Source organism: Variovorax sp. WDL1 (genome assembly GCF_001541225.1).
GTDB lineage: Bacteria > Pseudomonadota > Gammaproteobacteria > Burkholderiales > Burkholderiaceae_C > Variovorax.
In genome coordinates, this window is record NZ_LMTS01000004.1 from 148136 (window position 1) to 205806 (window position 57671).

Below are 57671 nucleotides of genomic sequence, written 5' to 3' on the forward strand. Positions count from 1 at the left end.
GGGATGGTGGATGATTGGCGCGCTCGCGCTGATCGAGCCGTCGACGGGCCGGCTCTGCACGCGGTCCTTCGCATAGGCCACGGCCTGCTGGTAGGCCCGCTCGGCGATCGCGATGCCCTGCATGCCGACCGCATAGCGGGCCGAGTTCATCATGATGAACATGTACTCGAGGCCGCGGTTCTCCTGGCCGACCAGGTAGCCCACGGCGCCGGGTCCGGCGCTGTCCGCCACGCTGCCCGGGATGCCGTCGCCGTACTGCAGCACGGCGGTCGGCGAGGCCTTGATGCCGAGCTTGTGCTCGATGCTCACGCACTGCACGTCGTTGCGCGCACCGAGCGCGCCGTCGGCGCCGACGATGAACTTCGGCACCACGAACAGGCTGATGCCCTTCACGCCCTCGGGCGCACCGGTCACGCGCGCCAGCACGAGATGCACGATGTTCTCGGCCATGTCGTGCTCGCCGTAGGTGATGAAGATCTTGGTGCCGAAGACCTTGTAGCTGCCATCGGGTTGCGGCTCGGCGCGGCTTCGCACCATCGCGAGGTCGCTGCCGGCCTGCGGCTCGGTCAAGTTCATGGTGCCGGTCCATTGGCCGCTCACGAGTTTTTCGAGGTAGACGGCCTTGAGCTCGTCGGAGCCGGCCGTGAGCAGCGCCTCGATGGCGCCATCGCTCAGGAGCGGGCACAGCGCGAAGCTCATGTTGGCCGAGTTGAGCATCTCGCCGCAGGCCGCGCCGATGGTCTTGGGCAGGCCCTGGCCGCCGAAGTCGGACGGATGCTGCAGGCCCTGCCAGCCGCCCGCCGCGTACTGCGCGAAGGCCTCCTTGAAGCCCGGCGTCGTCGTGACCTGGCCGTCCTTGAAGGTGGACGGATGCCGGTCACCCGCAACGTTGAGCGGCGCGACCAAGTCCTGGTTGAAGCGCGCGCACTCCTCGAGCACGGCGCGTGCGGTGTCGAGGCCGGCGTCCTCGAAGCCCGGCAGCCTGGCGATCTCGCCAATGTTGGCCAGGTGCTCGATGTCGAACAGCATGTCCTTGAGGGGGGCGGTGTAGCTCATCTCAATCCTGCTTCTAAAAGCAGTCCCGAATTACTTAGTAAACACAACTTGCGTGCAGATCAACCGACGGCCAATAGGCTGACCTCTGACCGCTCCCACGACTCTCAAGGCAGCCAGAGAAATTCAGCAGAAGACCGATGCACGGAGACACCGAGTCGCACGAAGACGGCAGCTGCTGCGAACGTCAGCAAGGAATCCGGGCGCTGAAAGAAATCAGTGCGCCGATATTCATCAGTCTGTTAAAGACGAAAACTCCCTCACACGACTCAAACTCCCTTTTCCTTCTTTTCATGCGCATCGACGAGCTGCGCAAGCAACCTCATGAAGACAACGCGATCTTCTGGCGACAGCGGCTCGATCAGCAGTTCCTGAGAGCGGTGAATGCTCTCTTGCAAGTCGTTGATCAGGTTGAGCCCATCCGTGGTGATCACCGAAAGCCTTGATCGACGATCGTCCGGGTTGACGCGGGTTTCGACCAACCCCTTGTCACCGAGGCGTTTGAGCACTTCCGCTGTCGTTGTCCGGTCCAGCGAAAGCTCTCGACCGATCGCCTTCTGATCCAGCCAAGGGTTCATCGAAAGCGCCGTCAGCATGCCGACCTGAAGCGGAGTGATGCTTTCGGACTTGCATAGATCGAAAAAGATCGCCTGTCCGATCTGGGTCAGCCTGCGGATGAGGAAACCTGGGCGACGCCACATGACCTGGCGCAATGGATTGAAAGGCTCCGGGACCGGGTGCTTTGCCACATCGGCCGAGCCGGCTGTCTTTTTCTGAGCGGGAGAACGCTTTGTCATCATCTCGAGATCGCTGAAGGTGTCAGCCGACGAGTTTATCGACTCCCTGAGTGTGAATGGAAATCGAACTGCGCTTCGGATTGCGCTAGCGCAGGTCGACCTCCAGGTAATCACCAAGCAAGCGATAGAAACCTTCCTCGTCATCCCACGGGATCATGTGCCCGGCGTTCAAGGCCGTGCATTGCGACAATCCAGGCGAGAGAGACTCGATCTCAGCAAGGTCTTCCGGCAGCATCACCCCTCCTCGGCCCGCCGCCATCAGAAGTCCAGGCGTCTGCAGTTTGGGTAGATCGGAGTGGATGTCGTCCTCATGGAAGCCAGCATGCGCCTGGACAACAGCATCATGGTCGCACGTATGGAGCCATTCGGCCCTCAGCCGCAACTGCTCGTCTGTCCACGTGGGGGCATAGGGGCGAAGCTCTTCGGCCGTGATGCCCTTGACAGCCATCTGGATCGACTCGACATACCAAGCCAGAGGGACTGGATAAGGTCGGCGGCCCGGACCGGACATTGGCGGATCGACAAGCAGCAGCCTGGCCATGCGTCCCGGATCGAGCGCCGCGGCGCGAATCGCCACGCGGGCGCCCATTGAGTGACCCAGCACCGTCACGGATGACCACCCCAGGACATTCAGCAGATCCAGCACATCGGCCGCCATGGCATCGAGGCTCGCGACCATCCCCGGCGCGCTGAAGGATAGACCGCGCCCCCGGAAGTCAAGGACATGGACGTCGAAGTGCCGAGCCAATCGCTCGGCGACGAAGCCCCAGGTAATTGCAGGACTCGTGATTCCGGGCAACAGGAGCAGTCGAGGACCCTGTCCTCCATAGCGCAAGAGGTGCAGCCGCACCCCGTTCGCACGGACGTGATAGCCAAGAAGAAAGGAACTCATTCAGACTCCAAAAATACTCACGCGTCCAACCCTGTGACGCCAGCATCACGTTCAAACTGACGTTGAAAGAACCATCAAAACGCTCGCCTGAGCCGCTTGCCTCTCCTGGAGCGAGCCATGTCAGAGCTGCGGCGGCTTTCCAAACCAGCCACGGATGCGATTCCAGAGCACGCTCCACATCATCCCGGCGACGGAAACCGTGGGTTGTGGTTCATTGGACGCAACCGTTTGACCGCCCAGCCTTCGCGTGATCTGTTTTCCGAAGTCCGCGACCATGCGGCGCACGAAATCCTTCACGAGTCCGGAGCGCGAGAATTGAGCGAGTGGACCCTGGAGGGCATAGATCATGTCCACGTGGACACGAGTGTTGCCCGCCGTCAGTGCTTCCAGGCGATAGGTGATGTCTCCCTGGGTGCGCGACTTGCTCAGGCTGTCCTGGCCGGCACCGCGCAGGACTGCGCGCCTGGCAGCATCGTCACGCTCCAGCCGCGCTGCACCGGCGAAGGCCGCCGACATCGGACCGAACTTGATCGCGATGGTGCCCATGACCCTCTCTCCCTCGTGAGAGTCGATGGTCGCACCGGGCAAGCAGGACGCAACCGCAGGCAGGTCGCCCATGAACTCCCACACCTGATCCGCCGGATAGGGCACATCGAAATGCACTTCGATCGCGTTGCCCTTGGCCTTGGCCTTGGCCATCGCGACGGGATCGACCTCCGCCATTTCCGCGGCAGCCACCGGATCCGCCGTGGGCGGCTTGCCGGTCGAACGCGCGGGCGGCTGCGCCTGGCTCGGTGTCGGGACCGGGCCCGGTGCAATGGTTCGCGGCAAGCTCAGTGTCTGCCGCAGCTTTTCGACTTTCGCGTCGGGGGTGTCTCGCTGCTGCTGCAGCACATCCAGGATGGCGTCCACGATACCCTGGTAACCGGTGCAACGGCACAGGTTCCCGGACAGCTCGAGGCGCACGCGCGCCTCGTCGGCGTGGGGCAGACGAAGCACGATGTCGCGCGCGGTGGTGAGCATTCCGGGTGTGCAGAAGCCACATTGCAGCGCGTGATGACGCGTGAACGCGGGGCGCAGCCTCTGCATCACTGCATCATCGTCGTAGCCCTCGATGGTGGTGACCTCCTGGCCCTCACATGCCACGGCGAAAGTGATGCACGAGCGCGTCGGTTGCCCGTTGACGAGCACCGTGCATGCGCCGCAGACGCCATGCTCGCAGCCGAGGTGGGTTCCTGTCAGGCGCAGCTCGTCCCGCAGGAAGTCGCCAAGATGCATCCGTGGTTCGGCGTGCCGGCTGTAGCCGCGGCCATTGACCTGAATAGAGATGGGGTCCAAGTCTGCTTACTCCGCCTGCTTGAGGTTGAAAAAGACACCGGACTGCTCGAGTGCGCGCTCGACGCAGGCCGTGAAGAGCTTCCGGTCGATAGCGTCGCGATCAGGAAGCGCGACGCCGATGGCCGCGCCGACCTTTTCACGCCCGGCAGCCTGCGCACCCCTGCTGGCAACTTCCGCCGCGAATTCATTCAACAGGATCGGTGGGCCGTCCGTGGCCCCCAGAACGACGCGTGCACGCTTGCGCGAGACATCGAAGTAAACCGCTGCACTGGCTTCGGCAAATTCGCCAGGCTTGCGGCAGACCTTGTGATACCCCCAGCGCGTGGTCGGCGTCTCGGATGGCACGTGGATGGCCACGATCAACTCGTCAGCCTCGAGCACCGTCGTATAGGCGCCGAGCATGAGGCCGTCAGCCTCGATCGTGCGTTCGCCGCGCGGCGACCTGACCACGATGCGCGCACAGAGCGCAGCGAGTGTCACCACCCAGTCCGCAGCAGGATCTGCATGCGCCAAGCTGCCTCCGACGGTGCCGCGGCTACGGATCGCCCGGTAGGCGATTCCGCACGCGACCTGACGCATGGGATGCGCCGCCAGCGGCGGGTACAAGCCATCCTCGATCTCGGCATGCGTGACGGCTGCGCCGATCTCGACCCACTCGTCCTTGCGACTGACAGCGCGCAGCGTTGGGATATTGGCGACGTCGACCACTTGCGCCGGTCGCGCCAGTCTCAGGTTGAGCATGGGACCGAAGGACTGGCTTCCGCTCATCGCCTTCGCAGTGCCGCCACCCTTGGCCAGCACATCGATCGCCTCATCCACGTCGAACACCCGCGTGTATGCAAATCTCGCCGCCTTCATTTGACGAGCTCCTGTTCCGGCTTCGCGCTTTCGAGGGCTTTGAGCAAGCGACGCGGCGTCAGGGGCGTCATCAGCACCTCGGCAGCACCCGTGCCTTGCAACGCGTCGTTCACGGCATTGAAGATCACCGCCGGCGGCGCGATCGCGCCCCCCTCTCCCACGCCCTTGGCACCGAACTCGGTGTGCGGCGAAGGCGTCTCGAAGTGCTCGATACGGATGCGCGGCACTTCCGTGGCGCCAGGCAAGATGTAGTCGGCCAGAGTGGAAGCCAGGGGCTGGCCTTGGTCGTCGTATGGGCTTTCTTCGTACATCGCGGTGCCGATGCCCTGCGCGATGCCCCCGATGGTCTGCCCCTCCACGATCATCGGATTGACCATGGTGCCGCAATCCTCGACGACGACGTAGTCGAGGATCTCGACCTCGCCCGTCTGCGTGTCGACGGCGACAACGACGGCATGGGTGGCATACGTGAAGGTGCCTGTGTCGACTTTGGGCTTGTATGCACGCGAGACCTCCAGTCCACCGAGATGAACGTTCTCAGGCAGGTCCTGTGGCGTGAGGTACCACGCCCCGCCCACTACAGACAGCGGAATCGACTTTTCCCCGGCGACGGCGAACCCCTCGGCCAACGCGACGGTCTGCGGGTCCACGCCCATGAGATAGCCGGCGATCGACTGGATGCGAGGCAACAGTTCCTTGCACGCCGTCGAGATGGCGCCTCCGGACATGACGGTGGCCCGAGAGGCGTAGGTCCCCGAGGAGAAGGGTGTGAGCGCAGTGTCGCCATGCACCACCCGGATCCGGGCAACAGGAATGCCAAGTACATCATTGGCGATCTGCGCAAAGCTGGTCTCCATGCCTTGGCCATGCGAGTGCACGCCGACGCGCACTTCGAGTCCGCCATCCGCGGTCATCCTGACGACCGCCTGATCGAAGCCAGGCACCACCGGCAACCCCCAGTTGGCGAAAACGGTCGTCCCGTGGGCAGACTGCTCCGTGTAGGTTGCCGTCCCGAACCCGATCCGGCGTCCGTCCGGCTCTCCCCGGGCTTGCCGCTCACGGACTGTAGCGAGTCCGATCATTTCCACGGCGCGGCGCAGGCTCGCGGGAAAGTCGCCGCTGTCAAAGTGCTTGTTGGCCACGTTGACGTAGGGCATGGCAGCGGCCGGGACCAGGTTGTCCATGCGGACCTCCCATGGCTCTCGGCCCACTTCACGCGCCACGGCATCCATGAGGAGTTCGATCGCGAAACACACGCCGGTGCGCGCCACGCCGCGGTAGGCCATGAAGCCCGGCTTGTTGGTCGCGACACACAGGGTCTCGCAGCGATAGCCGCGGAAGGTGTAGGGGCCCGGCAGGTTGCCGATCGCCTGGCCGGGCTCCAGACCGACGAAGAAGGGATAGTAGGAATAGGCGCCGCCGTCGATGGTGATGACAGCGTCCAACGCGAGGAGCTTTCCCGTGCGGTCCGCGTAGGCAGTGAGCTGGTAGTGATGCTGCCGCGTGTTGGCGCCGACGATCAGATGCTCACGCCGATCCTCAAGATAGCGGAAGGGCGTTCGGTACGTCTTGGCCAGCCAGGCGATGCACAGATCTTCGGGGTACAACTGCCCCTTGTAGTCAAAGGCGCCTCCCACGTCGGGGGACACCACGCGCACCGCTTCCTCGTTCATCGAGAGGTGCTGGGCGATACCGACGCGCAGCAGATGCGGGACTTGCGTCGCGCTGACGACCACGAGTTGATCGGCCTGGAAATCCCAGTAGGCCAGCACCGACTTACCCTCCAGCGGCACGATGCACTGACGCGACAGCTCGACGGTGCGACTGACTTTCACCTCCGCCTTTGCGGCAAGTTCATCGAAGTCGCGATTGGCCCGCAGCGTGAGAAAGACATTGTCTTTCCACCCGGGGTGAAGGAAGTCGCCCGTTGCCGCCAGCGAGGACTCGGCGCCGTGGTAGACAGGCAACTCGTCGTAGGAAACCTGCACCTCCTCGAGCAGGTCTTCCGCCACTGCACGCGTGGGCGCAACAGCCATGGCGACCGCCTCTCCCACGTGCCGGACCTTGCCCGACGCCAACGGCGGCAACGCCGAGTACTGGTATGTGGGTAGCGAGGACGGCGAACCGATGTCCGCTGCATCCGTCATCATCTCGCGCAAGAACACCTTCCCCGCAAGCTCTTCCGGGATCTCGACACCCGTGATGGCGGCATGCGCCAGAGGGCTGCGCAGGAACGCGACCTCCTGCAGACCCGGCAGCACGAAGTCGCCCACGAAGTTGCCTTTGCCCACCATGTGGCGCGCATCCTCCTTGCGAGGCACCCGGGCTCCGATGCCCTCGCGCTTGAGCACTCTCGCCGGAATGTCTGCTTGGTTCATGCGTTTCCTTTTGCTTGACTAATTTTCCCGGGGGCGCCGCACCTGATGTGCGGCACAGCGGCGCTGTCCCAGCGGTCCCAGCCGCTGCTCACTCATGCGCACCGATGCCCCCCCCCGAAGCTGGCGCGTGACAGCACTTCGTGCTTCGCGTTCGCCGCCGCATCGCTGGCTCTATCGAAGGCCCCGAGCGAAGCCGTGACCTCGACCACGGCGCGCCCCGAACTCGAAAACACTGGACTACACCTTTGTGAACGGCGGTCCTGAGTGGGCACCTTCCACGCTACATCGGCGCGTGCTTGCCCACACGATCGGCGCTCATCAAGAAGATGTTCCCCGGCCGCTTCCCACCATTCGCATCGCAGTCGTCGGCACGCCATTCAAGATCCAGTTCCCCATTTATGACAGTACACATGCAGAAGTATAAGCGTGGTGTCCACGCGTGTGAAGACAGCGTTTCCTGATGAAAACCCTGACACGGAAAACTCACTGATTCGGTGCTTTACTTCAGAGCAGATGCACCATTTCTGCCCGCCTGACAGGTGCATTCCCATCCACTCTGGTGCAGCGCCAACAAGTACAAACCCGCACTTGAAAAGACGGCCCCATCCACCTAATATGACAGTTCACTGAGTATTTATTTCGGATCTTTGAACGACTGGATGGAGCCATGGATTGGATCAAGGTCGCCTCGGCGCAAGAGCTGAGCAACGATGAAGCGAAGACGGTCGACGTCGCTGGCTACGGTGTGGCGCTGTACCGGATCGACGACGAGTTCTTCGCCACAGACAGCATGTGCACCCATGCCACCGCTCTGCTGTCGGAGGGTTACGTGGAAGACGGTTGTGTCGAATGCCCCCTGCATCAGGGCCGCTTCGACATTCGTACGGGCAAAGCGATGTGTGCGCCGGTCACCGTGGACCTGCGCACCCACGCCGTGAAGCGGGAGGGCGATCACATCTACGTGTTGTCGCCTGCCGGAAAATGACCTCACGCGGCATCGTCATCGTCGGTGCGGGCCAGTCGGCGGCTGTCGCGGCACACGCCCTGCGCGAGCATGGCTACAGCGGACGCATCACGATGCTGGGGCGCGAGCGCCACAGACCGTACGAGCGCCCGCCTTTGTCCAAGGCCGTCCTGGTGGCTGCCGACGACCCCCGACTCGACGTCCTCACGGACGAATCCTGGGCGCGCAGCAAGATCGACCTGCTCTGCGGCAGCGATGCAGTTGCACTGGACCTTGCGCAGCAGCGCGTCCGCCTTGCGGACGGGCAGGTACTCGAGTACGAGTTCTGCCTGCTCGCTACCGGCGGCGAGGCGGTCACGCTCGCATCCGCCCCTGCCGGTCGGCCGGGTGTGCACTACATCCGGACTCTGGATGACGCGCGCAGGCTGCGAGCAGCCCTTCAAGGAACGCCGCAAGTCGCAATACTCGGCGGGGGTTTCCTTGGCCTCGAAATCGCCCACTCGGCACTGTCCGCAGGCGCGTCGGTGACGGTGCTCGAACGCGCCACAGCCCTGCTCGATCGCTTTGTGCCGCCTGAGGCGTCGGCATGGCTGGAATCCCGGATGCGGGCAGCGGGCGCAACGCTCCTGCTCGGCGCTTCCTGCAGCGGCGTCCATTCACTGCCGGCCGGTCGATTGCGCCTGAGCACCAGCACCGGCGATCTGGAAGTGGATGAGGTGGTCGTCGCCGTCGGCCTGTCTCCCAACGATGCGCTGGCGCGCGATGCGGGGCTGCAGATCGCGGCAGGCGGCGGCATTCTGGTCGACACGTCCTGCCGCACGGGCAACGCACACGTGTTTGCATGTGGCGACTGCACCAGCCAGCGTCGTCCCGGCCAGGCGGCGCCAACGCGCCTCGAATCCTGGCAGAACGCGAACGAGCAGGGGCGCACTGCCGCTGCTGCCATGCTGGGCCTGCCTCTTCCTGCACCCGTGGTGCCGTGGTTCTGGACCGACCAGGGGAAACACAACATCCAGATGCTGGGCCTGCCGGCCAGCGATCTCGAATATGTGCGCCGCGGCGATCCGGCCAATGACAAGGCGCTGTGGATCGGCCATCGAGGTTCTGTCCCCTTGCACGGCGTGGCCATCAATGCAGGCGCCGATCTGCGAGCCGTTCGCCCTCTCTTCGAACGTGGGCGGCCCGTGCAGTTGGAGGACTTTCAACTGGACGCCACCAATCTGCGCGCATGGGCCAAGCAGATGCAGGCCGACGTCGCGATCACCGCTTAAACCACCTCTCTCAAAGCCAAGGAGCTTTCATGTATCAATCGCAGGCGGTCATCGGCATCACGAATGCCCGAAAGAACCCGCCCTTGGAACAGTGCGTCTGGCCAACGGACGCCATGAACAACATCCCGGACTGGGTCTACACCAGCCAGGCGATCTATGACCAGGAGATCGAGCGCATCTTTCGAGGGGATACCTGGAACTTTGTCGCCCTGGAAGCGGAGATTCCCAACCCGGGCGACTACAAGCGCGGTTACGTCGGCGCCACGGCCGTCGTGATTGTTCGCGCCGAGGACAACACGATCTCCGTCTTCGAGAACCGCTGTGCCCATCGCGGCGCGGAGTTCTGTCGTTCAAGCCAGGGAAATACGAAGGAGTTCGTCTGCCCCTACCACCAGTGGTCGTACGACCTCAAGGGAAACCTGCAGGGCGTTCCGTTCAAGCGCGGCATCAACAAGGTCGGCGGCATGCCGGCGGACTTCAAGAACGCCGACCACGGCACCCGACAGTTGCGCGTGGCCACGCGCAACGGTGTGGTGTTCGCCACCTACTCCGACAAGACCCCTGCTCTGGAAGAGTACATGACAAAGGAGATCGTCGAGGAGTTCGACGTTCCCTTCTCGGGCAAGAAACTCAAGATCCTCGGCTATTGCCGCAACGAGCTTCCCTGCAACTGGAAGATGTACCACGAGAACCTCAAGGATCCGTACCACGCGACGCTGCTGCATTCGTTTCTCGTGGTGTTTGGCCTGCTGGTTCCCGGCATCAAGTCGATCGTGTTTGCAGACAAGGCGCATGGCCGCCATGGCTTCATGGCGTCGGCCAAGCCGGACGAGATCTATGCCACTGTCGCCGACGACGACAAGGCGCAGATGCGATCCTTCAGCGACAACCTCCGGTTGCGCGACGAACGGTTCCTGGACTACGTACGGGAGTTCAAGTCGCCCTGGTCCGCCAACATGATGACCATGTGGCCGAATCTCATCGTTCAGCGCCAGATGAACACGATGGGTGTGCGCCAGATCATCCCGAACGGTCCGAACAGCATGGTGATGCAGTGGACGATGTTCGGGTACGAGGATGACACGCCGGAGATGACACGGCACCGCCTTCGTCAGGGCAATCTGATGGGCCCGGCCGGCTTCCTGGGCCTTGAGGACAACGAGGCATTGAAGTTCGTGCAGGAAGGCCTGCGCAACTCTTCCACGGACAACAACGTCGTGAAGCTCGATGCCGGCCACCAGGGCACGGCACGCAATCTCATCTCCGAGTCCTGCATCCGCTCCCTCTACCAGTACTACCGGGACGTGATGGACATCCGTGTCGCGGAGAAAGCAGCATGAAAGAGCGGCTCGCCTACGCCAAGACCGCCATCTCGCCCCGACGCGCGGCCGAGCTGCGCGCCGAGATCGAGTCGTTTCACGTCGAGTACTGCGCGGCCCTGGATGCGAACGACGTCGAACGCTGGCCGGACTTCTTCAGCCAGGAAGCGACGTACCGCGTGACATCGCGCCAGAACGCGCTTCTGAACATGCCCGTGGGACTCATCTACTGCGAGGGGCTGGACATGATCATTGATCGCGCCCTCGCCGTCGCGCACTCGCAGATGTTCGCGCCGAGACACATGCTGCATGTGATGGGGATTGCGCGCGTACTGCAAGAGACGGGAAACACGATCAGTTCCCAGACGCCTTTCATCCTCATGCAGACCCTGGTGGAGGGCCCATCGACGGTGCATCTGGCCGGGGTCTATCACGACCGCTTCGTGCGCGAAGGCGACCGGCTGCTTCTTGCCAGCCGTGAAGTGATCCACGACACCGAAATTCTCGACACCGCCTTGGCGTACCCGGTCTGAGGCCACCTAGGAAGACTATGAATCAAACCCCGAAGATCGCACTGGAAGAGCACTTCTGCGCCCCTGGCTTCAACGCGTACTCTGCCCCATACACGCGAGCGCTTCCCGCCGAATTCGTCGCCAAGCTCGACGCCAGGCTGGCCGACTTCGACGATCAGCGCCTTGCGGAAATGGAGGCAGGAAACATCGAGTATGTCGTACTGTCGCAAACGATGCCTGGTGTACAAGCTGAGGCTGATCGCGACATCGCCGTGCGCCGAGCGCGCGAGAACAACGAGTTCCTTGTCGAGCGCGTGTCGCGCCATCCGCAGCGCTTCGGCGCCTTTGCCCACGTGGCCATGCAGGACCCGAGCGCCGCAGCAAAGGAGTTGGAGCGCACCGTCGTCGAACACGGCTTCAAAGGCGCGATGATCAACGGCCATACCCTGGGTCGCTATTACGAAGGTGGCGCGTTCGATGTGTTCTGGGAGCGCGCACAGGCGCTTGGGGTGCCCATCTATCTGCATCCCAACGCGTTCAGCCAGGCACCGGCTTTGCTCGAAGGCATGCCGGTGCTCCAGGGCGCTGCATGGGGATGGGGCGTGGAGACGGCAGGCCATGCGTTGCGCCTGCTGTTCGGCGGGGTGTTCGACCGATTCCCGCGCCTGACCCTGGTGTTGGGCCACATGGGGGAGGCCCTGCCGTACCAGCGCTGGCGCATCGACAGCCGTTTCGCAGCGTATCCATCCGGCATCAAGCTGGCGCGCAAACCCAGCGAGTACATCGGCAGCAACATCCTGATCACCACGTCCGGCGTGTGCTCTGCACCGGCCCTGCTGGGCGCCATTGGTGAGCTCGGGGCACAGGCCGTGCTCTTCTCGGTGGACTACCCCTACGAGTCAACGGCCGAGGCCTGCACCTTCATCGAGGACGCACCCCTGGACGACAAGACGCGGGCACAGGTGTGCCATGGCAATGCGCGCCGGCTCTTCAAGCTAGGCAGCCCGGAAGACCTGGCGCTGCTGCAGTTCTGACACTTCACTCCAAAGGACGAAAAATGGCAGTTAGCGATTATCAGATGATCCAGGCCTGGGACGAGGTCCTGAAGCTCAGCAAAGTGGAGCGCGGACAGAAGGTCTCCATTCTGTGCGGCCCCCACACGCACCCGCAGACGCTCCAGACAGCAACGATCGCAGCACAGGCCGCAGGCGCGATCGTGACCAGGATCGAGCTGCAACCCATCAACGCGGAGAAGGCCACCAGCCGCGACCTGATGAGCTACCTGGGCGCAACGCCCCTGACCAACAACCCGGCCGCGCTGGCGGCGATGAAGAACAGTGACCTCGTTCTGGACTTGATGCTGCTGCTGTTCTCGCCCGAGCAGATGGAGATCCTCGAGTCGGGAACGAAGATCCTGCTCGCCGTGGAGCCGCCGGAGGTCCTGGTGCGGGCAGTGCCCACCGAAGCCGATCGCAAGCGCGTGCTGGACGCGTCGAAGCTGCTCAAGAAGGCCAAGACGATGCACGTGACGTCGCCGGCCGGCACGGACGTGACATTCCAGCTCGGCGAATTTCCGGTCATCACCGAGTACGGTTTCTGCGACGAACCCGGGCGCTGGGACCACTGGCCGAGCGGCTTCCTCTTTACTTTCGCCAACGAAGGCGGCAGCGACGGCACCATCGTGATCGATCGCGGCGACATCCTGCTGCCGCAGAAGAACTACGTCTCGGACAAGATCACGATGAATCTGAGCGGCGGCTTCGTGCGCAGCATCGAAGGTGACGTCGATGCCGCCCTGCTGCGCGAATTCATGGAAGCCTACAAGGACCCCGAGGCCTACGCCATCGCGCACATCGGCTGGGGCATGCAGCCCCGATGCTACTGGCACACACTGTCGCTGATGGACCGCGAGGCGACGACCGGCCAGGATGCGCGCTCGTTCGAAGGCAATTTTCTCTTCTCTCTGGGGCCGAACAACGAGGCCGGCGGCTCTCGCACTACGCCTTGTCACCTCGACATTCCGCTGCGCAATTGCACGGTGGCGCTGGATGACATCGTCGTGGTTCGCGAAGGCAAGGTGATGGACGGGGCTTTCCAATGAGCTTCGATCAAGACATCTACCAGAAGCAAGGATTCGGCAACGCCGTGGCGCCCATGGCGCCCTACGGCCTGTTGATCATCGACTTCATCAATGGCTTCGCCGATCCGCTCACGTTTGGCGGCGGCAACATCGCCAGCGCCATCGAATGCACGCGCGGGCTTCTTGCCGAAGCGCGCCAGCGCCAATGGCCGGTCGTGCACACGCGGGTCGTGTACCAGGACGATGGCGCCGACGCCAACATCTTCGCGCTCAAGGTACCTCCCATCCTTGCCCTGCGGGAGGATGCGCCCGAAAGCCAGATCGTGCCGCAACTGCAGCCCATGGCCGGGGAGTTGGTGCTGCGCAAGACCAGTCCCTCGGCCTTCTTCGGGACTTCGCTGGCCGCCTGGTTGTCCCTGCGCGGCATACGGACCCTCCTGATTGCCGGGTGCACGACCAGCGGTTGCGTCCGCGCCAGCGTGGTCGACGCGATGTGCCACGGGTTCCGCCCCCTCGTCGTGACCGACTGCGTGGGCGACCGGTCTCCGCAGGCCCACGACGCCAACCTGTTCGACATGAATCAGAAGTACGCAACCTTGATGGCCCGCGACGTCGCACTCGAAGCGACCACCAAGGCAGAAAACGGCGACTCGGTCTGATACCCGTTCGAAGCTCCGCCACCTCGTTCGACCCCCTGGTGCTCACGGCACCGACACGCCCCACTATTTGGAGAAAAGAATGACCATCAAATTCGTTGCCGCCTTGGCGGTTTCACTCGCGACGATTGCCTTTCAAGCCCGCGCCGACGTCATCAAAGTCGGCGTCATCGCTCCGATGTCCGGGCCGTTTTCAGCCGTAGGGCAAACCTGGGAGGGTGCGACCAAGGCATACCAGAAGCTCAATGGCACGACCGTGGGCAAACACACTATCGAAGTGATCTATCGCGACCTTCCGGAGATCAACCCCGCGCAAGCAAAGGCACTGGCACAGGAACTGATTGTCAAGGAAGGCGCCCAGTACATCGCCGGCCTCTATTTCACTCCTGACACCTTGGCCGTCGCTGCGCTCGCCCAGGAGGCCAAGGTACCGGTCGTGATCTTCAACGCGTCGACGTCCTCGCTTCTGGACAAGTCGGACTTCCTGCTGCGCACTTCGTACACCTTGCCGCAGATGGCCGTGCCTGTGGCCAAGTACGCGCTCGAGAAAAACGTCAGGAATGTTGTCACGCTGGTCAGCGACTTTGGTCCCGGCCTGGACGCCGAGAAGGGCTTCACCACGGCGTTCGTCGGCGGCGGAGGCAAGCTGCTCGAGGCCATCCGTGCTCCGCTGAAGACAACCGACTTTGGTCCTCTGATGCAGCGCGTGAAGGCGCTCAAGCCCGATGCCCTCTACGTCTTTGCCCCGGGCGGTCCTGCGACCTACGCGATGGTCAAGGCATACAACGAGGCTGGATTGAGGGCGGCCGGCGTGCGCTTTCTCGGTACTGCCGAGACCGATGAGGATCAGCTGCGAGCGATCGGCCCGGATCTTCTCGGCATCGAAACGGGCATGTTCTATTCGGCTACGCACGACTCTGCGCTGAACAATGCCGTCATCAAGGCCCTCAGCGAGGTTGCCCCCAAGGCCATCCCGACCGTTCAGCTTGCAAACGCGTATGACGGTCTGCATGTGATCTATCACATGGTTAAGGCAACCGATGGGAAGCGGGACGGCGCCAAGGCGCTTGCCAGCGCCAAGGGTCACTCTTGGGAAAGTCCGCGAGGCCCGGTGAAGATCGACCCGGTCTCCCGCGAGTTCGTGCAGAACGTCTACATGCGCGTGGTCGAAAAGGACCCGTCTGGACGCTACGTCAACCGGGAGTTCCGGACGTTCGAGATGCAGCCCGATTACGGCCGCACGCAGAACGCATCGAAGTAACGCAGAGTCTGCAGCATGTCTCTCGCGCTTCTTAGCAGCATTCTGATCGACGGGATCGCGTACGCGATGATCCTGTTCATGATCACAGTGGGCCTGTCGATGACGATGGGCCTGATGCGGGTGGTGAATCTTGCCCATGGCGCCTTCGCGATGCTCGGTGGCTTCTTCGCAGCCACGATCCCGCAGCGCCTGGGCGTGCCGATCTGGCTGGGCTTCGTGCTGGCCATCGTCTTGGTCGGACTCGTTGCGCTGCTGTTCGAGCGCATCCTGCTTCGGCGCTTCTATCGACGTGACGATCTCGATCAGATGCTGGTGACGATCGGACTGATGTTCGTGGCAACAGCCGCGGTGAATCTGCTATTCGGTTCGACGGTGACATCGGTGGCGCTGCCGGAGCTGTTCAACGGCACGGTCGATCTGGGCTTTCGGACCATCCCTCGGCATCGGCTCATCGTTGTGGCCTGTGGGCTCGTTGTCGTCTGCGTTCTTTGGCTGGCGGTGGACAAATCGTCCTTCGGCATCCGGGTACGCGCTGCAGTCGACAACGCGCCCATCGCACGGGCCATCGGCATCGATACAACGAAGATCTATGCCGCCACTTTTGTGATGGGTGCAGCGCTCGCAGCACTGGGAGGCATAGCTGGCGCGGAAATGCTGCCCATGGAGCCGACCTACGCCTCCAAATACTTGGTGATCCTCCTGGCCGTCGTCGCCGTGGGAGGCAACGGGAATCTGTTTGGCTCATTCTTTGCAGCGTTGCTGCTCGGCATTGTGGAGACTTCGATGAAATACATGGTTCCGCAGCTCGCATCGGCTGCGTTTTTCCTGACGATGATCATCGTCCTGCTGGTTCGACCGCAAGGGTTGTTCGGGAGACACGCATGAACGCAGTCAGTGCGCCCATGACGGTGACCGCACCGTCTCGCGCCCGCCCGTGGATGCAGCTGCGCGGAGAGCTCGTGCTGATGCTGGTGGGACTGCTGGGCTTCGTGCTGTTCCCGCAAGACCTCGGTTTGCTCACCAACATGGCGACCATGTCCATCTTCGCGCTTTCGCTGAGTCTCGTGCTGGGACAGGCGGGCATTGCGACCTTGGGCCAGGCCGCGTTGTACGGCAGCGGCGCCTACGTCGCGGGCTGGACGGCGCTGTATCTGACGGCAGATCCGATTGTGGGCTTGCTGCTGGGCGGCCTGGGCGGCGGCGTGATCGCGCTGCTGAGCGGCGCCGTGATGCTGCGGTCGACCAAACTGACGCTGGTCATGCTGACCATCGCGGTCGCCCAGCTGCTGCTTGAACTGGCCAATTGGGCGAGATGGCTCACGGGCGGCGACGATGGACTTGCCGGTTTCAACATCGGTCCCCTGCTGGGCATCTGGGAATTCAACTTCCTGGGCCACACGGGCTACTTCTATGCCTTGGGCGCACTTGTGCTCGTGTACTTCCTGCTGAGGAACCTGGTGGAGTCGCCGTTCGGCCTGACGGCCAGGGCGATCCGGCAGGATCCCGGACGAGTTCAGGCGCTGGGGGGTCGCGTCTACTTGCACTTGCTGGCCGTCTACACCGTCGGCGGTATCGTGGCGGGGCTGGCTGGCGCATTGACAGCACAGACCAGCAAAGTCGCCAATCTCTTCATGCTGGATTTCGCGACGTCGGCGGGCGTCGTGGTCATGATCGTTCTGGGTGGAACACGCCGTCTGTCCGGCGCCGTGCTCGGCACCGTCGCGTACATGACCATCCATCACATCGCATCGACCTTGAACCCCTATCACTGGTTGTTCTTCATCGGGTTGATGCTGATCGTCGTACTCATCGTCCTGCCTGAAGGCTTGATCGGCCTTGTGGACCGCGCTGTGATGTACACCAAACGGCCTGGCCGCAGCGGGGTGGCACGATGAACCACCGGCTCCAGACCCATAACCTGAGTCACTCCTTTGGCGGCCTGGCGGTCACGCAGAACGTCACGCTCTCCCTCCCCCAGGGAGCCCGCACGGCATTGATCGGGCCGAACGGCGCTGGCAAGACCACTTTGGTCAACCTTCTGAGCGGAGCGATGCGCCCGCAGTCGGGTGACATTCAGCTGGACGGCCGCTCGATCGTACAGCTGCCGCAGTACGCACGCGTGCGCAACGGCATCGTTCGCACGTTCCAGATCAGCCGCCTATTCAAGGAACTCACCGTGGCGGACAACGTCAAGGTCGCCGTGTTGCAGCGGCACCGGGCTTCCATGCAGTGGTGGCCCTCGCCGACGCGTTCCGCACGCGTGCAGGAAGATGTCGAAGAGACACTCGGCATGCTGGGGCTGCACCCCTATGCGAACCGGGTGGTGGGACAACTGGCACTGGGCGAGCAGCGGCTTGCGGAGATCGCCCTGGCACTCGCGATGAGGCCCCAGGTGCTGCTCCTCGATGAGCCGGGCGCAGGCGTACCGCAGGGTGAGGGCGGCCGCATCATGGAAGCCATCGGGAGTTTGCCGAAGGATCTGTCCGTCCTGCTGATCGAGCACGACATGGACCTGGTGTTCCGGTTCGCGTCTCACATCATCGTCCTGGTCGCCGGTGCGGTGATGGTCGAGGGGACGCCGCAGGAAGTCGCTGCCAACGAGCAGGTCAAGCAAATCTACTTCGGACGAGACAGTCATGCCCAAGCCCACCATTGAACTCCGGTTCGACGACGTGACCGCAGGCTATGGCGGCCTGCCAGTCCTCGAACATCTCAGCTTCAGCGTACGCGAAGGCGAGCGTCTCGGTCTGATCGGACGCAACGGCGCCGGCAAGACCACGACGCTCGCGACAGCCATGGGCCTGACCGACCTGATGAAGGGGCGCATTCACTTCGGCGGCGCCGACATCAGCAACGCGAGCACCTACGCACGCTCGCGCGCCGGCCTCGGCTACGTGCCGCAAAGCCGCGACATCTTCCCTTCACTCACGGTGGAGGAGAACCTGCTGTCGGGCCTGCAGGGACGCTCGGCCAGCGTTGCCCTGCCACCGATCTATGCGCTGTTTCCACGGCTCAAGGAGCGCCGACGCAACGGAGGCACACAGCTGTCGGGCGGCGAGCAGCAAATGCTGTCCGTGGCACGAGCACTCGTCGGTCAGCCGCGCATCCTGCTGCTCGACGAACCGCTGGAAGGCCTGGCGCCGATGGTGCGTGAGGAGTTGATGGACGCCATCGTCCGGATGAGTGATCAGCTCGGCGTGGGCTGCATCATCGTGGAGCAGCACGTGGATGTCGTTCTCGAGTTTTCCAACAACGTGATCGTGCTGGAACGGGGCCTGGCCGCCTACTCCGGGTCTGCGGCGGTGCTGAGCGGCGAAGAGGCATTGCTGAATCGCACCATCGGCATCCAGAAGTGCTGAAGACGAGCTCTTCGCTTGTGCTACCTGACCTCGCCGCAGAAGGAAGGCCCACTCGCCCATGAAGCAATGAGCTCCGCTGATCGAATTGGCGTGGCCCAACACTGCAGCTACCGATCAGTCGGCTCCATCCGCCTGCGTTTGCCGGCCAAGGGCGCTGCGAGTTTCTTCCCGGCGTGGGTGACGACCGCCGTTCCTCTGTTCACTTTCACTTCGTCATAAGGATCCGCAATGACGCCCTCCCCTCATTCACCTTCAGAACTGCGGCAGCATTGGCGCTATGTCCTGGGTTGCTTCCTCGGGCTGGCAAGCGGCGTCTCATCCCTGTACTTCTACAGTTCAGGCCTGTTCCTGAAGCCACTCGCCGCCGAGTACGGATGGACCAGAGGCACCGCGTCCCTGGGCTCACTGATCAGCAGCGTGCTGCTCGGATGCGCGGCGCCATTCATCGGACAGGTAATCGACCGGTACGGCGCGCGACGCGTCACCCTGCTCTCCCTGGTGGGCCTGTCGACCTCGTTCCTGCTTCTGGGCGTTTGGACACAGGGGCTGGCCAGTTTTCTGGCGTTGGTCACTGTCCTGACACTGCTCGGTGGCGCGACCTCGCCCTTGTCCTTCACAAGGATCCTCGTGGGCAAGTTCTCTCGGCAACGCGGACTCGCCCTGGGCATCGCCATCACCGGAACGGGCGTCGGGGCCATCCTGATTCCGCTGATCGTCACGCCGGCCATCGCCCATTTCGGATGGCGAGCCACCTACCTGGGCCTCGCGGCGGTCGTCCTTGCACTGTTGCCATTGATTGCCTACTTCCTGCGGGGTGCGGATGCGGCCCCTGCAGAGAAGGGCCGCCGTGCCCCAGCCGGAAGTAACCTGAAGGCGCTGGTCGATCCGCGCTTCTTCCGCATTGCCGCTGTCTTCTTGTTGTGCTCGGTCGGCATCTTCGGCACGATCGTGCACGTCGTTCCGATGCTCACTGACCTGGGGCTTTCACCGAACCGCGCCGCCGGTCTCGCCAGCATCCTTGGCGTGGCGGTCATCGTCGGACAAATTGGCGCCGGCATCGGGCCATTCCTCACGGGACGGCTCTTCGACATTTCCGGCAGCTGTGTCTCGTGGCTCTGTCTGGCAGCGGGATTGCTGCTTGCGGCCGCAATGCTCTGCCTCACGGAACGTCCGGCCGCCAAGCACGCGAGCGGCACGGTCGCAGCGGCCGGTTCGAGCGAGCGCTGAGTTCGCTACGCCTTCACTTTGGTCACGATGCACAGTCTCCGTGCGCTCCTGGGCCCGCTGCGCGTGTTCGATGCAGTGTGCCGCGCCAAGGGGATCACGCGCGCCGCTCAGGTGCTTCATGTGACGCCCGGTGCAGTCAGCCAGCAAGTCAAGCAACTGGAGGTCGGGCTCGGAGCGCAGCTGTTTCAGAAATCCGGCCGCGAGATCGAGCTCACCGCGGTGGGCAAACGACTGGCCCACCGCGTTTCGGATGCTTTCGATCGCCTGAACGATGCGCTCAATGACGTGGTCGATATCCAGCTGGACAAGCGGCTACGCCTGAAAGTGACGCCGAGCCTTGCCATCCGATGGTTGGTGCCTCGCCTGCGCGGCTTCTACGCGCAACATCCCGACATTGACCTCGAGATTTCGACCATTGCAATGGCCGACGACATCCGGCTCGAGGGCGCTGACTGCGCGATCCGGCATGGCATGGGAGAGTGGGCCGATCTCGAGCTGGACCACCTCTTCGACGACGAATTTCTTCCTGTCTGCGCACCCAACCTGGCCAGGCAATTGAAGACACCTCAAGACCTGCTGCAAGCCAACCTGCTGCACTCGATGATGCGGCCGGAAGCCTGGTCGCTATGGTTCAGTTCGGCCGAACTTGTAGATACCCCGCGTCTGCATGGAATCACCTTGGCGAATGCTGCGCTGTGCTACCAGGCTGCGGCTGATGGATTGGGGATTGCCATCGCCCAGCGCGCCTACGTGGACGACGACCTCCGCAGCGGGCGGCTCGTGATTGCCGTCGATCACGTCGCCAGGACGGAGTCTGGTTACTACTTGGTCTGCGATCCGCTGAAAGCGGCAGAGGCTCCCGTGAGGCTTTTCAGAGATTGGATCCGTTCTGTCCGGTAGCAACGGGTATCTGCCGTCACCTATGAGCCCCGCTACCGCGTGCAGAGCTGGCTCAAAGAAGGCGTCAAAGACTGATTGCCGCTATCCCCGCCAGCACGATCACCGCGCCGGCCATGCGGCGCGCGAGATGACCCTCGCCAAACAGTCTGCATGCAACGAGTGCGCAGATCACGATGGACGACTCGCGCAGTGGCGCGACGATCGCCACCGGCGCCTTCAGCATGGCCGTGAGAACGAGGATGTAGGCGAGCGGGGAGAACACAGCCACGATCAGGATCGGTACGGCGTCGGCACGGATGGCCGCTCGACGGCGAGCTGTTCGCCGCTCGAATGGGGCATCCGCAACGGTATCGTCGCGAGTCGCGGCCGTGCTCTGGGCATTCCAACGCCCATCAGCGATATCCTGGTGCCGCTGCTCGCGGCCGCGAGCGACGGCCCTGGCTGATCCTGCGGCCGATGAGCGCGCTGCCGCGCCTCTTCCCCCTCGCCGCCGACGCCGCAATCTCAGTCGAGTTGCTGTCCGGCCGGTGTGCGATCACCGGCCGCCACGGCCCTAATCCGCTTTGAATCCCGAAGCCCTGACCACAGGCTCCCAGAAGGCGCGCATTTCGCCGAACCTGGCTCGAGCCTCGGCCGGCGAGCTTCCCGTCTCCACAAAGCCCAGCGTGCGGATCTTGCGCACGAACTGCTCGGATGCAACTGCTCTTCGAATCGCAGTGCTCCATTCGGAGACGACGGCTGCAGGCGTTCCAGGAGGCAGGCATACGGCCAATACGCCGACCGCGGTGAGCTCCTTTCGGCCGAGCTCGCTGAACGTTGGAACGTCAGGCAGAAGCGGCGAGCGTTGTGCAGAGGTCACTGCCAGCACGCGAAGCTTGCCGGCAGTGTGGTGCTGTGCGAAGTCTCCGACCGTTGAACTTCCCGCTGCGACATTGCCACCGACAAGGTTCACGATCATCGGGGCTGCGCCCTGGAACGGCACGTCCTGCAGCGATGTTCCGATGACTTTGGCGATCTGCAATCCCAAGAAATGGGTTGGGCCTCCTGATGCGGCATGGCCGAAGTTGGCATGCTCAGGATGGGCGCGCACCCATTGGGCATATTCGGCAAAGGTCTTGACGGGTGAGGACGCGGGTACAGCCAGCGCCATCGGAAACTCGACCACCGTCGACGCCGGCAGGATATCCCGCTGCGCAGCGTAGTTGAGCTTGTTGAAGACGAACGGATAGATCGATTGCAGGAAGTCAGGGCACAGCATGGCCACGCTTCCGTCGCCCGGCGCGGCACGCAGCGCATCGATCGCGATCTTTCCGCCGGCTCCGGGCCTGTTCTCCACCACGACTGTGCGATGGAGCGGCTCGTGCAGCTGATCTGCAAGCGCCCGTGTGACGACATCGAGTGTCCCTCCAGGCGAGAAGCCCACAAGAATCCTTGCGGGTGGTCGACTGGCCGACTGCGCGATGGCCGGCGGCATGCCGAAGGACGCGGCAACGATGAGTGCGAGGCTGTAGAGCCAGGCGGTACTCGGTTTGTTCAAGAGCTGCTCCGGGAAATTCAGTGAGGTCACGTCGGTTGTTGTGGCGTCGGCACGAGACCACTACTCGGGGATGCGAGCGCGCAGCGACCCACGACGCTTGCGCCCTCTGTGCGAGGCAAAGTCAGCGACCGCGAAAGACCGGGGCGCGCTTGTCGGCGAAAGCACGGCGCCCCTCCAGTCGGTCCTCGCTGTCCCTGAGCACGCCAAAGGCCTGGCGCTCCAGTTCCAGTCCACCCGCAAGCGGCAGCTCCCGTCCGGTCATCGCCAGACGCTTGGCCGCGGTCATCGCCAACGGCGCATTGGCAGCCATTGCTCGTGCCAGGCTGATCGCCGCTTCCTGCAGCGCGGCAAGGGGAACGACCTTGCTGACCAATCCGATCCGCAACGCTTCGTTGGCATCGATGCGTTCACCCGTCAGCAGCATCCACATCGCGTCCGACTGGCCCACCGCTCGGATCAGGCGTTGCGTGCCACCGGCGCCTGGGATGCTGCCGACGCGCACTTCCGGCAAGCCGAACTGCGCGTTGTCGGAACAGATGCGGACGTCCGCAAGCAAGGCCAGTTCCAGTCCGCCGCCAAGGGCATAACCATTGATCGCGGCGATGACAGGCTTGTCGGTCTGCAGCGTGCCGAAATTGGAATGTCGGGTGCCGGCGCGAAAGACCTGCCGCGCTGCGCTGTCGGCAGGCGGCATCGTCTTCTTGAGATCTGCACCTGTGCAGAACGCACGCTCGCCCGCTCCGGTCAGGACGACTACGCGGATTTCCTCGTCGCTCGAGACCTGGTCCCAGGTCGCGAGCAGCTGCTCGTTGGATTCCGGGTCGATGGAATTCATGGCTTCGGGCCGATCCAGGGTGATGATGGCGACGCCATCCTGGACTGTTTTGACGATGGGCATGGGTTTGTCTCAGTTCGGGGGAGAGTCGGCGGCGATGAACGCCTCGATGTTTGCTGGCGGCATGCCCAGTTCGACCAGCACCTCGCGGGTGTGCTGTCCGAGTGTTGGAGCGGCCCGTCGCGCCTGAGGCCGCTCGCCAACCGCACCAATGACGCTGCGTGGCATCGTCAACGCACCTGCGACCGGGTGCAGCAGGGTCTCTGTGAGTGCCGCTTCGACGAAGGGCGCGGATTGCGCGACCTCGGCATAGTTGTTGATCGGACCGCAGATGATGTCCACCGCCGCGAACTGCTCGAGCCAGAAGGCACGGGGATGCGCAAGCATGCGTGCTTCGAGCAGGCGCAACAGCGTCTCGCGGTGCTGCAACCGATCCTTGTTCTCAGCGAAGCGTGGGTCCGATGCGAGCTCAGGCGCACCGATTGCGATACACAAGGCCTGCCATCGCGCGGGGTGATAGGCCGCCACCATGATCCACCCGTCGGCGCAACGCAAGGCCTCGTTCGGCGTCGAATACGGCGCTGCGTTTCCCTGCGGGCCGGGCACATGGCCGTCTGCGAAATAGGACGCGAAGCTCACATGCTGTAGCGCGATGGCGCTGGCAAACATGCTTGCTTCCACGTGCTGGCCCAACCCAGTGCGTTGACGATCCGCGAGGGCAGCCAGGATCGAGATGGTCGCGAAGGCCCCCGTGACAAGATCGACAACGGGCACCGGCACCTTGCACGGCTGTCCATCGGGCGCGCCGGTGACGCTCATGAGGCCGCTGACGGCTTGCAGCACACCGTCCACCCCTGGCAAGTCCCTTGCGGCCCCTTGCTGACCGTACGCGGAGACGGAGCAATAGATCAGCCGTGGATTTGCCGCAACCACCGTGGCGTAATCAAGCCCAAGGCGTTCCATCACGCCAGGGCGGAAGCTCTCCACGAGCACGTCCGCCTGTGCGACCAGCTGCAGCGCCGCTTGCCGGTGGGTCGGCTGCTTGAGATCGAGCACAATGCTGCGCTTGTTGCGATTAAGCGCAAGGAAAGGAACGCCCTCGCCATGAATCCAGGGCGAGAGAGCTCGCGACAGATCGCCTGTGGGCGCTTCCACCTTCGTGACATCGGCCCCGAGGTCGGCCATGCACAGTGTGCAGGCGGGACCCGCCATGACCTGGGTGAAGTCGATCACCTTCAATCCGCTCAATGCATTTGCGAGCATGCGACCTTCGATGTCTTTGGATGTTTTTCGTGGATTCGCATTGGTTCGTTACACCGACGGACTGCTGAGACTGCGTCCGCCGCAAACGTAAAGCAACTGCCCCGTGACGTAGCTGGAGCCTGGCTCCGCGAAGAACCGAACGGCGCGACCGATGTCTTCTGGCTGGCCGATGCGCTCCATCGGCACGGTCTTGTGAAGACCCTGCCTGACCTCCTCGGTGAGCGTTTCGAACAGCGGGGTCTCGACGATGCCCGGCGCGATGGCATTCACGGTGATGCCCTTGCGCGCATATTCAAGCGCCAGTGAGCGGGTCAGGCTTACCACAGCGCCTTTGGAAGCGGAGTAAGCCGCCTGGCCGCGATTTCCCAGCCAGGCACGAGAACCGATATTGATGATGCGTCCGAACCGGTTTTCCGCCATCTGCGATAAGACCGCCTTGGAGCAAATGAATTGCGAATGGAGGTTGACCTCGATCACGCGGCTCCAGAACGCCAGATCCATCTTGGAAACAAGCTTGTCTCCACCAATGCCGGCGTTGTTGACCAGGATGTCGATGCGCGCATGCGAAGCCAGCAGTTGGGCCACGGTCGACTCCACCTGCTCTACAGAGCTCACGTCAACCTTGAAGGTCTTCACGTCCACCCCCTCGCTCGCAAGGCTGCGCTGGGCCGCTTGCAGGGCTTCGTCGTCGAAGTCCCACAGCGCGATGCGGCAGCCGCCCTGCGCAAGCTCGCGGGCGATGCCAAGGCCGATGCCTTTCGCTCCCCCGGTCACGACGGCAACGAGGCCTTGCAGCGAGGCGGGCGGTGGTGGATTTGTCTGGTTCATGTCTATCCGATCAGAGCGAAAGAATATGGATGGCGCAGGCGGCGTGATCCACCCCCCAGATACCGCCGCCAGTCACCTGCGTGAGGCCGATTCGCGCGCCCTGCACCTGCCGAGCTCCCGCGCGGCCTTGCAACTGCTCGCAGATCTCCACGATCTGTGCCACGCCGGTTGCGCCGGGCGGATGTCCCTTTGCGAGAAGGCCGCCACTCGGATTGACAGGCACCCGCCCGCCCAAGGCGGTCGCACCGCTGTGCAGCAACCCAGCCGCGTCGCCGCGATCGCAAAGCCCCAGCGCTTCGTAGTAGAGCAATTCGGAGATGGTGAAGGCGTCGTGCACTTCCAGCAGACTGAGATCCTGTGGTCCCACACCGGCCTGCTCATAGGCCAGCCTGGCGGCACGCGCCGTGATCTCGGCCTCCGTCATATCGACCGGCGTGGTTTCGAACAACCCGGACTGCACCACAGACGCCAGGACCTGAACCGGCTTTGCGACTCCTTTGGACGGTTTGGTGCTGAGCACGAGGGCCGCTGCACCGTCAACCACGGCGGGACAGCACTGCAGCAGCGTGAGCGGCTCAGCCACCGGCCGGGACGCAAGAACGTCCTCGCGAGTCGCCAGCTTTGCAAACTTGGCGATGGGATTGAGAACACCGTGCTTTCGGTTCTTCACGGAGATGTCCGCAAGCGTCTCGAGCTTGAGACCGTGGTCGTGCATGTATCGCCGAGCGCGCATCGCGTACAAGGCGGGCATGATCATGCCCCGCCTGTTGTTCCAGTCTTGTTGGCTCAGCTGCAATGGCCCGCCTCCGAGACCGCTCAGATGGTCCATTCCGAACACCAGGACGGTGTCGTACTGCCCGACCTCGAGCGCCTGCAATGCGAGATTCAGTGCGGTTGCGCCGCTGGAGCAGGCGTTGTCCACGTTGTAGACAGCGCCCCCGTCCGCATGCAGTTCACGCAGTGCCCGCTGCCCCGGCAACATGGCCCCGAGCGCGTTGCCGCAGTAGAACGCCTGGACCTCGGAAAGCCGCGTGCCGGCATCTTCCAGGGCGTCGAGAATGGCTGACTGGACCATGGCCTCTTCTGTGAACTCAGGAAAGCGGCCGAAGTCGGTAATTCCCACGCCGGTAATCATTGGTTGCTTCATTTCATTGCTCCTGGAAGGCGTAGTCGGGTGTGCCGTCCGGCAATGAGAAAGGCACCACCCGCACGCGGCTTTCGATCGCAGGCGGGCTTCCATCGAACAAGAGCCGGCCGAAGGCGCGAACCCCCGGCTCGAAGTCGACCATCGCCAGCCCGTAGGCGGGCTTGTCCTTGCCGGGATGAACCACTGTGAAGCTGTAGAGGGAGCCGGTCGGCCCGATCTCGATCTCCTCGATCGGCTGGTCGTCGTGAACGAACTCGATCGGCGGAAACTGGGGAGGCTGCCCGCCCGCCTGTGTGGCCACAAGCACCATGCCGCCAGGGGTGTCACGGATGTGGGAATCCGTACGCTTGATGATCTTCAAAGGTGTCTCCTGTTCCGATGGCGATGGCCACGGCAACAGGAAGTGTGGTGACCTTGGGCCGCACAGTCATTGGATTTGTGCTGCGCACTCTTTAGCTTTCCTAAAGAGTTCCAAGCGTGTAGTTCTGCTAAAGCGAGAGCAGCCAAACTGCAAGGACGGGCGCCATGCGCACGCGCATACTGAATGAATGAAAGAACAAATAGGCGTTCCGGTCACATTGATGCGCGGCGGCACAAGCAAGGCTGTTTTTCTCGCACAGCGTGACGTGCCGTCCGATCCGCAAGCGCTGCAGCAATTCCTTCTGGCACTGTTCGGCAGCCCGGACGTGCGCCAGATCGACGGGCTTGGAGGCGCCGACATCCTCACGAGCAAATGCGCAATCATTGGGCCGCCGTCACGACCCGACGCAGACATCGACTACACCTTTGTGCAGATCGGGATCGATCAGCCAAGCGTGAGCTTCGAGATCGTCTGCGGCAACATTTCATCGGCCACCGGGGTCTACGCGCTGCAGGAGCGATTGATTCCCGTGCAGGAGCCCGCCACCACCGTGCGAGTGCACAACACCAACACCGGCAAGATTCTGCGCATGGTGGTGCAATGTGCGCACGGCGAACCGCGCGTGGAAGGTGACACCGAAGTGGATGGGGTGCCCGCCAAGGGCGCCGAGGTCGCGTTGGACTACTCCGGTACCAGCGGCGCCACCACGGGCAGATTGCTGCCCACCGGGCAGGCACGTGATTCGGTCTACGTCTCAAAACTCGGTCGTGAGATACCCGTCTCGATCGTCGATGTGGGCACGGCGTGTGTGTTCATCCGCGCGGCGGATCTGGGCGTCACCGGCACGGAGCTTCCTGGTCAGCTCAGTTCCGATATCTACGAAATGGCCGAGGAAGTCAGGCGCTGGGCCGCCAATCGTTGCAACCTGCCAGCGTCGGGAACCCTCACGCCCTACCAGATCCTCATCAGCGCAGCGCGAGACTACCGAACCATCGGCGGCGATCGAATCGTCAAGTCATCGGAGATCGATTTCGTTGCGCGCATGGTCCTGAATGGCGGCGCGATGCACAAGGCTTTTCCAGGCGGTGGCTCGGTCTGCCTTTCCGTGGCAGCACAGATCGCAGGGACGATTCCTGCTGAGGCGCGAGGCAGTCATGCCGGCCCGACGCGCATCCGCATCGGCCATCCGAGTGGTGTGATCGGAATTTTTGCGAGCGTGGCTCGCACTGCCGACGACGACTGGACGGTTCGAGAAGTGCACTTCACTCGAACCGCTCGGCGGCTGTTTGATGGAACCGCCTACGTGAGGCGAGCTCTCCTCGAAGTTGGTTGATCTCACCGAGCTGCCGAGGCACTGCAATGATGACGCAAGATCTTTTTTCTCTGCGAGGCCGCACGGCTCTCGTCACGGGTGGTTCACGGGGTATTGGTCGCATGATCGCCGAGGGATTTCTGGCACAAGGTGCACGCGTCTACATCAGCGCGCGCAAAGCTGCGGCATGCGATCTGGTAGCTTCAGAACTGTCGAAGAACGGCCATTGCGCGTCGCTGCCGTACGACGTGTCCACGGTCGTCGGCTGCCAGGCCCTGGCCGCTGCCTACGCGCAGCACGAGACCACGTTGGACATCCTGGTCAACAACGCCGGCGCTGCCTGGGGAGACGACTTCGATGCTTTCCCCGAAAGCGGCTGGGACAAGGTGGTCGATCTCAATATGAAGACACCCTTCTTCTTGACGAAGGCGCTGTCCGAACCGCTGCGCGCCGCGGCCAAGGAGCGTGTGGGGAAGATCATCAACATCGCGTCCACGGATGGCATCGCGCTCAACCCTCAGGAGAATTACTCCTACGTCGCCAGCAAGGCGGGCTTGATCCACCTGACCCGGCGCATGGCGCTGCGCCTGGCGCAGGACAACATCGCGGTCAGCGCCATTGCACCTGGCGCGTTTCCATCCGAGATGAACCGCAACGCGCGCGACCGCGGCGACGAACTGTCAGAACACATACCCGCCAAACGCATCGGCACTTCAGAGGACATCGCGGGCGCGGCGATCTTCTTGGCGTCGCGTGCAGGTGACTACGTGATGGGCGCTACCCTGGTGGTGGACGGTGGTGTGACCCACGCCCGCGCCTACAGGTGAGTTGAAGGGGCGGCGGAGCGGCCGCCTGGGCCGGTTCCGGTGCACCCAGGGTCACGGAATGCCTGGCCACGACGTGTCAGATCAGCCTTGTCTCCCGCTCCCAATAGGGCGCACGCAGCTTCTTCTTGTCGATCTTCCCGAATGGCGTCGTCGGCAGTGCGTCCGCAAAGATGATTTGCTTCGGCGCGATCAACGATCCCTTGCGCTCCCGGACATAGGCGATCAAGTCAGCGGCCTCGGCTTCGGCCCCGGCCCGCAGCACGACAAACGCAGCGACGGCTTCACCCCACGTCGCATGGGGCACGCCGATCACGGCGGCCGAAGCGACTGCGGTATGGGCGGCCAGAACGTCCTCGACCTCTCGCGGATAGACGTTCGAGCCTCCGGATACGATCATGTCCTTCTTCCGGTCCACGATCGACAGGCGGCCACGCGAATCGAGAAAACCTATGTCCCCCGTGTGCAACCATTCACCCGCCAGGGCCTCCTGGGTGGCTTCAGCCTGCTCCAGGTAGCCTTGCATCACCGACGGGCTTCGCACGCAGATCTCGCCGATGTCGCCAGCGGCGACCGGCTCGTTGCTGTCGCCAAGAATCGCGATCTCGGCCGTCGCCATGGGGTAGCCGCATGCTGCCAGCGACGACGGGTCGTCGAGATCATGATCGCCGCGCCGCAGAACCGCGATGGGGGTGCATTCCGTCTGCGCATAGACTTGAGAGAAGACCGGGCCAATGCGTTGAATGGCTTGCCGCAGACGGTCCGGCGCTATGACGGATCCCGCGTAGACGACCAGCTCGAGACTGCTGAGGTCAAACGCCTCGAGTGGGGCCTCCAGAAGCTTGTAGATCATCGTGGGGACCATCAAGGTCGCACTGATGCGTTCGCGCTGGATGGTCTCCAGGACCCGCCCTGCGTCGAACTTCTTCATCAGATGGACGGTGCCTCCGCGCATCAGCGTCGGTGCGATCAACTGCCCTGTGACATGGCTGATCAGCGCGATGGCCAGGTACTGCACGCCGTCCGGCAGCTCCAGTTCGCTGTTCATGGCGATGGCCATGAGCGCGACCTGACCCGCCTCTCGCACGATGGCTTTCTGGCGGCCGGTCGTGCCCCCGGTGAAGTTCAGCGTGCCGATGTCGGTGGCGCTCGCTCGCTCGACGGGTTCGGCGTGTTCGTGTGCAGCAACGAGCGATAGAAGATCGACACCGGAACCTGCTTCCCCCACACAGAAAACTGAAACGTCAGGAAGCGCCAGGACGATTTCATGAGCCCGGATTTCGAATGCGTCGCTGTCGATGATCAAGACCGACGCGCCCACGTCGGTGATCTGGGCGACCTGGGAGTCCAGCGAACTGAGCGGATGCAGCCAGCTGGTGGCAGCGCCGAGCCCCTGGACCGCGACGGACGCACACCAGGTTTCGTACCGGTTCTCCGTCAGCAACGCGACGCGCGCGCCCCCACGAACCCCCTGGGAACTCAGCACCGCCTGAGCTTTCCCCATGAAGTCGATGACGTCTTGGTAGCGGACCGCCACTTCCCCCTGGCGAAAGGCGATGCGGTCCGGATACCTGCGCAGGGCACGCAGTACCAAGGAGAAGAAGGTGGGAGGTTGATGCAGCTTCATACGGCTGGAAATCTCGATCAGTTCTCAGTCCAGCCTGATCTTGCTGTGCGAGATCAGATCCGACCAAAGTGCCTGCTCGCGCCCCAGATATTGCGCGAAGGAATCCCTCGAGCCGCCCACGGGTTCGAGCCCCAATGCCTCCAGACTGCGCTTGCGGAATGCGGCATCGGCCAGGATCTTGTTGACCGCGACATTGACGCGGTCGAGGACCGCGGAGGGCGTGCCTGCCGGGGCCGTCATACCGATCCAGTTCTCGCCGGAGAAGTCAAACTTCTGTTCGCTGATGGTCGGGACGCCAGGGAAGAAGTCGGAGCGCTTTTCGCCCATCACGGCGATGGCCCGTAGCTTGCCGGAATCGAGGTATTGCGCCACGGCGACGTGCGCCAGCATCGCGGACTGCACATCACCCGCCAGGAGGGCCTGCATCAGGGGCGCCGACCCGTTGTATGGCACGTGGGTCAGGTGGGTTCCGAACACACGGTTGTATTCGGTCAGGAACACGTGCGAGGTACTGCCGGTGCCGAAGGTCCCCCAGTTGATCTTGCCGGGGCTCGCCTTGTCCAAGGCAGCCAGTTCGGTGAGGTTCTTCGCACCGACGCTGGAGGAGACGACGATCGCCGCCACCATGTTCGCCATGCGGACCACGGGAACGAGATCGGCCTTCGGGTTGTATGAAAGCTTCGAATACAGCTGTGGATTGAGCGACATGATGTCGCCATTGCTGATGCACAGCGTGTAGCCGTCGGCCGGGGCTTTGGCACACCGGGTGGTCCCGATGATCCCATTCGCTCCAGCCCTGTTGTCGATCACGACGGGCTGCCCGAGCTCCTTGCTCAGAGCCTCGGCCATGGGGCGGGCGAAGTTGTCCAGCACGCCGCCAGGTGGATACGGAACGACCAGCTGCACCGGCCGCGAGGGCCACGCCTGGGCGAACCCGGTTTGCAGCGTCACAGCGAGGGCCGCAGCCATGGCGACCTTTGCGCCCAATCTGAAATTCATTGTCGTCTCCAGTTCTTGAAGTTGTCAGCAGGCGCACGGCGCCTTCAGGCCCGAATAATCGCGAGGGGCCGGCCTCCTGGCAATTCACGATTGGAAAAGAGCAGTTTCGCCCTGATTAATCCGCCTGTCAGTTGGCAGCGCTTTGGCTATCGCGCGCGTCTGCGCGCAGCATCTCGACGAAGTCACGGACGAAGGGGGGCAGTTCTTCCGAATTCCGGATGCAGATGTACTGCGGCCGGATGGACCACTCGTCCTCCAGTTCGACGATGCGGATGTTCATGGACTTCGCATGGCGCACGGCCGGCAGGTGGGTGAGCACCCCGACGCCGATTCGTGCCTGAACCATCCGGCACAAGGCCTCGAAATTCCCTACCTGGGCGCGAAGACTGATGTGTCGCCTGAGCATTTCGGCCTGCTGCTGCAAGAACGCGTGCAGGGTGCTCGTCTGGGATAGTCCGACGTGATCGAAGTCCAGCGTCTCCTCGAACGACACGGCCCGCCTTTCGGCAAGTGGGTGTCCAGAGGGAACGGCGAGCACCATGTGGTCTGTGCGGTAGGGATAGATCTCCAGCCCCGAAGTGCCGACGTTTTCCAGGATCACGCCGACATCGACCACGCCCTCCGCAACCGCGCGGACGATGTCGCTCGACAGGCGCTCGCGCAGGTCGATGCTGGTTCGAGGCCGGGTTGCAAGAAAGCGTTCGATCACCGAGGGCAGAAACTCGCTGATGGCCGTCGTGCTGGCCATGATGCGCAAGCGTCCGTCGACGCCCTCGGAGATATCGAGCATCTCGCCGCGCAGCTGTTCGATCTGCTCCAGGATCAGCCGCGAGTGCTTGATCATCGTCTGGCCCGCGCTGGTCAGCGTCAGACCCTTGCTGGTGCGGTTGACCAGGCGCGTGCCGACCGATTGTTCCAGCTGCTTGATCCGATTGCTCGCAGCCGGCAGGGAGGTGTGGACCTGTTCGGCCGCACGCGTGAGGCTGTTCGTGTCAGCGATGCGCACCATCAGCCGCAGGTCGGCCAGATCGAAGTGGACCGAGCGCCTGGGGCCGCCCTGCTGTCGGGGTGGGGTGCTGTCTACCATCGAAACGACGAAATTCCGGCTGCGTCTTCACCGTTCGACTGCCGCCGCTTTTCCATGATGAAAGTCATCTTTCGGTTTGTTGAATAGACCTGCGAAGCCGCAACAACGATGCTCGGCGATCGTCAACCAACTCGCCGCGAATCATGCAAAGCACCCCCGGCATCCGCGAGCCACATGTGCCCGTCTCACCCCTGGGCAGACTGAAGATCGCCATCACGATCGACGACATGCTGCTGCTCCGAGGCGTCCCGATGGCTCCCGGGCACAGTGTGCCATCAAACATTCGAGCCATGATCGCGGCCCTGAAGGCGCATCGCGTGGCCGGGGTGTACCAGTTCTCCAATACCGCACCCTTGGAAGATGACGAGAGCCTGCTCAAGGTTTTCGACCTGTGGGTCGAGAGTGGCCACCATGTCGCCAATCACACGCACAACCATCCGCCGCTCAACTGGTTGGACGCGGACACCTACGCGCGCGACATCGAACAGGCTGAGAAATACCTGGGCCGCTACATCAACCAGGCGCCGCGACGCTGCTTCCGGTTCTGCATGGATCTCTGGGGCGACACGGCGTGCAAATGCGATGCGATCCTGGACAAGCTCGAAGGCATGGGCTACACGCCGATCCCGGTGAGCATCGGCTTTCACGACATTCGCTGGAACGCGGCGTACTGCCGCGTACTGAAGCGCGGATCAGCCGAGGACGCGGCCCAGATCCGCGGCGCCTATGTCGAGAGCGCGCTGCACGAGCTGCGCACCCATGCAGCGAACGCGAGAGCGGTCTTCGGTCGAGATCCGATCCACATCTGGCTGATCCATGGCACGTCCATCGCCGCTGACTGCCTGGAGCAGATTCTGGATGGCTTTCGGGCGGCGGAGGTCGACTTCGTGTCACTCGATGAAGCCATGGGCGACCGCATGAACGCCGAAATTCCTCCGCGGGTGAGCCCCGAATTCATCTTTCAGGTCGAGAAGTGGGCGTTGGCGCTGGGTGTCCCGGTCACGGACCGCATGCCCTCGATCCTGGACGACATCGAGAAGCTGTATCCCGCGCCCGGCGAAATGCAGGCGGAGATCACTTCGCGCATGCGCGAGCACATCGCGGCCGCCACGGGCGCCGAGATCCGGCCCATTCCTCTTTATCCCGAATATCAGAGCTGACCCAGTAGAGACTTCCATGCAGACCACATCCTTCGACCCTACCGCCTACGACGGCTTGCGCTACGAGCATCTCACGCCGGACATCGTGAACATCGCGATGTCGCGACCGGCCGTGCGCAACGCGCAGAACATGGAGATGACCTATGCGTTGAACGCAGCGTTCGACCGCGCTGCGCAGGACGACGCAGTCAAGGTCATCATCCTCTCCGGCGACGGCGATCATTTTTCGGCTGGGCACGACATGGGTGGCGACCACCACAGGACCTGGCGTGACTTCCGCACGGTGGGTACCTGGGCTGCTTTCGACGGGCCCGGCGTCGAAGGTCTCTATGGACGCGAAAAGGAGATCTACCTGGAGATGTGTGAACGCTGGAGAAACCTGGCCAAGCCGACGATCGCGGCGGTGCAGGGCTCCTGCGTGGCAGGCGGACTGATGCTTGCCTGGTGCTGCGATCTGATCGTCGCGGCTGAGAACGCCCGGTTCCGCGATCCCACACTCGAGTTCGGCGTGGCGGGCGTAGAGTTCTTCATGCATCCCTGGGAGCTGGGCGCCCGCAAGGCCAAGGAATGGCTGATGACCGGCGATTGGCTGGGCGCTCAGGATGCGAAGCAGTGCGGCATGGTCAACCAGGTGTTCCCGACAGAGGCCCTGATGGAAAGCGCGCTGGACCTCGCCAAGCGAATCGCCAACAAGGGGAGCTTCGTGCTCAAGGCCGTCAAGGAGTCCGTGAACCACGCGCAGGATGTCGGCGCGCGTCGCAACGCCATGATGCACGCCTTCGGCCTGCACCAGCTTTCGCACCACCACAACAAACAGCAGTGGGGATTGCTGGTTGATCCGAAGGGCATCCATCCAGCACTTCGCGAAAAGATCCGCGTCCGGTTCAATTTGCCGGTACTGCGGACGGGGGACCGGACAACCTCTTGACCGGCTGATGTCGGAGCGCACTTAAAACTGCTGTCCCAGGGGGTTCAGGCGGTTTGTACCCCCTTCTTTGTATCCCCACTTGGCGCGGGCAGTCACCGGATTTCAGTGTATGCCTCCGGACACGATTCGCCAATTTCCCCAATGAAAAAGGGCGTCCGGTGGATGAAACCGGACGCCCTTGGACGTTTTGTTGGTCGTGTGAAACCGATCTAAAGATCGTCGTCAACCCGCATGAATCCTTGACTTCACCTGATTCGATTTTCATTTGTTCCCCGTTCTGTTCCCCGGTGACGCTGTCGCTACGGGCTCCGTGCCAGCATGCCATCCACGGCCACACGAAAATCTGATTCTGGTGCAAACGAGTGCATACTGATTGCATGACGTCATGGTCATGAATGCCGTGCTGCAACAGGCCTTCGTCGAGGAGTTTCGCGAGCCGAACACACCTTACCTGTCTCCGCATCGAGTCGCGCGCGAGTGCGCTCAACCCGGCCACACGCGGCTGCAGGGTTGGCGCAGCGCTGTGGCCAGCCACCCTGACGGTGTAACGGGCCGGCGTTCGCAGCAAAGGCTGCCCGTTCCCAGATCGCTTCGGGCGCATCTCCAACCTATGACCAAGACTAGCTCGACCGTTGAGCCACCTGCCATCGATAATTCCCGGCAACGACGGAGGAGCTTGCGATGGTGTGGGACAAGGGAACTGAAGTTCGGCGCGCTGACAATCCAGGCAAACTGGGGGCGACAACAGGCCAAGTTAGACAACGCGGCGGCGTCAACTACTACAGTGTTCGTTGGCGCGACGGCTTGAGCGACTATGTTGCCGAAGATCAGCTTGAGCTGACCGCTGCCGTTGGAGGCGATGATCCCTACACGCTCATCGAAAATGGGCGCCTTGGTCGTTCCGAGGATCTGCGCCGCAGTCTGACCCATGTGCACTTGTCGGGCCGGCTGGCGAACCTCGTGTACTCGATGGGCGTCACGAACACCGAGTTCTTCGCCCACCAGTACAAGCCGCTGCTCACGCTGATGGAGTCGCCGGCCAACGGCCTATTGATCGCCGACGAGGTTGGTTTGGGCAAGACGATCGAGGCGGGAATCATCTGGACCGAACTGCGCGCACGCGAAGACATGCGCCGTCTGCTGATCGTATGCCCGGCGATGTTGCGGGAAAAATGGCGCGACGAGCTGAAGTTCCGCTTCGGAATCGATTCAAGCATCGTGAATGCCGCCCAGCTGTTTGACGAACTGAAGAACAGCAGTAGCTTCGGCCCGGCCAAGGCATGGATTTCCAGCTACCAAGCCCTGCGGCCACCCCGCTCGTGGAAGCCGGGCGGCGAAGCGACGGGAAAGAGGCTAACGGCCCGGACGCAGTTGGCCAATCTGTTGGACGAGAACGGCACCGAGGACCCGCTTGTCGATCTGGTGGTGTTCGACGAGGCTCACTACATGCGCAACCCGGAGAGCGCTGCGCATACGCTGGGCGAGATGCTGCGCGAGGTATCGCATCAGCGGGTGCTGTTGTCGGCCACGCCAATCAACCTGGCCAGCGACGACCTGTTCTACCTGCTGCGCCTGTGCGACCCCGACCACTTTCAGTACCCGTCGAGCTTCCAGGAGATGCTGGACGCCAACCGTCCATTGGTGCTGGCGCGCGACGCTGCCCTTCGGCGCGATTCGACGGTGGACGAGGTCCTAATCCACGTGAAGGCGGCTGCCGCCAGCGAACTGCTACAGAACTCGCGGCAGCTCGCGGCTATCGTTCAGGAGCCGCCGACCGAGGAGAAGCTGAAGTCTGCTGAATACCGGGCCGAACTGGCTTCTAGCCTGGAACGCGTCAACCTGCTGGGACACGTGGTCACCCGAACACGCAAGCGCGACGTGCAGGTGGAGCGACCGCAACGCGAAGTCAGGGCCGAGAAGGTGCCGATGACCGAGGCGGAGCAGCGCTTCTACACGTACGTCACCGAGGTCACTCGTGACTACGCGTGGCGACGCGGCATTTCCGACGGGTTTCTGCTGGCCACTCCGCAGCGCCAGGTGTGCAGCTGCCCGGCGGCCTTCGCCCGCGCCTGGTTGAGCGGCGACCCCACGCTGGCAGAGGACCTAGCCGAGATCGCGGCCGACGACAGCGAGGAGATCGACGATGACGCTGAGTTCGAGGACATCAGCGCCACGCTCAAGGAGTTCCTGATCGCGAATCGGCCGCGAGACCTAGATGCGGCGGAACTGGAGCGCTCTGATTCCAAGCTGGCGCGTCTGATTCAGGTGCTGTCCGACTATTTCGCCGATAACCCCCAAGAGAAGGTCATTCTTTTCACCTCGTTCCGTCCTACTGCCCGCTACTTGACGGATCGGCTCACCAACTCGGGGATGAAATCGATGCTGCTTTGGGGTGGCATGGCGGAGTCCAAGCAAGACCTGATCAACGAGTTCCGCGAGCGCCCAGACCTGCGTGTGCTCATTTCGACCGAGGTCGCTGCGGAAGGCGTCGACTTGCAGTTCTGCCGCCTGCTCATCAACTACGACCTGCCCTGGAACCCGATGCGCGTTGAACAGCGCATCGGCCGTATCGACCGCTTGGGCCAGAAGGCCAAGGTCATCTACATCTGGAACCTGTTCTACCAGGAGACGATCGACGAGCGCATCCTGGGTCGCTTGCTCTCGAGGTTGAAGATCTTCGAGCAGACCCTGGGCGAGCCTGAGCCTGTAATCGGCGAGACGATCCAGAAGCTGGAGGCCAAGCTGCTGACCTCGAAGCTTACGCCCGAGGAAGAGGATGCGGAAATCGAGCGTGCCCGCCTGGCATTGGAGAACGTTCGCCTGCGCCAGGAAGAGCTGGAGAAGAACGCTGCACAGATGATCGCGCACGGCGGATTGATCCTGGACCGCATTTCGGCGGCGAACGAGCTTTCTCGCCGCGTGACCGAGTCGGACTTGGTCATCTATGTTCGTGACTTCTTGGCGCGCCACGCTTCAGGACACCAGTTCTCCCTGCTGGAAGAGCCAAATCTGTTTGCAATCCAGCTCCCAGTGAACATCGCAGCGGAACTGGACGATTTCTGCCGCCGCACGGGCCAGATCGGGCAAACCATGCTCGGGGCGGGGCTCGCTCGAAACTGCCGCTTCCTGAACAGCGTGACGACGGCGAGAAACAAGAACTGGGAGCCGATTCACCAGTTTCATCCTTTGATCCGGTTCATCGGTGACAAGCTGACCCGCCTGGAGGAAGGCTTCTACCCCGTGGTGGCAGTGAAGCTGTCAGGGGAAGCCGTGGCCGGGACACCCAGCGGCGACTACATGTTTGCGATCCGCCGCTGGACCTTCAAGGGCGTCAAGGAAGAGGAGTGGCTGCAGGCGGCGGTCTGCGAAATCGCGACCGGTGCCGTTCTGGACGATGCCACTGGCGAAGCGCTGGTGAACCATGCGCGGTTGCAAGGGGCAGACTGGCTGGAAGCCGCCAACGTGATCGACCGGCAACTGCTCGGGCAGCGACTCGACGACCTGGAACTGCACCTGGCGGGCGCATACGAGCGGGCGACCAAGCGCAAGCAGGACGAGAATGCGGACCGACTGATGTTCCAGCTTCGCGGCATCGACCAGCACGTTCAGGATCGCTTGCGTGTCCTGCAAGACATCCGAGGCCGTCACGAACTGGCCGGTAGAGGCTCGCTCGTGAAAGCCACTCAGGGACGCATCGACAAACTGCGCGCTCGCATGGACCTGAAGCGCGAGCAGGTGTTGCAGCGCGAGCGCGTGGTTCCCGACCACGCGCTTGTGTGCGCGGGCGTGCTGCGAGTGGAGGCCTGACCGATGGCCGACCTCCGCTCCGAACTCAAGCGTCTGCGGGACCAGATTAAGACCAACACCAGGGAATCGACGACGCCCCCAAACAAGCAACCTACGCCCAGGGCGATGCAGGTAGTACTAGTTACGCCGTTGCGCAGGGCCGCACAGCCGCCGCGGCGAGTTGAACCGCCAGCGCAGCCGCCAGTTCAAGCACGACGCCCGCAGCCCCACACTCAAGCTACCCGGCCTCCGGCCCAGCAGAACAGGCACGCATCACCCGTCGCGCCACCGCGGCCACCGCAGCCCGCGTCGGTGCCGACCATCTACCGACCGCTGCCGCAGAAGGCGCTGACCCGGCGCGACCGCTTTCTTCGGCCCGAAGCCTGGGTTGCCGCCGGTGGCAAGACGCAGTACATGGACTCGGGCCACCATGGCGCCGTGGACATCTACATCGGGCTCGACTTTGGAACCTCGTTCACCAAGGCAGCCGTAGGCTTCAAGGACAAGATCTATCCGGTCAGTTGGAGCGGGATGTCGAAGACCTCGCCCGACTATCTGCTGCCCAGCGAGTTCACCGAGTTCGAGGACGGCTCGCTCTTCGTGGGGCAACACCCAGATGCCGACGTGTCACGGGTTCGCGGCGACCTGAAGCTGCCGTTCCTGAACCCCGCTGTATCGACGAGTTCGATCACGACGGCTGCGACCTTCATCGCCTTGGTGCTTCGCTACATCCGCGCCTGGGTGTATCAGTACCACGGTGCCACGCTGGGTGCATCCCACTTGCGCTGGCAGCTGAACATCGGCGCCCCGAGCAATGGCCCTGACGATGCGCGACTCGTCCAGGCCTACTGGAGGTTGGCGGCGATGGCGTGGCGGCGCAGCATCGAATGCAATGTGACGCGGCTGGCGCTCGACGACGGAACGCCGCGGCGCGAGGGCGAACAGTTGCAAGACTTGGTGGACCTGCAGGTGCACGCCGAGTTCGTAGCGCAGATGGCGGGCTACATGCAATCGCCGCAGCGCCAGCGCGGGCTACACGCGCTGGTCGACGTGGGCGGTGGTTCCCTGGACGTCGTGACCTTCATCGTCCACCGTGTCGAAGAGGAAGACACCTTCCCGTTCCTCGTGCCGCAAGTCCATCCGCTCGGGACACACGGCATCCTGCAAAACCGCCTGGTTGGCGGCAAATTGGCGAATGGCACGGGTGTCATCGACGGCCTGGCACCGGTACCCTCTGTCGGAGACTTCGCCAAGGCGACGGGTCTCAGCGAGGCGCACGTCTCGGCGCGAGATACGCTGTACGAAGAGAAATTTCGGGCCGTGATCAGGAGCGTGTTCGACACGACGAAGGCCAGGCGATACCGGCTGTCGGACGCATGGCAGACCGGGGTGCGCACCTTCTTCACGGGTGGCGGTTCGGGCACGCAGCTGTGCCACGATGCACTTCACACAGCCAGCGTACCTTCGGCGAAGGGCCTGCATATGATGCCACTGCCCGCGCATAGGAACTTGGATGGGTTCGAGGGCGCCCCGGAGGACTATCAGCGCATCTCGGTCGCATGCGGATTGGCCCAAGATGCGTTCACGCTGGGGCGCATCGTGCCGGCCAAAGAGGTGGATGACGATGTGGCGCCCACGTGGACCACTGCGACGGCTCGACCGGATCGAGACGATCTCTATCCCAAGTAGGGCCGGGCAAACCGGCGAAACTAGGCTGTGGGCCAGTCCTCCGGCACTAGCTTGACTCCGTCTCGCCAGCGCTCGCGGAGCGCTTGCTGAAATCGAGCGTCATCGGTGAAGTCGGGGTGGTCCGTGACAATGACCTGGAGCTTGCCACCCAGCCGCTCAACCACATCGAAGATCAGCCCGTACAGACGCTTCACAGCCCTGCGATCTGAGTCGATTTTGTCCTGCGGGGCGCCACCGCGCGGCACGGCATCTGGCGAGAAGTGAGCCTGAGACGGTTGGTCCAGCAGCAGGAACGACGGAACCGGCCGTCCGCGCTCTGCAAACCACGTGTGAAGCGCCAGGTGCGCGACGATGTGGTACCCGACGTGGTTCTCACCACTGCCGATCTCGGGCATAGGCACAGGTCGGGCAGGCGTATCGGCAACCACCGTCAATGCCCTGGGGTCCAGCCGCAGAGGGCTGTCGGAATACTCCAGCTCGATCTTCTTGGCGTACTCGGAGAGGTGCCGGTTGACGTTCGAGAGGCAGGACTCCAACCGCTGCTGAATAGCATCAGCGCTCACCGCTGTCTCGAGTTCGCTCTCGCGCCTCTTGAGCCCGCGAAGTTGATCTTGCTGTTCGCCGAGGTCGGCAACCTGCGGAAGGTTCTCGACGTAGAGGCTGATGCGTCCGAGCACCATCGCTCGGCGGGCTTCGGTGTCCGCAGCCAGCTGCAGGCGCTGATTGGACCGCTTGAGTGCAGTGAGCATCACGCGGTTCTCTTCGAGCTGGCGGCGCACTTCAGCAAGCTTGGTCTCCACTTCCTGAATGGCAATCTGAATCCGCGGCGTGGCGGAGTCCATCGCACCTGCACGTTCGCCGATGTATTCCTGTGCTGAACGCAAGTCGCTGATGGATGGCACTCCGGCCTGTTCCGGAAGCAGTTGAAGGCATAGGGGGCATGCGTGCTGTGGCGCGTCGTGCTCGAACACGGAAACCGCACCAAGGCGCGCATGATGCTCATGCGCCTCGGTGGAGAAGCCCTTCGAATTGCCCTCGAAGGTGCGCGCTCGATCTACGGTTGATTGAAATGTGCGCTGCTGGTTGAGCAGCTCGGAGCGCAGTTTGATCAGGCGCGAGAACTCAGCATCTTCAGTCGTGCCCGCCACCACCGGCGGAACGGGCGAGCTCTGGATGACTCGCAGCGCCTCGATCTTGTCCTGCCACGTGGCCGTGTCGTCGATAGTGGTCAGCCCTGCAGCCCTGGCCTCCGCCAACAAGGTATCCGCCCGGCTGACGCCCTCACCTCGAATGGCGGCTGCCTCTGCCAGCCGTCGTTCGATCTGGCGAATCTGCGTTCGAACTCGCTTCAGCTCTTGCTGGTTGACAACGTAGTCGTCGGACACGGCGCCCAGGAAGTAAGGCAACGTGTCCTTGATTGCCTGCGCCACGTCTCGATCGGTCGAGCCGTGCAAGAGGTGTCGGCGCTGCGCGATCTCGTTCTGGGACTGGAGGCAATACGTGCGCGCGTGCCGGATCGTGGCTGCCAGCGGCGGGCGGGTTTGACCGACCGGCGGCTCATGCATGTAGTCAGACAGCCCAACCCAGGAGGCAAGGAGAGACTTGAGCCCATCGGTGTTGGTTGTCTGGCGCAGCTCACTCGCCGCGGGAACGCCAACTTCAGTGTCGGTCTTGACGAACACGGCCTCGTTCGACTTCCGTTCGCCCAAAGGCAACTGCCGAGCTACGAATGCCTGTCCGCGCGGCGTTTGCAAGAGCAGGCCGAACCACGAGACATTGCGCCGAACCTTGCCCTCTGGAACGTCGCACTCCGAGGAGCCGAAGCAGTAGTCGATGATGCCCACGATGGCCGACTTGCCTGTTCTGGAGTCCCCCGAAATGATGTTCACGCGCCCAGGCTCGAAATCGACCTCGCGCTGCCTGCCGTCGTGGCTGTAGATGATGATCTTGCGTATCTGAATCACGCCTGCACCCCCAGAAGCGCCAGAACTGTTGAAGGCGCGCCAGCTTTCCAAAGCCACCTGCCGACGAAGTTCGCTGCGCGAAAGCAGTCTCGGACTTCAGCACTCGATGTCCTCAAGTAGGCCGCGAGCCCAGCTGGCGCGTCGAGCGAGATGACCCGGCGCCCATCAACTCGGAGCACCCCGTGCTGGGCGCCGAAGATGAGAGCCTCGCGTACATACGGGCGCAATACGACGACACCCTTGGCGATAGCCGACCGTTCGAGCGGATGGTCCTGAACCCATGTGGCGAGCGAGGTGCGGACTGTGTTCGGCAGCTGTGTGCGGGTCTGCCCGCGCAGTACGAAGCTGGATCCGACGAAGGCCAGGGCCAGCGCCAAGCTGTCCTCGGTGCCGCCTTCGGTAGCCTCCTTCTGGTAGCCCTGGGCCAGGTGCAATAGCACGAGGGCACAGAACGCCGGGTTGAGGAGGTTTCTCTGCTCAATGGTCCGCGTCTGCCACACCGTCATGCGGCACCACCGTTGCCTGGGGTGCCCAAAATCACCTGTAGCCTGGCTTCGAAGTCGGGATGCCAGCCGACGCGCAGCTCGTCGGCCAACATGTGCAAGGAACCGCGGCAGACCCATGGCACGGTGACGCCGGTGCGAATGGAGAACACAACATCCTCAGCCCACTTGAGGATGGCTCTACCCGCAGTCTGCATCGCATCCTCCGCGGGAGCCGCGCCGAGTTCGTCGCGAACCTGCTCGCGTTGCAACTGCCACTCCTCGCACAGTCGGCGGTCGTACTTCTCCAGGTCAGCGTCGAAGAGCAGATCGTCACGGGTCCACTCGGACCGCTGGCGAAATGCGCGCAGGTAGCTCGTGATGGCATTCAGGATGCGTTGCTTGCTATTGGTGACGAGTTCGACCTGCTTGTAGAAAGGGCGATCGGCGAACTCGGGCAGTTGTTCGAGCGCGACCAAGAGGGCGTCGATCTCCTCGGAAATCGGCAGCGAGTCGGGCTTCAAGGACTCCTGGATGTCCGAGAGTTGGGCGTCGATCTCGGCTCTCGAGATGCCGCTGCCGCCGTGAACCAGCTCGTGGACGACGCGCCCGAACCACCAGCCCTCAACCAACTTGATGGCCTGATCCTGGTGGTGCAGCGAGACGTGGTACAGCTCGGACTGTAGTTGGGCTTGGATTGCGTCGGCATCGGGCTGGGCCGGCACGACGTAAATGCGGGCGAGAAGCTGCTCGCGTGTCGCATCGTCGAGCGCGAGGAACGCAGCGAAGGCGTCCTTCAGGTTCGCGTTCGACGACGTGCTTGCCGCATGCTTCAGTCTCTTTGTGGCCTCCGGCACATCACGACCGGAGGCTCCGATGCCCAGGGCTGCGCACGCAGTACCGGGCGTAGCGGCAGCCGTGGAGATGAGGAAGCGAGTCGCTGTCGCCGGAACTTCGCCGGATCCTAGCCCGACCGTCCAGACGCGTAGCGTCTTCCAAAGCTCAGGGCTGAGGTCGGTCAGCGTCGCGGCAGCATTGAGCGAGTGCTTGGTCTGGAGTACCATGATGGCTTCGCCTGCCGCCTCGAAGCTCACATCGTCGAGCAACTCGAGGTTGACGATGAAGTCGCCCACGCGGCTCTGCCGAAGCGCCCATACCAGGGCAAGTCGCACCTGGTAGAGGTACCCGGCCATAGGACCGGCGGCACCGAACGATTCAACACTGCCTTGCATCGCTCCCCCTGCGTCTCGGTTGACACACGATCGTCGTCAGGCCCGGAAGATGTCCACCTTGGTTTCCAGAGTCTTGCGCAGGTTCAGGTCGTTGGCCCCCACCTCGAACCAGCTGCCCGGCCTCTGATAGAAGTCCAGGCCGCGCCCGATCTTGATGATCCAGCCATTGTCGAGCCGGATCTCTCGGTCGTGGATGTTGGGGTTGAGCTTCACGTCCAGCTCGACATCCAGCTCGAGCAGACTTTGCTTCAGCTCTTCCAGCTTCTCGGCCATCTCGGCCAGTGGCGTCTTGTCGTCGTGGCCGGTGATCAGCGTGATCTTCTTGACCGTCCCGGCGCGCAGCACGGTCTCGCAGAAGCGGACGAAGTTCTGAATCTGGTGCTGGAGCCTGATGTACGGATCCTCGATCACCAGCGACTTCGCGCCCTTCAGGTACGGGCCAATGATGGACTCGTAGCTGTAGCCCGTGTCGCCGTACAGGATGGTGAAGTGCTGCTCCTTAGGCTCGGGCTGGGCCGCCGGAGCGGTTACGACGGCAATGGGCGCGGGCGCGGCTGCGGGCGCAGCGGCTGCCGCGGGCGCCGCAGCAAACGGTGCCGCCGCCTGCACGTTGCCCGCAGCCAGCCTGCGACGCGCCGGCTCCTGCGTGGCAATCGCGTCCTTCGACTCGGGGCACCAGACCACCACCTCTTCGCCGCCCGCCTTAAAGTAAGACAGCCCGATCCGCGCAAACTCGTCGTCCGGCTTGCGCTTGTTCATCTGCTCCTTCACCCGGCGCCGGCACTCGACCGCGTAGGCCACGTACTCCTCGAACTCGTCGTCCGGGGGCGCGCCATTGGGGTGAAGGATCTTCAGGAAGGCGCAGACGGTCTTCTTGATGCCTTTCTCGTCGCGCCCCTCGATCGCCTTGCCCAGCTTGATGCGCTTGCTGACTTCCTCGTACCGGTTGGTGTGCTTGAACTGGTAGTGGAAGGCCTCGGCCAGGTAGTCGGTGATGAAACCGTAGTTGCCGGTCAGGAACTCGCTGCTGTTCTTGGGCATCTCCCAGCCCGGAATGTAGGCCGCAAAGCGGTCCATCACCGCCAGGTCCAGTTCGGGCGGCAGCGGCTGGAACAGGTCGTGCTCGTTGGAGTTGACCACCTGCTGCACTGAAACGTCGATGTTCCCGACGAAGCTCAGGCTCGCGTCCGCAATGACCTCGGCGCCGCGCGAGAAGCGCCCGTTCGCCATGAAGTCCTTCATGATCTGGATCGTGTCAGGGTCGCGTACCTTGATGCCGCCCACTTCGTCGAAAGCCACCGTATCCCAGAATCCGACCAGGCCCACCTTGCGGCGCGCGTTGTTGTAGAAGAGCGTGGCCTTGGTCGCCTGGCCGCCGGAGATGAGCGTGGCGTAGGGCGAGAACTCGCTGAAGAAGTACGACTTGCCCGTGCCCCGCGGCCCCAACTCGATGTAGTTGTAGTTGGGCTCCACCAGCGCCGCCAGACGGGCGACGAAGTGAAGCTGCACGCGCTTGGACAGCTTCATGGGCTCCAGGCCGACCGACCGCAGCACGGCCGCCAGCCACTCGTCGCGCGTGAAGCCGGCACGCCCTTCGGTGTAGCGGTCGAAGTCGAAGCGCGTCAGCTGGATTGGCCGCAGGTCTTCGATCGAGAACGCATAGTCATCGTCCTCGATGTCGTTGTGCGCCAGCGTCACCTCGGCCCAGATGCCGCCTTCCAGCAACCGGTCGTTGTCGCGATAGAACTTCTCGCTGATCGCGATGCGCTGCGAGTTGAAGTTCTCTAGTGAAGCCCAGTGCCGCTTCTCCTTCTCGACATAGCGCACGTGCACCTTGTCGATGAACTTGTGCTTGCCCTTGGTCGCCACGCGGGACTGCGCCGCATTGGCCTCGTCCGGCCGCACGTAGTTCTCTTGCAGCGTGGAGAGCACCGCCTCCATGCCGGCGTCCAGCTCAGCCTGGTCGCTGCTCGCGCAGTAGCGGGCGAGCAGGAACTCAAGCACGAAGGTCGGGACGTTGGTTCCCTTCTTGATCCGGTGCAGCAAGTCCTTGCGCAGCACCTTGCCGTCGAAGGCGGCGTTCAGCTTCTGGTCCAGTGCGTCCATTTCCTACTCCACGTAGTCGGTCTCGAGCGGCAGGCTGGCGAGCGCGGCCAGCGTTGTCGGGTTCAGCGCCTTGACCGTGAACTTGCCTCGGAACTCGTCATCCATGCGCAAGGCGATCTGCTTTCGCTGGTTAGGCAACAGGTTGATTGTCCGCGTCGCCGGGTTCACGTCGGCGCCGGTGCGCGGCTCGCCCACCACATTGCCCTTGCTGTCCTGCGCTTCGAGCAGGATTTCGACTGCTGTCTCCTGCGTGAACATGTCGTCGGAGAGCAGCGCGACCTCCACCACCGGCATCCGGGTCGTGATGTACTTGGCCCCGCTCTTGTATCTGAGCTCGACTTTCACCGCGCCGCGTTCGGGCGGCCCGCCGGCATCGAGGCGCACAACCAGCACCGGCACTACCGCCTCCGCCAGCGACGCACCGCCATGAAAATAGAGATGGCCCGAGCGATACGGCGCCATGCTGCGCGGCAGCGCCACCTGCTTGAAGTCGCCACGGATACCCAGCTTCTCTGCGACGAGCACCAGGCTGTGTGCATCGCCCGTGCCGTCGCCCAGGAACATGCGGTCGTGTGCGTTGAACGCCCATTTGCCCTGCGGCTTGACGCAGACATCGCCCGCCTCGGCCTGCGCATTCAGGAAGAAGCCGTGGTCGGCCACGATCACCGCATCCTTGAAGCCCAAGCCGCGCAGCTTATGCAGGGCCGCGCGGATGAGTTTCAACGTGCCCGGAACTAGGCCCAGCGTGCTCTCGGGGTTGCTCTCCAGTTGGCTGTCGATCTCGGTCGATCGCAACACCAGCAGATCAGACGTGTCGCGCAGCTTGAGCTTCCCGCGCACGAAGTCGCCCAGCGTCATCTCGGCAAATCGGTCGCCGTAGCGCTTGGCCATGACGCCCATGCGCTGCGGCACAGTCGCGGTGGCCACGCCATCCACCTTCGGCACCAGCGTGTCGTTATCGAGCGCCAGCGTTAGCCCAGCCCCCGCGCCGGGCAGCAGGCTCGCCATGCCGACGATGGTTATGGTTGGCAGTTGGCCGTAGGCTGCGTGCAGCTCGACCGGGCCGTCCTCGGCCAGCATCTTCTCCAGCGCCACGCCCAATTCGTAGCGCAGCGCATCCACCATCAGGTAGGCCACCTTGCGCCCGCTCTCCTTCAGCCGCTCGCCCACTAGCTTGTCGAACACGTCGGCATTCGCCAGCCGCCCGGCCGGCGGCCAGCCCGCGGTCTCGATGTGCTTGACGAAGACGCTCTGCACCTTTTCGGCCAGCCGGCGGTAGCGCGCGCGAGCCTGGGTGGTGACTTCGTGCATCAACCCGTGCGGGTCCAGAAAGTCGCCCATCGCCTGCTCGAACTCGCGTTGCAGCCGGTCCGCCTCGCGCAGGCTGCCCAGGTAGAAGTCAATCAGCTCGGCCTGGCTGCGGGCGTGCTCGGGCAACTGGCGATCGAAGTCGTCGCAGGCCTCGATTAGCCCCAGGCAGGCGCGCACCAGTTCCCACTGCGCCTGGCTCTCGCCCTTGCTCAGCCACACTGAACTCTTGTGCCGCGCCAGGATGCTCCGGGTGACATCCGTGTCGCCGGAGCTGATGCCCTTGATCGCCCGGCGCAGGAAGCTGCGCTCCTCGAACGGAAAGGTGTCGCGCTCGCCCAGGTCGTCGATAGCCCCGCACAGCTCCAGGAGCCTCAGTTCCATCTCGATTGCCTCGGCGCGCTCGATGTAGGCGTCGCGCGATCTCGGGCTGGCGCGCAACTGCTCGCACACATGCTCGACCACGGGCCGTGCCTCCGGCGGCGCATGCGGCACGCCCTTAAGTGGCTCGGGCAGTGCGCCTGGAAGGTCGAAGACGAACTCGCTGAAGAGCAGGTAGCGCCACAGCTCGTCGGCCAGCGCGCTCCAGGTCTTGCCGCGGGTCTTGACGCTCATCGCGAGCGTGGCGCGCAAGAACTCCCGCGATTCCTGAACCCAGCCGTCCTGGGACTTCAGGGCATCGGCTTGCGCCGCACTGGGCGCTAGCAACGCACTCAGAATCTCGCGGCCGGACTCCACGCCCAGCGTGGCGCGCAGCTGCGGCCAGCTCACCCCGCCGCCGATCGCGTCGATGACCGCGAAGCCGGGGCCGCCGCTGGACGCGGCGAACACCTGCCGAATCTCGGTGGCATGGTCGGGCCGGGCACGCAGACACAGGCTGAGGTAGTCGTCGCCGTCGTCCTGCGGGAAGACCGCGCCGCAGGCCGCGAACACCGAGAACGGATCGGTCTGCTTGTCCTCGTCGGTCTCGGGCCGCCGCGCGGGCACGTAGATCAGCACCCCTTCGAGTTGCGGCTTGGGCTTGCCCAGTTGCTGCAACGCGCGCAGGGCCGCCTCCCGGCTTTCGATGCTGCTCTCTGCCGTGTCCACAACGTGCAGCTTGTCGGCCGCAAGGGCCAGGCAGAGATCGCGATAGCGCTGCTGCGGGTCATAGACTACCAGGCAGCCAGCTTTCAGAAGGCGAGGACGGAGCACTTGCTCGCGAGCGTATTCGGCGATGCTCATGCGACATCCTGAACGTCTTGGGTCTTGCCAGCCAAATGCGCCGTCCACAGCGCGTCCAGCGTGGGGCTGTTCCCTTCGGTCAACACATCCATTGCCAGCACCACCAACTGGGCGCGATCACGCAGGAACTTGTAGAAGTCGTCGGAGAGCTTCTTCTTGAGCGCCTCGCCCTCCAAAGCAGCGTAGTGCCCGTTGGAGAGAAGGTCGAACGAGATCAGATGAGACTTCAGCCGGTCCCGGACCACGTTCTTGTCGGCCCACTCCACGCGCTCCTCCAGGTAGTCCAGCGGATCCTTGCGGCCGATGATCCGATTCGTCTTCCACGTAATCAGCGCGCAGTTCAAGGCCCGGTAGCTTTCGATCTCGGCCTCCTTCAGCAGCGCATCGGGGAACACGTGATGGTACTCGCGCTTGCGAACGCTGGCGTAGCTCGCGGCCTTACCGTCCGCGAAGTCGATGGCCCCCAGGTACGTCGTCACGGCCAGCACGGCACGCGCCTCGATACCAGCAGCTTTGGGCCAGCCCACTGCCAGCAACGAGTCCACGTCTGCGAGCGGAAACTGGCTGCGGTCGAGCACCGGGACACTGGCCAGATCGCTGTCCGCGAAGTGCGGCTCTATTAGCAACGCCTTGATGGCCTTGAAGTCAGCGAAGGTGCGCGATGCCGCGGTGTTCTCGTAGCGGCCAGTGAAGAACGCCGACCACAGGTAGCGCCGCAGCAGCTTCTCCGCCTTGGCTAAAAAGTCGCCGTGGTCCGGGATCAGTTCATACGCTGCCGCGATGACGGGCAGCACGGCGTTGGTTGGCAGGCGATCCTCGTCGAAGACCCCCTGGCCTTCGAGAAAGGAGGCCATGCGCTCCAGCCCGCGCTCCAGCTTCGGCCAGTTCCCGAGCAGTTGCTTCTTGTCCATCTCCACCATGCCGCGGATATTGGGCAGCTTGTCTTGCAAGAGCGCTGACGTGGAGAGGATGAGGTTGGCGACGTTGCCATAGCGGCTCACCGCTGGGCACTTGTCCTTCAAGTCGGCTTCCAGCGCGTGCAGTGAAATTTCAGCGACGCTCTCCACCTCTGCCACAATGATGTCGTACAGTGAGAGTGGCTTGCTGTTGGTGTTCATGTTGATGAACACCTGCAGGGCCACATCTTTGCTCGTGTCCGCCGGCAGCGAGAGATAAGGCAGATTGAAGTGCGTCACACGTTCGCGCAGCGTGGTGATGTCCGCCTTGATGGCCTCGCGAGTTTTCGTGTAGGTCTTCAACCTGTCGAATGCATCGGGCTCCTTGCCCGTCGGCTCCAGTTGCTTGGTTACGTTGGTCAAGTAGGCATCGATCTCGTTGACGATGTCGCCCGGCCGCAGCAAAGAGACTGGCAACAAGCCCCGCCTGAGGCACTCTGCTGGCTCGTCTGCCCAGCGCGGCATGCGTAGTTCCTTCTTGTTCTTCCAGCGCGGCAGGCAGCGTATCTCGGCCTCGTCGCCGGACTTGGTCTCGCCCTGATCGAACTGCGGGAGGTAGACGAAGAAGGTCTCCCACTCGTAATTGTTGTGCATCGATCGCCAGAAGGCCGTCAGCCGCTGCTGGCCGTCCAGTAGATGTTGCGTGACGGTGCCGTGCTTGGCCGGGTCGGCAGTCTTGATGTAGCGCGATTCGAACCTCTCCGGCCCGGCCACTTCCAGCGCCAGGGTCACGCCGACCGGCAGGTTGTGGATGACGGTGTTCAGAAAGCTCGTTATCCGGCTGCGGTCCCACGCCTCGAAGCGCTGGAAGCGCGGCAGCTTGACCATGCCTTGCTGGATGTTCTGGAACCAGACACCGAGGGTCCGGTCCTGGGCCTTGCTGGACTGCTGCATGATGCTCATTCGTCGGCTCCCTTCTTCTTCGTACTGCGGGTCTTCTTGGCCGCTGCTGCCGGCGCAACGTACAGGTTCTCCAGCCCGTGCGCGGTGGCGAGCGACTTGTCGGTCTTGCACTTCTCGCGCGCGCGGTCGGGCCAGTAGTTCATCGCCAGGTGCGCCCAGTCGTACTCGCCTTTCTCCAGCTTGGCCCAGGTCTCCTTGAGCAACTTCTGCCAGGGCTTGTGGCGGAACAGCGGCCACAGAGGCGCGGCGCTGATCTGGACGCCGTCGTCGTGGTTTGGCTTGTAGGTCGGTGCGAGCTTAAGCAAGGTGTCCCGCAGTTCGATCAGTTCCCCGTTGAACGATTGCAGGGCCTCGAACTGCTTCTCATCGTCGCGCGTGCGCGCCGTGCCTTTGCCGCGCAGAGCGGCCAGTTGCTCGCCGACCTCCTTGAGCTTGGGCTCGACGAAGTCGTTGACCGCGGTGTACAGCGTCTGGCTCGTCAGCCTCGGGTAGTAGATCCAGAGCGACCAGCTGCCGGACGAGGTGCCGAGCGGCCAGTAGATGGGCGCCTTGCGCCGGCTTTTCGAGTAGCGGCTCAGGTGGAAGGGGAAGAAGTCGCGTTGCAGCCAGCGACGCACGTCGTCCGGTGCGGCCACATCCACACGTGAAAGCACTTCCTCGATCACGTGCGCCGGGTCATGCAGGTGGCCAGGGTCGTCCACCAGGATGCCGGGATTGGCGTGGAACGGCTGGTCGCCCTCGGGCAGCATGGCGGGGCTTCGGGCTGGCAGCGGGTCGAAAGGGTCCGGTTCGGGTGGGGCTAGCCGCTCACCCGTCGCGAGTCGCCAGTCAAAGTGGCCGAAGGCGACACCCGCGGCCCAACTGAGCAGATCCTCGCGGTCGCCACTGGAAGACTCGACAGCACCGTCGTCATCGCTTTCTTCGTCGGGCGACTCGCTGGCGGCCACCTCCTGCTCTGCCGCGGGCGCACGCTCGCCACAGTCGGCGTCGGTGAACCCATAGAGTTCGAAAGCCAGTCGGTCGATTTCGAACTGAATGAGGGAAAGCTCTGCCTGCATCTCCTCTTCGTCGTACTGGCCGATGCGTTTGCGCAAGCTCGCCGGGAGCAGGAAGACGTGCGAACTCTCGCGCACCGTGTCCATGGTGCGCTTGATCGACCACGCTCGCCGCGCCAGGCGGGCCAACTCTTGCCGATGCGTCGCCCCAAGGGGCGGGAGTGGCGTGGTCTGAATTACGCCCACCTCAAAGGACTGCGCCGCCCCGCCAAGTCTGGCATCGGCCGCCGCCAGTTGCACCTCTACCAGTTTGTGGAATGCGACGCTGGTACAGAGGGCCAAGATGGTTAGCAGATCACTACCATCATCCCCGATGACAAAAGCAGCAGGGCCTTTGTGCGAAAAGACGCATCCGCTTGGCAGGACTCGCATTGAGAGGCGGCTCTTAGTCCGAAGCGACCACGTGAGGCCGGGTCGTGCATAAAAGTCGGTACTCTGTGGCCGCGAATAGAGCTTGCCCGTCTTGGGATCGAAGAACGAGCTTATCTCCGCTCCGCCCCGATCCCAGTTCACCATGAGGTAGGGATCGGCATATACGGGTGAGTACGCGCCGCCCTTAGCGAATGGAATCCATTTGTCCGTAGCCTGCTGCTTCGAGCGGACTTCCCACCACGTACGTACGAACCGGAAGTCATCGGCGGTCGCCAAGCCCTGCTTCGCTGTGCGGCCGGAGCCCTCGAACGCCGGCGAACGAACGAAGGCAGTTCTCAGAGCAGCGGAAACCCAGTAGGCGAAGGGCTTTCCGGGCAGATCGTTGAAGGAATGAGGCTCGACCTGAAAGTGTCGCTCGTCTGCATGGCCAGCCCGCAACCGCGCGCATGCGTCAGAGAGAGCCGTGGCCTTGTCATTGTCGGCAAGCAGCCGCAAGAACTGCGTCATGCGCGTTTCTCCAGGACATACGCTGCCGCTTCGACCAGGGCGTCGTCCATCACACCGAGGCCCAGGTCGGCCATGACTTCGGGGGTCGAAGTGCCGAGTACAAGCTCCTCACGCCAGGTCTGGAAGCTCGAAAGGAAGAAGCAAGTGCGCGACGTGATGGCACCGACGCGCCCTCCGGGACGGAGCAGCTCAAGTCCGCGCTCCACGAATATCGCCAGCAAGTCGTTCTTACTGCGTGGGTAAGCCTTCGCCAGCTCATCCTTGCTCCCTGCCGCCAGGGCTCCGAACGGCGGATTCATCACGACAACGTCGAACACCTCGCGGCACAGGTCGATGAGCCGGAGTCCTTGCAATGCATCCTGGGCGAACAGCCGCCCCTGGTAGCTGGACTGCGCCGCATGAGCGAACTCGGACAGTGCCTCCCGCAGCCGTGCCTCGGCCTGGTGCCAGGCTTCCTGCTCCTGCTGCGCGAACAAGCCGGTCCCTTGGCCCAGATGAACGCGCCGGATCAGCCTAGGCAGTTCGTGCTCTACCTGCAAGAGCACGCCCAGTTCGGGTAGGCCCTTGAGCATCTGCAGCGTCTTCTCGAACAGTTCCGCGTCCCACTTGTCCAGCTGGGACGCAAAGCGCTGCCTCAGCTCGCCCTCGGCCGGCGGCGCGATCGCTGCGATCACGTGGCCGCGGGCGATGGCGGGCCTGTCCTTGGCCTTGATGCCGGCCTCGTGCCACGCGCGCTGCGCGCGCAACCACAACGCGAGCGTTGCGATCTGCGCGGCGCGCGGGTCGATCTCCACGCCGTAGAGGTTGTGCTCGACGATCAGGCGCGGCACGTCCAGCAGAAAGTCTTGTTCGTCGGCGTAGGTCTGGGACAGCGGCTTCAATTCCGGCTGCGTACCGACCGGCACAGCGAGCGAGCCCGGCCCCTGCGCTTGCTCCCACTGCCAGGCTTCGCGGTAGATCTCGGCGAACAGGTCGAATGCGTACAGGCCGAAGTGCATGGAGCCGCAGGCCGGGTCCAGCAGCTTCAGGCTGCGCGGGTCGCGCAGGCGCTCGGCGGCTGGCGGGGCTTCGTCGGGCTTCACCAGCAGGTACTGGCAGCGCTCGCGCAACCCTGTCTGGCCGCCGGTGGCGTTGAACCACAGCCGGCCCAAGGTGTTGTCCACCAGGAACTCAACCACATAACGTGGCGTGAAGAACTGGTTGCGCACAGCCAGCTCACGGCTGTTGCGCGGCGCCTGGCTGGCTTCACGCATCGCGCGTCGTTCTTCCTTGGAGTTGAAGTATTGGTAGATCCAGCCCAGCGTCTCGTCGTCGCCCCACAGGGCGTCGATCTCGGGGTCGTTGACTAGTAACAGCAGCGCCAGCAGCGCGGCCTCGCGCGGGAACAACCGGCCCTGGGGCGAGAAGCGGTCGAACAGCGCCGGCAGGTCTTCGGCCAGTTCGTCAAACACGCTGAACAGGTAGGCGCGGTAGGCGTCGCCGGTCTCGCCCAGGCCGCTGCCGGCCAGGCGAGCATAGAGCTGGAAGCCCTTGGCCTGAAAGCCCTGGCCCACGGATTGGACGAGCAGACCGCGCGCCTCAGCCATGTGCAGCGCGGCCAGGCGGTTGAGCACGGTGAAGGACTGTTCGCGCACGATGCGATCCAGGCCCTGGGTGGTTGTGGCGTCGCCGCCGGCGCTGTAGTGGGCCAGCGTTTCGCGCAGGATGCGCGCGGTCTCGCGCTGGGCGTCATTGATGTGGCGCAGGCTCGCCAGCTCGGCCACGTCGCCCGAGGACGGGTCCATGCCGTAGTCGTTTTGCAGCTGGCGCGTGAACTCTTCTTCGAGCACGCGCCGCGCCTCGTTGACGAAGCGCTGGAGCCGGTTGCGGGTTGCTTGGTCGAAGGCCATGCCTACTTTTGGCCCTCGGCCTTGCCCACGGTGAAGCTCAGTTCGACTTCGTCGTACAGGGCCAGCTGGGACTTGATCTCATGGAGCTGGCGGATCAGGTCGTCCAAGTCGGCGGGGCGGGTCAGCCTGGCCGGCAGGGGGACGGTCTTGCTCAGCTTCTTCGGGCCCGAGCCGCCGTCTGCCGCCTGTTCCTCTTCGACGCGCTTGCGCAGCCGTTCCTGGCCCTGGCGCTGGATGGACCGGCGCAGCTCGTCCACCGTGCTGGTGATTTCGTAGTCGCGGGACAGGAGCTTTTTCAAGCCGGCCAGGTCTGGCGTGGCAGTCAGGGCCAGCTTCTCCAGGCTGCTGACGGCGTTGCCGCGTTCTTCCTGCGTGTGTTCTCCCCACTCGGGCAGTCGCTGCAGCTCTTCGACGCCGTCCTTGATGCGCTGTTCCAACTGCTTGGCCAGCGTGACGGAGGCGTCGCGGACCCGACCCTTCAGTTGGGTGAGCCGGGAGTTGAAGTCCGCCGCGTGCTTGTAGAAGTCTTGCCCGGCCAGGCGCTCGGCCAGGGCTTGCAGGTCTTCGGCGACTTCGGCGCACAGCGCTCCGGGAACGCCGGTGTCGGGCAGCACGTCGATCTCGCGCCGGTGCGCTTGCAGGTCGCGCAGCGTGGCGTCCAGGCCGTTGTCCAGCGCGCGCTTGACCTCTTGCGCCCACTTCAGGTTGTCGTAGAGGACCGAGGTTTCGGCGCCCAGGCGCTTGGGTGCGTCCGAGGCATCGGTGAGCAGGACATCGGCGATCTCATTGTTGAGTTCCAACACGCGGTCGGCGCCGGCCAGGCCGATGCCGCGCAGCCGCTCAGCGAGCGAGCCATAGTCGTTCTGAAAGCGCAGGAAGAGCTTGCCCGCGGCCTTGCTGATCTCCTGCTCCAGCGGGATGACCGATTCGCCGGCGAGTTCGGTCAGGCGTTCGGCGGCACGCGCCAGGGCATCGTTCGTCGGGCGATCGTTGCGCAAGCTGACGCCGATCTTGTTGAACGATTGGTTGTTCTTCAGCGCGTCGATGGCCTGCTGTCCAGCGGCCGTGACCTGGCGGCCCGAGACGGTGAGCTTGATCTCGCCGGCCATCAACATGGCGGCGACGATGTAGCGCGTGGTGTCCGGCGACCAGCCAAACGGGTCGCTGCCGAAGTCGTCGATCAGACGCTTGCCTTCGACGTTGCCCCGCTTGTCGATGTAGTCGCGGATGCTGACCATGGCCTTGTGGTCGGTCTTGAACGTGGCGCGGCCAGCGGCCGACTGGACGAAGCTCAGGGGATCGAGCGCGCTGGTGATGGCAGCCGGGTTGGCGACCTTGAGGAACTTCTCGGCGGTATCGGTCGCCACGCGCACGGGGGCTTCGGCGAAGCGGTCGAAGACCTGGGTGGCCACGTCGTCCAACAGCTTCTTGCCTGCTTCCAGCAAGTCGGTGTGCAGGGCCGAGACGGCGGTTGGCTGGCCCCGGAAGACGAAGGAGCCGGCCTGCAAGGTCTGCTTGATCTTGCTCTTGAGCTCGCTGGCCAGTTTGGCGGCGCGGTCGAGCTGGCCGGTGCAGTAGTCCTTGACCTCTTGGTCCGGCTCGTTGCGGTGCAACTCGGCGATTCGGTGGCAGCGGTAGATCTCGCTCGCCAGGTCGTCCACGTCGGTGCTGCTGCGGGCCACCAGGCCGATGGTGTTGCGCGCGGCGCGGCTGCGCGAGTCTTCCAGCGCGCGAGTCTTGGCGGTTTCGTAGTCGCTGGCGGCCACCAGTTCGACCACGGTCTGGATTGGGTTCGTGTCGCCAGCCAGGCTCGTCATCGTGCTGCCCGTCTGGACCTTCAGGCCGGTGGCGACGGCCATGCTGCCGTGAAGGCTGACGCGCGGCAGCGGGTCGAAGGCTTCGCGCAAGGCGTCGTTGAAGATGCGCCTGACGTCCACCGAGCGCAGCGGGATGTCATCCCGTTCCTTCTGGATGTCGCGCAGCTTCTCGCTCAGGAAGACCAGGCTGCCGTCCTTCTCGCCCAGGGGAACGAAGTTGTTGGCAAGCATGTCGTCCACGGCCTTCTTGACCGCGTCGAGGCGGGAAGGCTCGGTGACTGAGGCGTGCATCAGGCTGGCGCAGTTCTGCACCGTGACCGGCAGGTTGCCCAGGATCTGCAGCACGGCCACCGTCTTGGCGATGTCCTTGTGAAGCTGCGAGTCCATGAACTGCATGTGGACGCTACCCACCGCGTGGTGGATGGACGGGAAGGCGCGGCGGATGTCCTTCTCGAGTTCGTCGTACAGCGTGACGGTGGTCGCGAGCCAGCCCACGGGCTGGTCGGCCATGGCCTTGGAGCCGCCTTCGCCCTTGAGAACGTCCTGGATCACCTTGATGGCGGAGCGCAGGCCGATGCCGCCGGTGGACTTGGCCAGCGCGCCCAGCAGGTGGAGCAGGATGTCGAAGTGCGCCGGCAGGAAGGGGTAGAGGTTGGTGAAGCTCTCCTTGCTGAAGTCGGCGTCGTAGTACTTGGCGTCTTGCAACTTGGTGTTGTGGCGCAGCGCTTGGCCGTGGGCGTCGAACAGCTTTCCGAGTTCGGCCTGGCCGGCGGGCGACTTGCCGAGCAGGCGGCGGTAGCAGATTTCCTTGATGTCGCTCGATTCCAGGTCGATCTGAATCGGGAAGCGGTCCTTCAGCTTGTAGAGCTTGTCGGAGTTGAGCGCGGCCCGCGGGTCGTCTTCGGTGAGCGTCTGCTGGGCGGTGGAGATGATCCAGACCTTGCCGTCGCCCAGGCGCTTGAGATTCTTTGCCAGGCCGTCCAGGTTGAGGATGAGGTTGTCGCGCGCGGCCACGTACTGGCCGACTTCGTCCACGATGAAGACGATGTGTTGACGGCCGCTCTTTTCGCGGACGATGTCGATCATCTCCTGGACGCGCTGGTCCTCGAATTTGAAGAAGCCTTCGGTGTTGGACGAGAAGGACTTGGCTTCGGGAAAGAGCCCCGGGTACATTTCGTGCGCAATCTTCGGGATCAGGCCGTCGATAGCGAGCGGGTTGTTCTGGATGCGCGCCCAGGTGGCGCCCGGCAGTGCCTTGGCAACGGCGTTGTGCAGTTCAGCGGTGCGGCCATCTTTCTCGACCATGCGCTCGAAGGCAAACACCTTCAGGTTATTCGAGTAGCCGGCCCAGGCAAGGACCTTGAAGTACAGGACGGTTGAGACTTCTTCCATCGTGGCGCCGGCTAGCATTTCGCTCGCCAGGTCGAGCATCACGACGGCCGCGGGGAAACGCTGAGCTACGGTGTTGAGCAGTGCCTTGGTCTGCGGCGTGAGCAGACGGTCTTGCAGGTGTTTGAGGAACGGCACGCCGTCGATGAGTCGCTTGTCATCGAACGCGAGACCCAGGTACTTGGTGAACGAACTCTTGCCCGAGCCGTAGAAGCCCGA

45 protein-coding genes and 1 pseudogene (1 of these 46 cut by a window edge) are annotated in these 57671 nt (G+C 63.5%); 21 read left to right on the forward strand and 25 right to left on the reverse strand.

Annotated elements, in window-relative coordinates; translation table 11 throughout:
- The 6 genes from APY03_RS43105 to APY03_RS00805 form a co-directional block, all read right to left on the reverse strand.
- A partial coding sequence (locus APY03_RS43105; RefSeq protein WP_232324114.1) for an acyl-CoA dehydrogenase family protein occupies positions 1-1056 on the reverse strand: 1056 nt, incomplete at its 3' end.
- A 266-nt stretch (positions 1057-1322) separates the two neighbouring features.
- Positions 1323-1853: a MarR family winged helix-turn-helix transcriptional regulator gene (locus tag APY03_RS00785; RefSeq protein ID WP_068672965.1), complete on the reverse strand. Its 531-nt coding sequence runs from the start codon at positions 1851-1853 to the stop codon at positions 1323-1325.
- Between the two features lie 82 nt (positions 1854-1935).
- Positions 1936-2742, reverse strand: a complete 807-nt coding sequence (locus APY03_RS00790; RefSeq protein ID WP_068672967.1) for an alpha/beta fold hydrolase — start codon at positions 2740-2742, stop codon at positions 1936-1938.
- A 120-nt stretch (positions 2743-2862) separates the two neighbouring features.
- Entirely contained in the window at positions 2863-4080 is a 1218-nt protein-coding gene (locus APY03_RS00795; protein WP_068672969.1) for a xanthine dehydrogenase family Fe-S subunit, read from the reverse strand.
- A gap of 6 nt (positions 4081-4086) precedes the next feature.
- Positions 4087-4938 (reverse strand): FAD binding domain-containing protein, encoded by an 852-nt coding sequence (locus tag APY03_RS00800; protein ID WP_068672971.1) that lies wholly within the window; start codon positions 4936-4938, stop codon positions 4087-4089.
- Complete coding sequence (locus tag APY03_RS00805) at positions 4935-7316, reverse strand: xanthine dehydrogenase family protein molybdopterin-binding subunit (RefSeq protein WP_068672973.1); 2382 nt, start codon at positions 7314-7316, stop codon at positions 4935-4937. Before APY03_RS00805 ends, APY03_RS00800 begins: the two co-directional genes overlap by 4 nt.
- A 667-nt stretch (positions 7317-7983) precedes the next feature.
- Here APY03_RS00805 and APY03_RS00810 point away from each other — a divergent pair.
- The 14 genes from APY03_RS00810 (at position 7984) to APY03_RS00875 (ending at position 20865) form a co-directional block, all read left to right on the forward strand.
- Entirely contained in the window at positions 7984-8301 is a 318-nt protein-coding gene (locus APY03_RS00810) for a non-heme iron oxygenase ferredoxin subunit (protein WP_015867061.1), read from the forward strand.
- Entirely contained in the window at positions 8298-9551 is a 1254-nt protein-coding gene (locus APY03_RS00815) for an NAD(P)/FAD-dependent oxidoreductase (protein ID WP_068672975.1), read from the forward strand. Before APY03_RS00810 ends, APY03_RS00815 begins: the two co-directional genes overlap by 4 nt.
- A gap of 29 nt (positions 9552-9580) precedes the next feature.
- Positions 9581-10891 carry an aromatic ring-hydroxylating oxygenase subunit alpha gene (locus APY03_RS00820; protein ID WP_068672977.1) on the forward strand — a complete coding sequence of 437 codons (1311 nt, stop codon included), beginning with the start codon at positions 9581-9583 and terminating at the stop codon, positions 10889-10891.
- On the forward strand, positions 10888-11403 hold the full coding sequence (locus APY03_RS00825) for an aromatic-ring-hydroxylating dioxygenase subunit beta (RefSeq protein WP_068672979.1): 516 nt from the start codon (positions 10888-10890) through the stop codon (positions 11401-11403). The genes APY03_RS00820 and APY03_RS00825 overlap by 4 nt, the downstream gene beginning before the upstream one ends.
- 17 nt (positions 11404-11420) lie before the next feature.
- Positions 11421-12416 (forward strand): amidohydrolase family protein, encoded by a 996-nt coding sequence (locus tag APY03_RS00830; RefSeq protein ID WP_068672982.1) that lies wholly within the window; start codon positions 11421-11423, stop codon positions 12414-12416.
- A gap of 23 nt (positions 12417-12439) precedes the next feature.
- A complete protein-coding gene (locus tag APY03_RS00835) occupies positions 12440-13483 on the forward strand; it encodes a 2,5-dihydroxypyridine 5,6-dioxygenase (RefSeq protein ID WP_068672984.1) in 1044 nt (347 codons plus the stop codon).
- Positions 13480-14121 (forward strand): isochorismatase family protein, encoded by a 642-nt coding sequence (locus APY03_RS00840; protein ID WP_068672986.1) that lies wholly within the window; start codon positions 13480-13482, stop codon positions 14119-14121. The genes APY03_RS00835 and APY03_RS00840 overlap by 4 nt, the downstream gene beginning before the upstream one ends.
- 79 nt (positions 14122-14200) lie before the next feature.
- On the forward strand, positions 14201-15379 hold the full coding sequence (locus APY03_RS00845) for an ABC transporter substrate-binding protein (RefSeq protein ID WP_068672989.1): 1179 nt from the start codon (positions 14201-14203) through the stop codon (positions 15377-15379).
- Between the two features lie 15 nt (positions 15380-15394).
- Complete coding sequence (locus tag APY03_RS00850; protein WP_068672991.1) at positions 15395-16264, forward strand: branched-chain amino acid ABC transporter permease; 870 nt, start codon at positions 15395-15397, stop codon at positions 16262-16264.
- 17 nt (positions 16265-16281) lie between these two features.
- A complete protein-coding gene (locus APY03_RS00855) occupies positions 16282-17274 on the forward strand; it encodes a branched-chain amino acid ABC transporter permease (protein WP_232081113.1) in 993 nt (330 codons plus the stop codon).
- Positions 17271-18035, forward strand: coding sequence for an ABC transporter ATP-binding protein (locus APY03_RS00860; protein WP_068672994.1), 765 nt, complete (start codon positions 17271-17273; stop codon positions 18033-18035). The genes APY03_RS00855 and APY03_RS00860 overlap by 4 nt, the downstream gene beginning before the upstream one ends.
- Positions 18016-18738 carry an ABC transporter ATP-binding protein gene (locus APY03_RS00865; RefSeq protein ID WP_068672996.1) on the forward strand — a complete coding sequence of 241 codons (723 nt, stop codon included), beginning with the start codon at positions 18016-18018 and terminating at the stop codon, positions 18736-18738. The genes APY03_RS00860 and APY03_RS00865 overlap by 20 nt, the downstream gene beginning before the upstream one ends.
- 228 nt (positions 18739-18966) lie before the next feature.
- Positions 18967-19965 (forward strand): MFS transporter, encoded by a 999-nt coding sequence (locus APY03_RS00870; protein ID WP_068672998.1) that lies wholly within the window; start codon positions 18967-18969, stop codon positions 19963-19965.
- Between the two features lie 27 nt (positions 19966-19992).
- Entirely contained in the window at positions 19993-20865 is an 873-nt protein-coding gene (locus APY03_RS00875) for a LysR substrate-binding domain-containing protein (RefSeq protein WP_068673000.1), read from the forward strand.
- Positions 20866-20929: 64 nt separating this feature from the next.
- Here APY03_RS00875 and APY03_RS45545 read toward each other — a convergent pair whose 3' ends face one another.
- A complete protein-coding gene (locus APY03_RS45545) occupies positions 20930-21133 on the reverse strand; it encodes a hypothetical protein (protein WP_232081399.1) in 204 nt (67 codons plus the stop codon).
- Between the two features lie 54 nt (positions 21134-21187).
- Here APY03_RS45545 and APY03_RS41110 point away from each other — a divergent pair.
- Positions 21188-21310: pseudogene (locus tag APY03_RS41110) on the forward strand (oxidoreductase); the annotation flags it as partial.
- Between the two features lie 108 nt (positions 21311-21418).
- Here APY03_RS41110 and APY03_RS00885 read toward each other — a convergent pair.
- The 6 genes from APY03_RS00885 to APY03_RS00910 all read right to left on the reverse strand — a co-directional run bounded on the left by APY03_RS00885 (position 21419) and on the right by APY03_RS00910 (position 26836).
- Entirely contained in the window at positions 21419-22339 is a 921-nt protein-coding gene (locus APY03_RS00885) for a Bug family tripartite tricarboxylate transporter substrate binding protein (RefSeq protein WP_232081326.1), read from the reverse strand.
- Positions 22340-22523: 184 nt separating this feature from the next.
- Positions 22524-23300, reverse strand: coding sequence for an enoyl-CoA hydratase/isomerase family protein (locus APY03_RS00890; RefSeq protein WP_068673006.1), 777 nt, complete (start codon positions 23298-23300; stop codon positions 22524-22526).
- Positions 23301-23309: 9 nt separating this feature from the next.
- Complete coding sequence (locus APY03_RS00895) at positions 23310-24500, reverse strand: CaiB/BaiF CoA transferase family protein (protein ID WP_068673008.1); 1191 nt, start codon at positions 24498-24500, stop codon at positions 23310-23312.
- Between the two features lie 48 nt (positions 24501-24548).
- Entirely contained in the window at positions 24549-25328 is a 780-nt protein-coding gene (locus APY03_RS00900; protein ID WP_068673010.1) for an SDR family NAD(P)-dependent oxidoreductase, read from the reverse strand.
- Between the two features lie 10 nt (positions 25329-25338).
- On the reverse strand, positions 25339-26475 hold the full coding sequence (locus APY03_RS00905) for a thiolase family protein (RefSeq protein WP_068673012.1): 1137 nt from the start codon (positions 26473-26475) through the stop codon (positions 25339-25341).
- Position 26476: 1 nt separating this feature from the next.
- Positions 26477-26836, reverse strand: coding sequence for a Zn-ribbon domain-containing OB-fold protein (locus APY03_RS00910; RefSeq protein ID WP_068673014.1), 360 nt, complete (start codon positions 26834-26836; stop codon positions 26477-26479).
- 187 nt (positions 26837-27023) lie between these two features.
- Between APY03_RS00910 and APY03_RS00915 the strand changes: the two genes are divergently transcribed.
- Positions 27024-28169, forward strand: a complete 1146-nt coding sequence (locus APY03_RS00915) for a PrpF domain-containing protein (RefSeq protein ID WP_068673016.1) — start codon at positions 27024-27026, stop codon at positions 28167-28169.
- Positions 28170-28195: 26 nt separating this feature from the next.
- A complete protein-coding gene (locus APY03_RS00920; protein WP_068673018.1) occupies positions 28196-28975 on the forward strand; it encodes an SDR family oxidoreductase in 780 nt (259 codons plus the stop codon).
- Positions 28976-29051: 76 nt separating this feature from the next.
- Here APY03_RS00920 and APY03_RS00925 read toward each other — a convergent pair whose 3' ends face one another.
- The 3 genes from APY03_RS00925 to APY03_RS00935 all read right to left on the reverse strand — a co-directional run bounded on the left by APY03_RS00925 (position 29052) and on the right by APY03_RS00935 (position 32685).
- A complete protein-coding gene (locus APY03_RS00925) occupies positions 29052-30599 on the reverse strand; it encodes an AMP-binding protein (protein ID WP_068673020.1) in 1548 nt (515 codons plus the stop codon).
- Positions 30600-30623: 24 nt separating this feature from the next.
- Positions 30624-31598, reverse strand: coding sequence for a Bug family tripartite tricarboxylate transporter substrate binding protein (locus tag APY03_RS00930; RefSeq protein WP_083944081.1), 975 nt, complete (start codon positions 31596-31598; stop codon positions 30624-30626).
- Between the two features lie 127 nt (positions 31599-31725).
- Positions 31726-32685, reverse strand: a complete 960-nt coding sequence (locus tag APY03_RS00935; RefSeq protein WP_068673021.1) for a LysR substrate-binding domain-containing protein — start codon at positions 32683-32685, stop codon at positions 31726-31728.
- Between the two features lie 143 nt (positions 32686-32828).
- On the opposite strand from APY03_RS00935, the gene APY03_RS00940 reads away from it, so the two are divergent.
- From APY03_RS00940 to APY03_RS00955, 4 genes are all read left to right on the forward strand, one after another.
- Entirely contained in the window at positions 32829-33845 is a 1017-nt protein-coding gene (locus APY03_RS00940; protein ID WP_068673022.1) for a polysaccharide deacetylase family protein, read from the forward strand.
- A 16-nt stretch (positions 33846-33861) separates the two neighbouring features.
- A complete protein-coding gene (locus APY03_RS00945) occupies positions 33862-34773 on the forward strand; it encodes an enoyl-CoA hydratase (RefSeq protein ID WP_068673023.1) in 912 nt (303 codons plus the stop codon).
- Positions 34774-35454: 681 nt separating this feature from the next.
- Positions 35455-38580 (forward strand): SNF2-related protein, encoded by a 3126-nt coding sequence (locus APY03_RS00950; protein WP_068673024.1) that lies wholly within the window; start codon positions 35455-35457, stop codon positions 38578-38580.
- A 3-nt stretch (positions 38581-38583) separates the two neighbouring features.
- Complete coding sequence (locus tag APY03_RS00955; protein ID WP_198161199.1) at positions 38584-40248, forward strand: hypothetical protein; 1665 nt, start codon at positions 38584-38586, stop codon at positions 40246-40248.
- Between the two features lie 20 nt (positions 40249-40268).
- Here the strand turns inward: APY03_RS00955 and APY03_RS00960 are convergent, their stop codons facing one another.
- The 9 genes from APY03_RS00960 to brxC form a co-directional block, all read right to left on the reverse strand.
- The gene (locus tag APY03_RS00960) at positions 40269-42212 is read right to left on the reverse strand and encodes a DUF3732 domain-containing protein (protein ID WP_068673026.1); all 1944 of its coding nucleotides are present in this window, start codon (positions 42210-42212) and stop codon (positions 40269-40271) included.
- Positions 42209-42718, reverse strand: a complete 510-nt coding sequence (locus tag APY03_RS00965) for a three component ABC system middle component (RefSeq protein WP_068673027.1) — start codon at positions 42716-42718, stop codon at positions 42209-42211. Before APY03_RS00965 ends, APY03_RS00960 begins: the two co-directional genes overlap by 4 nt.
- On the reverse strand, positions 42715-43827 hold the full coding sequence (locus APY03_RS00970; RefSeq protein ID WP_146039324.1) for an ABC-three component system protein: 1113 nt from the start codon (positions 43825-43827) through the stop codon (positions 42715-42717). Before APY03_RS00970 ends, APY03_RS00965 begins: the two co-directional genes overlap by 4 nt.
- Before the next feature lie 135 nt (positions 43828-43962).
- Positions 43963-46032: a BREX system Lon protease-like protein BrxL gene (gene brxL, locus APY03_RS00975; protein ID WP_068673030.1), complete on the reverse strand. Its 2070-nt coding sequence runs from the start codon at positions 46030-46032 to the stop codon at positions 43963-43965.
- 3 nt (positions 46033-46035) lie between these two features.
- A complete protein-coding gene (locus APY03_RS00980; protein WP_068673032.1) occupies positions 46036-48564 on the reverse strand; it encodes a PglZ domain-containing protein in 2529 nt (842 codons plus the stop codon).
- Positions 48561-50423, reverse strand: a complete 1863-nt coding sequence (locus APY03_RS00985) for a DUF262 domain-containing protein (protein ID WP_068673034.1) — start codon at positions 50421-50423, stop codon at positions 48561-48563. Before APY03_RS00985 ends, APY03_RS00980 begins: the two co-directional genes overlap by 4 nt.
- On the reverse strand, positions 50420-52357 hold the full coding sequence (locus tag APY03_RS00990) for a type II restriction endonuclease subunit M (protein WP_068673036.1): 1938 nt from the start codon (positions 52355-52357) through the stop codon (positions 50420-50422). The genes APY03_RS00985 and APY03_RS00990 overlap by 4 nt, the downstream gene beginning before the upstream one ends.
- Positions 52354-54246, reverse strand: a complete 1893-nt coding sequence (locus APY03_RS00995; protein ID WP_068673037.1) for an Eco57I restriction-modification methylase domain-containing protein — start codon at positions 54244-54246, stop codon at positions 52354-52356. Before APY03_RS00995 ends, APY03_RS00990 begins: the two co-directional genes overlap by 4 nt.
- A 2-nt stretch (positions 54247-54248) precedes the next feature.
- Positions 54249-57671: the 3' portion of a BREX system P-loop protein BrxC gene (gene brxC / locus APY03_RS01000; RefSeq protein WP_068673039.1), read on the reverse strand. The gene runs 216 nt beyond the window's last position; the window shows 3423 of its 3639 coding nt (coding positions 217-3639); its start codon lies off the right edge, out of view — the gene reads right to left on this strand; the stop codon is at positions 54249-54251.

What these genes read in the sequence shown, in the direction of transcription:
- APY03_RS00785 (WP_068672965.1), bottom strand. Translation starts at nt 1,853, where the DNA reads ATGATGACAAAGCGTTCTCCCGCTCAGAAAAAGACAGCCGGCTCGGCC.
- APY03_RS00790 (WP_068672967.1), bottom strand. Translation starts at nt 2,742, where the DNA reads ATGAGTTCCTTTCTTCTTGGCTATCACGTCCGTGCGAACGGGGTGCGG.
- APY03_RS00800 (WP_068672971.1), bottom strand. Translation starts at nt 4,938, where the DNA reads ATGAAGGCGGCGAGATTTGCATACACGCGGGTGTTCGACGTGGATGAG.
- APY03_RS00805 (WP_068672973.1), bottom strand. Translation starts at nt 7,316, where the DNA reads ATGAACCAAGCAGACATTCCGGCGAGAGTGCTCAAGCGCGAGGGCATC.
- APY03_RS00810 (WP_015867061.1), top strand. Translation starts at nt 7,984, where the DNA reads ATGGATTGGATCAAGGTCGCCTCGGCGCAAGAGCTGAGCAACGATGAA.
- APY03_RS00815 (WP_068672975.1), top strand. Translation starts at nt 8,298, where the DNA reads ATGACCTCACGCGGCATCGTCATCGTCGGTGCGGGCCAGTCGGCGGCT.
- APY03_RS00820 (WP_068672977.1), top strand. Translation starts at nt 9,581, where the DNA reads ATGTATCAATCGCAGGCGGTCATCGGCATCACGAATGCCCGAAAGAAC.
- APY03_RS00825 (WP_068672979.1), top strand. Translation starts at nt 10,888, where the DNA reads ATGAAAGAGCGGCTCGCCTACGCCAAGACCGCCATCTCGCCCCGACGC.
- APY03_RS00830 (WP_068672982.1), top strand. Translation starts at nt 11,421, where the DNA reads ATGAATCAAACCCCGAAGATCGCACTGGAAGAGCACTTCTGCGCCCCT.
- APY03_RS00835 (WP_068672984.1), top strand. Translation starts at nt 12,440, where the DNA reads ATGGCAGTTAGCGATTATCAGATGATCCAGGCCTGGGACGAGGTCCTG.
- APY03_RS00840 (WP_068672986.1), top strand. Translation starts at nt 13,480, where the DNA reads ATGAGCTTCGATCAAGACATCTACCAGAAGCAAGGATTCGGCAACGCC.
- APY03_RS00845 (WP_068672989.1), top strand. Translation starts at nt 14,201, where the DNA reads ATGACCATCAAATTCGTTGCCGCCTTGGCGGTTTCACTCGCGACGATT.
- APY03_RS00850 (WP_068672991.1), top strand. Translation starts at nt 15,395, where the DNA reads ATGTCTCTCGCGCTTCTTAGCAGCATTCTGATCGACGGGATCGCGTAC.
- APY03_RS00855 (WP_232081113.1), top strand. Translation starts at nt 16,282, where the DNA reads ATGACGGTGACCGCACCGTCTCGCGCCCGCCCGTGGATGCAGCTGCGC.
- APY03_RS00860 (WP_068672994.1), top strand. Translation starts at nt 17,271, where the DNA reads ATGAACCACCGGCTCCAGACCCATAACCTGAGTCACTCCTTTGGCGGC.
- APY03_RS00865 (WP_068672996.1), top strand. Translation starts at nt 18,016, where the DNA reads ATGCCCAAGCCCACCATTGAACTCCGGTTCGACGACGTGACCGCAGGC.
- APY03_RS00870 (WP_068672998.1), top strand. Translation starts at nt 18,967, where the DNA reads ATGACGCCCTCCCCTCATTCACCTTCAGAACTGCGGCAGCATTGGCGC.
- APY03_RS00875 (WP_068673000.1), top strand. Translation starts at nt 19,993, where the DNA reads ATGCACAGTCTCCGTGCGCTCCTGGGCCCGCTGCGCGTGTTCGATGCA.
- APY03_RS00885 (WP_232081326.1), bottom strand. Translation starts at nt 22,339, where the DNA reads ATGCCGCCGGCCATCGCGCAGTCGGCCAGTCGACCACCCGCAAGGATT.
- APY03_RS00890 (WP_068673006.1), bottom strand. Translation starts at nt 23,300, where the DNA reads ATGCCCATCGTCAAAACAGTCCAGGATGGCGTCGCCATCATCACCCTG.
- APY03_RS00895 (WP_068673008.1), bottom strand. Translation starts at nt 24,500, where the DNA reads ATGCTCGCAAATGCATTGAGCGGATTGAAGGTGATCGACTTCACCCAG.
- APY03_RS00900 (WP_068673010.1), bottom strand. Translation starts at nt 25,328, where the DNA reads ATGAACCAGACAAATCCACCACCGCCCGCCTCGCTGCAAGGCCTCGTT.
- APY03_RS00905 (WP_068673012.1), bottom strand. Translation starts at nt 26,475, where the DNA reads ATGAAGCAACCAATGATTACCGGCGTGGGAATTACCGACTTCGGCCGC.
- APY03_RS00915 (WP_068673016.1), top strand. Translation starts at nt 27,024, where the DNA reads ATGAAAGAACAAATAGGCGTTCCGGTCACATTGATGCGCGGCGGCACA.
- APY03_RS00920 (WP_068673018.1), top strand. Translation starts at nt 28,196, where the DNA reads ATGATGACGCAAGATCTTTTTTCTCTGCGAGGCCGCACGGCTCTCGTC.
- APY03_RS00925 (WP_068673020.1), bottom strand. Translation starts at nt 30,599, where the DNA reads ATGAAGCTGCATCAACCTCCCACCTTCTTCTCCTTGGTACTGCGTGCC.
- APY03_RS00930 (WP_083944081.1), bottom strand. Translation starts at nt 31,598, where the DNA reads ATGAATTTCAGATTGGGCGCAAAGGTCGCCATGGCTGCGGCCCTCGCT.
- APY03_RS00935 (WP_068673021.1), bottom strand. Translation starts at nt 32,685, where the DNA reads ATGGTAGACAGCACCCCACCCCGACAGCAGGGCGGCCCCAGGCGCTCG.
- APY03_RS00940 (WP_068673022.1), top strand. Translation starts at nt 32,829, where the DNA reads ATGCAAAGCACCCCCGGCATCCGCGAGCCACATGTGCCCGTCTCACCC.
- APY03_RS00945 (WP_068673023.1), top strand. Translation starts at nt 33,862, where the DNA reads ATGCAGACCACATCCTTCGACCCTACCGCCTACGACGGCTTGCGCTAC.
- APY03_RS00950 (WP_068673024.1), top strand. Translation starts at nt 35,455, where the DNA reads ATGGTGTGGGACAAGGGAACTGAAGTTCGGCGCGCTGACAATCCAGGC.
- APY03_RS00955 (WP_198161199.1), top strand. Translation starts at nt 38,584, where the DNA reads ATGGCCGACCTCCGCTCCGAACTCAAGCGTCTGCGGGACCAGATTAAG.
- APY03_RS00965 (WP_068673027.1), bottom strand. Translation starts at nt 42,718, where the DNA reads ATGACGGTGTGGCAGACGCGGACCATTGAGCAGAGAAACCTCCTCAAC.
- brxL (WP_068673030.1), bottom strand. Translation starts at nt 46,032, where the DNA reads ATGGACGCACTGGACCAGAAGCTGAACGCCGCCTTCGACGGCAAGGTG.
- APY03_RS00980 (WP_068673032.1), bottom strand. Translation starts at nt 48,564, where the DNA reads ATGAGCATCGCCGAATACGCTCGCGAGCAAGTGCTCCGTCCTCGCCTT.
- APY03_RS00985 (WP_068673034.1), bottom strand. Translation starts at nt 50,423, where the DNA reads ATGAGCATCATGCAGCAGTCCAGCAAGGCCCAGGACCGGACCCTCGGT.
- APY03_RS00990 (WP_068673036.1), bottom strand. Translation starts at nt 52,357, where the DNA reads ATGACGCAGTTCTTGCGGCTGCTTGCCGACAATGACAAGGCCACGGCT.
- APY03_RS00995 (WP_068673037.1), bottom strand. Translation starts at nt 54,246, where the DNA reads ATGGCCTTCGACCAAGCAACCCGCAACCGGCTCCAGCGCTTCGTCAAC.